This window comes from Pseudomonas sp. SK (assembly GCF_012975065.1).
Classification (GTDB): Bacteria; Pseudomonadota; Gammaproteobacteria; order Pseudomonadales; family Pseudomonadaceae; genus Aquipseudomonas; species Aquipseudomonas anuradhapurensis.
The window spans coordinates 1256207-1313877 of the sequence record NZ_CP051857.1 but is presented as its reverse complement, the minus strand read 5'-3'; the positions used below and the strand labels follow the sequence as shown (position 1 = coordinate 1313877).

The 57671-nt window shown below is 63.8% G+C and carries 41 protein-coding genes (1 of these 41 cut by a window edge); 15 read left to right on the top strand and 26 right to left on the bottom strand.

Going from position 1 to position 57671, the window contains the following annotated elements:
* From HG549_RS05995 to rpsB, 19 genes are all read right to left on the bottom strand, one after another.
* Positions 1–1315, bottom strand: partial view of a CTP synthase gene (locus HG549_RS05995; protein ID WP_170028660.1) — the 5' portion only. 314 nt of this gene lie to the left of the window's left edge; the window shows 1315 of its 1629 coding nt (coding positions 1–1315); its start codon is at positions 1313–1315; the stop codon falls past the left edge of the window.
* Positions 1316–1584: 269 nt separating this feature from the next.
* Positions 1585–2868 carry a tRNA lysidine(34) synthetase TilS gene (tilS, locus tag HG549_RS05990; protein WP_170028659.1) on the bottom strand — a complete coding sequence of 428 codons (1284 nt, stop codon included), beginning with the start codon at positions 2866–2868 and terminating at the stop codon, positions 1585–1587.
* Positions 2869–3016: 148 nt separating this feature from the next.
* Positions 3017–3964: an acetyl-CoA carboxylase carboxyl transferase subunit alpha gene (locus HG549_RS05985; protein WP_170028658.1), complete on the bottom strand. Its 948-nt coding sequence runs from the start codon at positions 3962–3964 to the stop codon at positions 3017–3019.
* Between the two features lie 107 nt (positions 3965–4071).
* The gene (dnaE, locus tag HG549_RS05980; RefSeq protein ID WP_170028657.1) at positions 4072–7596 is read right to left on the bottom strand and encodes a DNA polymerase III subunit alpha; all 3525 of its coding nucleotides are present in this window, start codon (positions 7594–7596) and stop codon (positions 4072–4074) included.
* A gap of 652 nt (positions 7597–8248) precedes the next feature.
* Positions 8249–8872, bottom strand: a complete 624-nt coding sequence (gene rnhB / locus HG549_RS05975; protein WP_170028656.1) for a ribonuclease HII — start codon at positions 8870–8872, stop codon at positions 8249–8251.
* 1 nt (position 8873) lies between these two features.
* On the bottom strand, positions 8874–10001 hold the full coding sequence (gene lpxB, locus HG549_RS05970) for a lipid-A-disaccharide synthase (protein ID WP_170028655.1): 1128 nt from the start codon (positions 9999–10001) through the stop codon (positions 8874–8876).
* Between the two features lies 1 nt (position 10002).
* Positions 10003–10779, bottom strand: coding sequence for an acyl-ACP--UDP-N-acetylglucosamine O-acyltransferase (gene lpxA / locus HG549_RS05965; RefSeq protein ID WP_170028654.1), 777 nt, complete (start codon positions 10777–10779; stop codon positions 10003–10005).
* Entirely contained in the window at positions 10776–11216 is a 441-nt protein-coding gene (gene fabZ, locus HG549_RS05960) for a 3-hydroxyacyl-ACP dehydratase FabZ (RefSeq protein WP_028634990.1), read from the bottom strand. The genes lpxA and fabZ overlap by 4 nt, the downstream gene beginning before the upstream one ends.
* A gap of 114 nt (positions 11217–11330) precedes the next feature.
* Positions 11331–12386, bottom strand: a complete 1056-nt coding sequence (gene lpxD / locus HG549_RS05955; RefSeq protein ID WP_170028653.1) for a UDP-3-O-(3-hydroxymyristoyl)glucosamine N-acyltransferase — start codon at positions 12384–12386, stop codon at positions 11331–11333.
* Position 12387: 1 nt separating this feature from the next.
* Positions 12388–12891, bottom strand: a complete 504-nt coding sequence (locus tag HG549_RS05950; protein WP_015269197.1) for an OmpH family outer membrane protein — start codon at positions 12889–12891, stop codon at positions 12388–12390.
* A gap of 44 nt (positions 12892–12935) precedes the next feature.
* Complete coding sequence (bamA, locus tag HG549_RS05945) at positions 12936–15296, bottom strand: outer membrane protein assembly factor BamA (protein ID WP_170028652.1); 2361 nt, start codon at positions 15294–15296, stop codon at positions 12936–12938.
* Between the two features lie 73 nt (positions 15297–15369).
* Entirely contained in the window at positions 15370–16722 is a 1353-nt protein-coding gene (gene rseP, locus HG549_RS05940) for an RIP metalloprotease RseP (protein ID WP_170028651.1), read from the bottom strand.
* Positions 16723–16793: 71 nt separating this feature from the next.
* Complete coding sequence (gene ispC, locus HG549_RS05935; protein ID WP_170028650.1) at positions 16794–17984, bottom strand: 1-deoxy-D-xylulose-5-phosphate reductoisomerase; 1191 nt, start codon at positions 17982–17984, stop codon at positions 16794–16796.
* Positions 17981–18796 carry a phosphatidate cytidylyltransferase gene (locus HG549_RS05930; protein WP_170028649.1) on the bottom strand — a complete coding sequence of 272 codons (816 nt, stop codon included), beginning with the start codon at positions 18794–18796 and terminating at the stop codon, positions 17981–17983. The genes ispC and HG549_RS05930 overlap by 4 nt, the downstream gene beginning before the upstream one ends.
* Entirely contained in the window at positions 18796–19551 is a 756-nt protein-coding gene (gene uppS / locus HG549_RS05925) for a polyprenyl diphosphate synthase (RefSeq protein ID WP_170028648.1), read from the bottom strand. The genes HG549_RS05930 and uppS overlap by 1 nt, the downstream gene beginning before the upstream one ends.
* Positions 19552–19566: 15 nt before the next feature.
* The gene (gene frr / locus HG549_RS05920; protein ID WP_170028647.1) at positions 19567–20124 is read right to left on the bottom strand and encodes a ribosome recycling factor; all 558 of its coding nucleotides are present in this window, start codon (positions 20122–20124) and stop codon (positions 19567–19569) included.
* A complete protein-coding gene (pyrH, locus tag HG549_RS05915; RefSeq protein ID WP_003252294.1) occupies positions 20121–20864 on the bottom strand; it encodes a UMP kinase in 744 nt (247 codons plus the stop codon). The genes frr and pyrH overlap by 4 nt, the downstream gene beginning before the upstream one ends.
* A 181-nt stretch (positions 20865–21045) precedes the next feature.
* Complete coding sequence (gene tsf, locus HG549_RS05910; RefSeq protein WP_170028646.1) at positions 21046–21909, bottom strand: translation elongation factor Ts; 864 nt, start codon at positions 21907–21909, stop codon at positions 21046–21048.
* A 187-nt stretch (positions 21910–22096) separates the two neighbouring features.
* Positions 22097–22834, bottom strand: a complete 738-nt coding sequence (gene rpsB / locus HG549_RS05905; protein ID WP_046616139.1) for a 30S ribosomal protein S2 — start codon at positions 22832–22834, stop codon at positions 22097–22099.
* A 415-nt stretch (positions 22835–23249) separates the two neighbouring features.
* On the opposite strand from rpsB, the gene map reads away from it, so the two are divergent.
* Genes map through dapC form a run of 3 tightly spaced genes read left to right on the top strand, consistent with a single transcriptional unit; the run spans position 23250 to position 28005 of the window.
* Positions 23250–24032 (top strand): type I methionyl aminopeptidase, encoded by a 783-nt coding sequence (gene map / locus HG549_RS05900; RefSeq protein ID WP_170028645.1) that lies wholly within the window; start codon positions 23250–23252, stop codon positions 24030–24032.
* A 43-nt stretch (positions 24033–24075) separates the two neighbouring features.
* Positions 24076–26778 (top strand): [protein-PII] uridylyltransferase, encoded by a 2703-nt coding sequence (locus HG549_RS05895; protein ID WP_170028644.1) that lies wholly within the window; start codon positions 24076–24078, stop codon positions 26776–26778.
* 30 nt (positions 26779–26808) lie between these two features.
* The gene (dapC, locus tag HG549_RS05890) at positions 26809–28005 is read left to right on the top strand and encodes a succinyldiaminopimelate transaminase (RefSeq protein ID WP_170028643.1); all 1197 of its coding nucleotides are present in this window, start codon (positions 26809–26811) and stop codon (positions 28003–28005) included.
* Between the two features lie 110 nt (positions 28006–28115).
* On the opposite strand, the gene HG549_RS05885 is transcribed toward dapC, so the two are convergent.
* On the bottom strand, positions 28116–29762 hold the full coding sequence (locus HG549_RS05885) for a Na+/H+ antiporter (protein ID WP_170028641.1): 1647 nt from the start codon (positions 29760–29762) through the stop codon (positions 28116–28118).
* A gap of 551 nt (positions 29763–30313) precedes the next feature.
* Between HG549_RS05885 and HG549_RS05880 the strand changes: the two genes are divergently transcribed.
* From HG549_RS05880 to HG549_RS05865, 4 genes are all read left to right on the top strand, one after another.
* A complete protein-coding gene (locus HG549_RS05880; protein ID WP_170028639.1) occupies positions 30314–30661 on the top strand; it encodes an ArsC family reductase in 348 nt (115 codons plus the stop codon).
* A 31-nt stretch (positions 30662–30692) separates the two neighbouring features.
* Positions 30693–31727 (top strand): 2,3,4,5-tetrahydropyridine-2,6-dicarboxylate N-succinyltransferase, encoded by a 1035-nt coding sequence (gene dapD / locus HG549_RS05875; protein WP_170028637.1) that lies wholly within the window; start codon positions 30693–30695, stop codon positions 31725–31727.
* A 92-nt stretch (positions 31728–31819) separates the two neighbouring features.
* A complete protein-coding gene (locus tag HG549_RS05870) occupies positions 31820–33025 on the top strand; it encodes a cysteine desulfurase (RefSeq protein ID WP_170028635.1) in 1206 nt (401 codons plus the stop codon).
* A complete protein-coding gene (locus HG549_RS05865; protein WP_170028633.1) occupies positions 33022–33432 on the top strand; it encodes a SufE family protein in 411 nt (136 codons plus the stop codon). The genes HG549_RS05870 and HG549_RS05865 overlap by 4 nt, the downstream gene beginning before the upstream one ends.
* A 114-nt stretch (positions 33433–33546) precedes the next feature.
* Here HG549_RS05865 and tcdA read toward each other — a convergent pair whose 3' ends face one another.
* On the bottom strand, positions 33547–34353 hold the full coding sequence (gene tcdA / locus HG549_RS05860) for a tRNA cyclic N6-threonylcarbamoyladenosine(37) synthase TcdA (protein ID WP_170028631.1): 807 nt from the start codon (positions 34351–34353) through the stop codon (positions 33547–33549).
* Between the two features lie 119 nt (positions 34354–34472).
* Between tcdA and HG549_RS05855 the strand changes: the two genes are divergently transcribed.
* From HG549_RS05855 to HG549_RS05840, 4 genes are all read left to right on the top strand, one after another.
* The gene (locus tag HG549_RS05855; RefSeq protein ID WP_170028629.1) at positions 34473–37064 is read left to right on the top strand and encodes a glycosyltransferase; all 2592 of its coding nucleotides are present in this window, start codon (positions 34473–34475) and stop codon (positions 37062–37064) included.
* A gap of 202 nt (positions 37065–37266) precedes the next feature.
* Complete coding sequence (gene dapE / locus HG549_RS05850; protein WP_170028627.1) at positions 37267–38418, top strand: succinyl-diaminopimelate desuccinylase; 1152 nt, start codon at positions 37267–37269, stop codon at positions 38416–38418.
* Positions 38418–39230, top strand: a complete 813-nt coding sequence (locus HG549_RS05845; protein ID WP_170028625.1) for a putative RNA methyltransferase — start codon at positions 38418–38420, stop codon at positions 39228–39230. The genes dapE and HG549_RS05845 overlap by 1 nt, the downstream gene beginning before the upstream one ends.
* A gap of 16 nt (positions 39231–39246) precedes the next feature.
* The gene (locus tag HG549_RS05840) at positions 39247–39621 is read left to right on the top strand and encodes a hypothetical protein (RefSeq protein ID WP_170028623.1); all 375 of its coding nucleotides are present in this window, start codon (positions 39247–39249) and stop codon (positions 39619–39621) included.
* A 169-nt stretch (positions 39622–39790) separates the two neighbouring features.
* Here the strand turns inward: HG549_RS05840 and HG549_RS05835 are convergent, their stop codons facing one another.
* Positions 39791–40000, bottom strand: coding sequence for a cold-shock protein (locus HG549_RS05835; RefSeq protein ID WP_003252255.1), 210 nt, complete (start codon positions 39998–40000; stop codon positions 39791–39793).
* A 231-nt stretch (positions 40001–40231) separates the two neighbouring features.
* On the opposite strand from HG549_RS05835, the gene plsB reads away from it, so the two are divergent.
* The 3 genes from plsB to HG549_RS05820 all read left to right on the top strand — a co-directional run bounded on the left by plsB (position 40232) and on the right by HG549_RS05820 (position 43914).
* A complete protein-coding gene (gene plsB / locus HG549_RS05830) occupies positions 40232–42718 on the top strand; it encodes a glycerol-3-phosphate 1-O-acyltransferase PlsB (protein WP_170028621.1) in 2487 nt (828 codons plus the stop codon).
* Between the two features lie 77 nt (positions 42719–42795).
* A complete protein-coding gene (locus tag HG549_RS05825) occupies positions 42796–43194 on the top strand; it encodes a YbaY family lipoprotein (RefSeq protein WP_170028619.1) in 399 nt (132 codons plus the stop codon).
* 33 nt (positions 43195–43227) lie between these two features.
* Positions 43228–43914 carry a DUF4197 domain-containing protein gene (locus tag HG549_RS05820; RefSeq protein ID WP_170028617.1) on the top strand — a complete coding sequence of 229 codons (687 nt, stop codon included), beginning with the start codon at positions 43228–43230 and terminating at the stop codon, positions 43912–43914.
* 118 nt (positions 43915–44032) lie between these two features.
* Here the strand turns inward: HG549_RS05820 and HG549_RS05815 are convergent, their stop codons facing one another.
* Positions 44033–47098: an efflux RND transporter permease subunit gene (locus HG549_RS05815; protein WP_170028615.1), complete on the bottom strand. Its 3066-nt coding sequence runs from the start codon at positions 47096–47098 to the stop codon at positions 44033–44035.
* 6 nt (positions 47099–47104) lie between these two features.
* Positions 47105–48205 (bottom strand): efflux RND transporter periplasmic adaptor subunit, encoded by a 1101-nt coding sequence (locus tag HG549_RS05810; RefSeq protein WP_170028613.1) that lies wholly within the window; start codon positions 48203–48205, stop codon positions 47105–47107.
* Between the two features lie 393 nt (positions 48206–48598).
* Between HG549_RS05810 and HG549_RS05805 the strand changes: the two genes are divergently transcribed.
* Positions 48599–55015, top strand: a complete 6417-nt coding sequence (locus tag HG549_RS05805) for a DUF5801 repeats-in-toxin domain-containing protein (protein ID WP_256666064.1) — start codon at positions 48599–48601, stop codon at positions 55013–55015.
* 159 nt (positions 55016–55174) lie between these two features.
* Here HG549_RS05805 and HG549_RS05800 read toward each other — a convergent pair whose 3' ends face one another.
* Positions 55175–55891, bottom strand: coding sequence for a response regulator transcription factor (locus HG549_RS05800; RefSeq protein ID WP_170028611.1), 717 nt, complete (start codon positions 55889–55891; stop codon positions 55175–55177).
* A 1005-nt stretch (positions 55892–56896) separates the two neighbouring features.
* The gene (locus HG549_RS05795) at positions 56897–57481 is read right to left on the bottom strand and encodes a hypothetical protein (protein WP_170028609.1); all 585 of its coding nucleotides are present in this window, start codon (positions 57479–57481) and stop codon (positions 56897–56899) included.
* Between the last annotated feature and the right edge of the window lie 190 nt (positions 57482–57671).

The following is a 57671-nucleotide window of genomic DNA, read 5'->3' as shown; positions in this document are numbered from 1 at the left end:
GCATGGTGCCGCCCAGGTCGGAGGCTTCGCTGCGGGTCTCGACGGCACCGGTGGCGTCGGCCCACTCGGTGATCAGGCCGACCACCGGGTGGCCGCTGTTGCGGTCGAACTCGGTGGAGTTGGCGTCTTTCCAGCCCATCACGTTGCGGGCGAATTCGATCACGGCGACCTGCATGCCCAGGCAGATACCCAGGTACGGCACCTTGTTCTCACGGGCGTACTGCACCGCGGTGATCTTGCCTTCCACGCCGCGCAGGCCGAAGCCGCCCGGCACAAGGATGGCATCGGCACCCTCGAGCAGGCTGGTGCCCTGGTTCTCGATGTCTTCCGAGTCGATGTAGCGCAGGTTGACCTTGGTGCGGTTGGTGATGCCGGCGTGGCTCATCGCTTCGATCAGCGACTTGTAGGCATCCAGCAGCTCCATGTACTTGCCGACCATGGCGATGGTCACTTCGTGCTCGGGGTTGAGCTTGGCATCGACCACCTTGTCCCACTCGGACAGGTCGGCGCCGTTGCACTGCAGGCCGAAGCGCTCGACGACGAAGTCGTCCAGGCCCTGTGCATGCAGTACGCCCGGGATCTTGTAGATGGTGTCGACGTCTTCCAGCGAAATCACCGCACGCTCTTCAACGTTGGTGAACAGCGCGATCTTGCGACGCGACGAGGCATCGACCGGGTGGTCGGAACGGCAGATCAGCACGTCAGGCTGCAGGCCGATGGAGCGCAGCTCCTTGACCGAGTGCTGGGTCGGCTTGGTCTTGGTCTCGCCAGCGGTGGCGATGTACGGGACCAGGGTCAGGTGCATCAGCATGGCGCGCTTGGAGCCCACTTCGACGCGCAGCTGGCGGATGGCCTCGAGGAACGGTTGCGACTCGATGTCGCCCACGGTACCGCCGATCTCCACCAGGGCCACGTCGGCATCGCCGGCGCCCTTGATGATGCGACGCTTGATTTCGTCGGTGATGTGCGGGATGACCTGGATGGTCGCGCCCAGGTAGTCACCACGACGTTCCTTGCGCAGCACGTGCTCGTAGATGCGGCCGGTGGTGAAGTTGTTGTTCTGGGTCATGGTGGTGCGGATGAACCGCTCGTAGTGGCCCAGGTCGAGGTCGGTTTCGGCGCCATCGTGGGTGACGAACACTTCACCATGCTGGAACGGGCTCATGGTGCCCGGATCGACGTTGATGTACGGATCCAGCTTGAGCATGGTGACCTTCAGGCCCCGCGCTTCCAGGATGGCCGCCAGGGAAGCCGAGGCAATGCCTTTCCCCAATGAAGAAACAACACCGCCCGTGACGAATATGTAGCGCGTCATGAAAAACCCTAGAAGTCTGCGTTAAGGCGGCCAGCGCCGCCGGAGAAAGCGAAGGAAGGCCGAAGCCCCCGATCACCTGCGTCAATCACAGTGCATCTCGAAAAACTGCCGCGTCTGTACAGACCAGGGGTATCCCCGGCATGGAGCTCGCTCGTCATTTTCAGAATCAGCCCAGCAAAAAACTGCTTGGTAATCGGCAACTCCTGTGTTTTCGCGGAACCCACAGAAGCTGTATCAAGAAGGGAGGGTAGTCTACCCGAATGTACCCTTCAGCTCAAACCTTGCGCGTTCGTCGGCAACTGCCAATCCAGCTGGCAATCCGCCTGTACCAGCCCGGGCAGGTTGGCCAGCGCCAACAGGCGCTCGCCGTGGTACAGCAATGGCAGCCGCGGGCGCAGGAAGTGCGGCACCTGCAGCTCGTTGAGCAAGCGCTTGAGCTCGCGTCGGCCGCGGCCGGGGATATCCAGCACTTCGCCGCCCTGGCGGTAGGCAATGCGCAAGCCCGTCGCCGGTGCTGCGCCAAGCAGCCGCACACTGCCGTTACCGGGTAGCCGCAGGGGCTCGCTGGGGGCGGGCCACGTCGCCCCTGCGCCAGGCAGTCGCAGCCAGTCGCCGCTCAACCACCAGATGCGCCCATGGCTGCGCAGCAGTTGTCCATCGGCCAGCCGCCACACCGGTTGGGCATCGGCGGCGGCATCGCGCAGGTCGGCCCAACCGGCCCAGTGTCGGCTGTCGGGCAAACGGGTACGCCGGCTCAGCCAGTACTGCAAGGCATTGCGTTGGCGGGCTGGCGACAGCGCAACCAGGGCGGCCAGGTCGAGGGAGTCGAGCCCGGGCCAGGCCAGCGGTGCGCCCTCCTGCGCAAGCGCCAGGTCGCCCTGAGCCAGCTCGTCCAGCAGGCCCAGCGCTTCGCCCAGGTGCTCGGCGGCGCGGGCGAGGTTCTGGCTGGCCTGCGGCCAGCGTTGCTGCAAGTGCGGGAACACCTGGCCGCGCAGGTAGTTACGGGCAAATCGCGTATCGGCGTTGGAGGGGTCTTCGATCCAGGCCAGCTGATGGGCCTGGGCGTAATCGTGCAACTGTTGCCGGGAGTGCCCGAGCAAAGGCCTGGCCAGGCTGCCCTGCCCTAGTCCGCGCTGCCCCGGCATCGCCGCCAGGCCACGCAGGCCGGCACCGCGCAACAGGCGGAACAGCAAGGTTTCCGCCTGGTCGTCGCGGTGCTGGCCGGTGAACAGGATGTCGCCTGGGCCGAGGGCTTGCCTGAAGGCGGCATAGCGGGCGTCGCGGGCGGCCTGTTCGAGGCTGGCGCCGGGGGGGACCTGGACATGGATGACCTGGAGTTCGATACCCAGGCTGTCGCAGACGGTTTGGCAGTGGGCGGGCCAGGCGTCGGCGGCGGGCTGCAGGCCATGGTGGACGTGGATGGCGCGCAATGGAGGGGATGCGTGATTGCGGGCGTGGTCGGCCAGCAGGTGCAGGAGGACGGTGGAGTCGAGGCCGCCGGAGAAGGCGATGTACCAGGTTGGGGCGTTGAGCCAGGGGGTGAGGTTGATCATTGGGGCCTCACATGGCTTGGGAAAACCGAGAACCCTGTGGGAGCGGGTTTACCCGCGAACACCGGCGCAGCCGGTGCCAAGCACCGCGTCGCCTTCTTCGCGGGTGAACCCGCTCCCACAAGGGCCGCAGAGCGGCCCCGGGGATCTATCAGACGCCGTAGCTCATCAGGCGCTCGTAACGACGGGCCAGCAGCGCGTCGTGGTCGAGCTTGCCGAGCATGTCCAGCTGCTGCACCAGGTCGGCACGGATGCTTTCCGACATCTTGGCCGGGTCACGGTGGGCGCCGCCCAGCGGCTCCTGGATGACCTTGTCGACGATGTTCAGGCTCTTCAGGCGCTCGGCGGTAATGCCCATGGCCTCGGCCGCGTCAGCTGCCTTGTCGGCGGTCTTCCACAGGATCGAGGCACAGCCTTCCGGCGAAATCACCGAGTAGGTGGAGTACTGCAGCATGTTCAGCTGGTCGCACACGCCGATGGCCAGCGCACCGCCGGAACCACCCTCACCGATCACGGTGGCGATGATTGGCGTCTTCAGGCGTGCCATCACGCGCAGGTTCCAGGCGATGGCCTCGCTCTGGTTGCGCTCCTCGGCATCGATGCCCGGGTAGGCGCCCGGGGTGTCGATGAAGGTCAGGATCGGCATCTTGAAGCGCTCGGCCATTTCCATCAGGCGGCAGGCCTTGCGATAGCCTTCAGGGCGTGGCATGCCGAAGTTGCGGCGCACCTTCTCGCGGACTTCACGGCCTTTCTGGTGACCGATGACCATGACCGGCTTGCCGTCCAGGCGGGCGGTACCACCAACGATGGCGGCGTCGTCGGAGAAGTGGCGGTCGCCGTGCAGTTCTTCGAACTCGGTGAAGATGTGCTCCAGGTAGTCCAGGGTGTAAGGACGACGTGGATGACGGGCCAGGCGGGCGATCTGCCAGCTGGTCAGGTTGCCGAAGATGCTTTCGGTCAGGGTGTTGCTCTTGTCTTGCAGACGGGCAATTTCATCGCTGATGTTCAGCGAGTTGTCGTTGCCTACCAGGCGCAGGCCTTCGATCTTGGCTTGCAGGTCGGCAATCGGCTGTTCGAAATCGAGAAAATTCGGGTTCATAGTCATCCGTCTTGGGTCTACGGCCAGGCGGCCGGCCGGTTGATCCGTTTGGCGCCCTACCTTAAGGGATCAGGCGCATTCAGGTCGAGATTAAATTTTTTGTCGGTTCAACGATATTGCAGGAAGACGTTCTCACGTCCGAACTGGTCACGCAGCGCCTGAATCAGCCCATCGGCCGGGTCGATCGCCCACTGCTCGCCGAACTGCAGCATGGCCTTGGCGTCGCTGCCGGTGTATTCCAGGGTGATCGGGCACGCGCCGCGATGACGGGTAATCAGCTCGCCCAGCCATTTCAGCCGGTCGCCCTTGAGCGCTTCGTGCGCCACCTTCAGGCGCAGGCTCTCGGCCAGCTTGGTGCGCGCATCCTCCATGGTCATCACCTGCTTCACCCGCAGGCGCAGGCCACCGGAAAAGTCGTCGTTGCTGACCTCGCCTTCGACCACCACCATGGCGTCGGTCTGCAGCAAGGACTGTGCCGCCATGAAGGCATCGGCAAACAGCGATGCCTCGATGCGGCCGGAGCGGTCATCCAGGGTGACGAAGCCCATCTTGTCGCCTTTCTTGTTCTTCATCACCCGCAGGGCGATGATCATGCCGGCGATGGTCTGGGTGTCGCGCGACGGCTTGAGGTCGATGATGCGCTGGCGGGCGAAGCGGCGGATCTCGGCCTCGTACTCGTCGATCGGGTGGCCGGTGAGGTACAGGCCAAGGGTGTCCTTCTCGCCCTTCAGGCGTTCCTTGAGGGTCAGCTCGCGCACCTTGCGGTGGTTGGCGTAGACGTCGGCGTCAGCGGCGTCGAACATGCCGCCGAACAGGTCGACGTGGCCACTATCCGCCGTATGGGCAGCCTGCTCGGCGGCCTTGATGGCCTCGCCCAGCGCCGAGAGCAAGGTGGCACGGTTGATGTCGATGTGGGCGTGGTAGGCCTTGATCTCGTCATGGAAGTGCGGCCCGAGGCGGTCCAGCGCGCCACTGCGGATCAGCGCATCGAGGGTGCGCTTGTTGACCCGCTTGAGGTCGATACGCTGGCAGAAATCGAACAGGTCCTTGAACGGGCCGCCCTGCGCACGCGCCTCGACGATCGCCTCCACCGGGCCCTCGCCCACGCCCTTGATGGCACCCAGGCCATAGACGATGCGCCCGTCATCGTTGACGGTGAACTTGAAGTCGGAGAAGTTCACGTCCGGGGCGTCGAGGCGCAGCTTCATGCTGCGCACTTCTTCTACCAGCACCACCACCTTGTCGGTGTTGTGCATATCCGCCGACAGCACCGCCGCCATGAACGGCGCCGGGTAGTGGGTCTTCAGCCAGGCGGTCTGGTAGGACACCAGGCCATAGGCGGCGGAGTGGGATTTGTTGAAGCCGTAACCGGCAAATTTCTCTACCAGGTCGAAGATGTTACCGGCAAGGTCCGCATCGATATTGTTGTTGGCACAACCTTCGATGAAGCCGCCGCGCTGCTTGGCCATTTCCTCGGGCTTTTTCTTACCCATGGCCCGGCGCAGCATGTCGGCGCCGCCAAGGGTGTAGCCGGCCATTACCTGGGCGATCTGCATCACCTGTTCCTGGTACAGGATGATGCCGTAGGTTGGCGCCAGTACCGGCTGCAGGCCTTCGTACTGGTAGTCCGGGTGCGGATAGGCCAGCTCGGCGCGGCCGTGCTTGCGGTTGATGAAGTCGTCCACCATGCCCGACTGCAGCGGGCCGGGACGGAACAGTGCCACCAGTGCGATGAGGTCTTCCAGGCAGTCGGGCTTGAGCTTCTTGATCAGCTCCTTCATGCCACGCGATTCAAGCTGGAACACCGCCGTGGTTTCGGCTTTCTGCAACAGCTCGTAGGTCTTGCGGTCGTCCAGCGGGATGAAGTCGATGTTGACCTCGGGCAGGTTCTTCTTGGCCTGCTCGCGGTTGATGATCTCCATGGCCCACTTGATGATGGTCAAGGTACGCAGGCCGAGGAAGTCGAACTTCACCAGGCCCGCGGCCTCGACGTCGTCCTTGTCGAACTGGGTTACCAGGCCGCCGCCCTCTTCGTCACAGGCAATCGGCGAGAAGTCGGTGAGCTTGGTCGGCGCGATCACCACGCCACCGGCGTGCTTGCCGGTGCCCCGCGTCACACCCTCGAGTTTCAGGGCCATGTCCCAGATCTCGCGGGCGTCTTCGTCGCCCTTGAGGAAGTCGCGCAGGATTTCTTCCTGCTCGTAGGCCTTTTCCAGGGTCATGCCGACTTCGAACGGGATCATCTTCGACAGCCGGTCGGCCAGCCCGTACGACTTGCCTTGCACCCGCGCCACGTCGCGCACCACCGCCTTGGCGGCCATGGTGCCGAAGGTGATGATCTGGCTGACCGCGTTGCGTCCATAGGTTTCGGCCACGTAGTCGATCACCCGGTCGCGGCCATCCATGCAGAAGTCGACGTCGAAGTCGGGCATGGAAATACGTTCAGGGTTGAGGAAGCGCTCGAACAGCAGGTCGTAGGCCAGCGGGTCGAGGTCGGTAATCTTCAGCACGTAGGCCACCAGCGAGCCGGCACCCGAACCACGGCCCGGGCCGACCGGCACGCCATTGTTCTTGGCCCACTTGATGAAGTCCATCACGATCAGGAAGTAACCGGGGAAACCCATCTGGATGATGATGTCCAGCTCGAACTTCAGGCGGTCCAGATAGACCTGGCGCTTTTCTTCGTAGTTGGGCGTGGTTTCCTTCGGCCACAGTACCGCCAGGCGCTCTTCCAGGCCTTCGTGGGAGACGTGACGCAGGTAGTCGTCGATACCCATGCCATTGGGCGTGGGGAAGTCGGGCAGGAAGTACTTGCCCAGCTGTACCTGGATATTGCAGCGCTTGGCGATCTCGACGGTGTTGGCGATGGCGTCGGGCAGGTCGCTGAACAGCTCGGCCATTTCCTCGGCCGATTTCAGGTACTGCTGGTCGCTGTACATCCTTGGGCGGCGTGGGTCGTCGAGGGTCCAGCCCTCGCCGATGCATACCCGCGTTTCATGGGCGTCGAAGTCCGACTGCTTGATGAAGCGCACGTCGTTGGTTGCCACCAGCGGGGCCCCGAACTTGTCGGCCAGGGCCACGGCGGCATGCACGTACTCTTCGTCGCGGGCGCGGTTGGTGCGCTGCACTTCAACGTAGAAGCGCTCGGGGAACATGCCCATCCAGCCCTGCAGCAGGGCCTCGGCTTCTTCGTCCCTGCCCGCCAGCAGGGCCATGCCGATGTCGCCTTCCTTGCCTGCGGACAGGGCGATCAGGCCCTCGCTGGCCGGGGCGATCCAGTCACGCTGGAGGACTACCAGACCATTGCGCTGGCCGTCGGTCCAGCCGCGCGAAATGAGTTCGGTGAGGTTGCGATAGCCCTTGGGGTTCATGGCCAGGAAGCAGATACGCGACAGCGGTGCTTCCGGGTCGTCCCCGGCCAGCCACAAGTCGGCGCCGCAGATCGGCTTGATGCCGGCGCCCATGGCGGTCTTGTAGAACTTCACCAGCGAGCACATGTTGCTCTGGTCGGTGATTGCCACCGCCGGCATGTTCATCCCGGCCAGTGCCTTGGCCAGCGGCTTGATCCGCACCAGGCCGTCGACCAGCGAGAATTCGGAGTGGACGCGCAGGTGAACGAAGGGAACCGACATGGAAGATCCTGTAGCAGTGCTGAACGACAAGGGCGGGATTGTAGCGTAAATGAGCCGAGATTTTCGGTTGCTTTGCAGCCTATCGCGACACAAGGCGCTGCAGCGCTGGCGTTGTATCTGTGGGAGCGGATATACCTGCGGAGCAGGCTACGCGGTGGCTGGCACCGGCTGTGCCGGTGATCGCGGCTGAAGCCGCTCCTACAGGTACAGCGCCGACTGTAGGAGCGGATTTATCCGCGAAGCAGGCTACGCGGTGGCTGGCACCGGCTGTGCCGGTGATCGCGGCTGAAGCCGCTCCTACAGGTACAGCGCCGACTGTAGGAGCGGATTTATCCGCGAAGCAGGCTACGCGGTGGCTGGCACCGGCTGTGCCGGTGATCGCGGCTGAAGCCGCTCCTACAGGTACAGCGCCAACTGTGGGAGCGGATTTATCCGCGAAGCAGGCTACGCGGTGGCTGGCACCGGCTGTGCCGGTGATCGCGGCTGAAACCGCTCCTACAGGTACAGCGCCGACTGTAGGAGCGGATTTATCCGCGAAGCAGGCTACACGGTGGCTGGCATCGGCTGTGCCGGTGATCACGGCTGAAGCCGATCCGGCGAGCCAGCGCACTACTTCTGGCAGCAACCTTGGGCCACAAAGCGGGCCCCGGGGTCAGATCAGCGAAGCCGTGACGCCTTCGCGCGCATCCCAGGCCGCCCGCACCGGGGCAAAGGAACGCCGGTGAATCGGCGTAGGCCCCAGCCGCGCCAGGGCCTCGAGGTGCACCGGTGTCGGATAGCCCTTGTGCCCGCCAATGCCATAACCCGGATAGATCAGCTCGAATGCGCTCATTTCGCGGTCGCGGGTGACCTTGGCCAGGATCGAGGCTGCAGCGATGGCGGGCACCTTGGCATCACCCTGTACGACCGGCGCCGAGGGCACCGCCAGTTTCGGGCAGCGATTGCCATCGATAAGCGCTAGTTTCGGCGTCACGTGCAACCCTTCGACCGCGCGCTGCATGGCCAGCATGGTGGCGTGGAGGATGTTGAGCCGGTCGATTTCCTCGACCTCGGCGCGGGCGATGCAGAAGCTCAAGGCCTTTTCGCAGATCTCATCGAACAGCGCCTCGCGCCTGGCTTCGGTGAGTTTCTTCGAATCGTTCAGGCCGAGGATCGGGCGCGCCGGGTCGAGGATCACCGCCGCCGTCACCACCGCGCCGCACAGCGGGCCACGGCCCACCTCGTCGACGCCGGCGACAAGGTCTTCGACCAGGTTGAAGTCCAGTCCAATCTGCATGTCAACGATCCTTGAGCAGAGCCAGTACCGCCTCGGCCGCCTGGTTGGAGGCGTCGCGGCGCAAGGTGCGGTGAATTTCGTCGAAGCGCTCGGTCTGCTGGCTGCCATCGGCTACCAGTGGCGCCAGGGTATTGGCCAGCGCTTCGCTGGTGGCGTCGTCCTGCAACAGCTCGGGCACCAGCGCACGCTGGGCGAGCAGGTTTGGCAGCGACACATAAGGGCTTTTTACCAGACGCTTGAGGATCCAGTAGGTCAACGGCGCCAGGCGGTAGGCCACCACCATCGGGCGCTTGTACAACAACGCTTCGAGTGTAGCGGTACCCGAGGCGATCAGCACGGCGTCGCAGGCGGCCAGGGCCTGGTGCGACTGGCCATCGAGCAGGGTCAACGGTAGCTGGCGCCCCTCAAGCATCTGCTCGATCTGGGCGCGTCGTGCGGCATTGGCACAGGGCAACACGAAGCGCACGCCCGGAACCTGCTGGCACAGCCGTTCGGCCGCATCGAGGAACAATGCCCCCAGGCGCCCGACTTCGCCGCCGCGGCTGCCAGGCATCAGCGCCACTACCGGCCCCTCGCCCAGGCCCAGTTCGGCGCGCGCCGCCGGGCGGTCGGCCGCGAGCGGGATGGTGTCGGCCAAGGGGTGGCCAACGAAGCGCACCGGCACCCCCTTTTCCTCATAGAAGCGCGCCTCGAACGGCAACAGCGTAAGCATCAGGTCGCAGCCTTGGCGAATCTTCAGCACACGCTTTTGCCGCCAGGCCCACACCGAAGGGCTGACGTAATGCACGGTCTTGATACCGGCCTGGCGCAGTTTCAGCTCGATGTTGAGGGTGAAGTCGGGGGCATCGATGCCGATGAACACATCGGGCCTTTCGCCAATCAGGGTCTCGATCAGCAGCTTGCGACGCTTGAGCAGCTCACGCAGGCGCCCCAGCACTTCGACCAGGCCCATGACCGCCAGGCGCTCCATGGGGAAATAGGATTGCAGCCCTTCGGCCTCCATCAGCGGGCCGCCAACGCCGATGAACCGCACGTCAGGGTGGCGTGCCTTGAGGGCACGCATCAAGCCTGAACCAAGGATGTCGCCGCTGGCCTCACCTGCGACCAAGGCTACGCAAAGCTGGGCCATGTCAGCGGGTGATGCCGCGGGCAGAGGTCACGATCGACTGACGGAACAGCTCGACCTCAGGGTGCTGGGCAGCCAGTTCGTGCAGTTCCTTGAGCGCGTCTTCGACGGTCAGGCCCTGGCGATAGACGATCTTGTAGCAACGGCGCAGCACATGGATCACCTCGTCGCTGAAACCGCGCCGGCGCATGCCCTCGAAGTTCATGCTGCGCGCTTCCGCCGGGCTGCCGAACACGGTGACGAAGGCCGGTACATCCTTGCCGATCGCCGTGCCCATGCCGGAAAACGCGTGGGCGCCGATATGGCAGTACTGGTGCACCAGGGTGTAGCCGGACAGAATCGCCCAGTCGCCCACGTGCACATGGCCGGCCAGCGCCGTGTTGTTGACCAGGATGCAATGGTTGCCGATGACGCTGTCGTGGCCGATGTGGGCATAGGCCATGATCAGGTTGTGGTCACCCACGGTGGTTTCCGCGCGGTCCTGGATGGTGCCGCGGTGGATGGTCACCCCTTCGCGGATGACGTTGTGGTCACCGATCACCAGGCGCGTCGGCTCACCCTTGTACTTGAGGTCGGGTGTGTCTTCGCCGATCGAGGAAAACTGAAAGATACGGTTGTGCTTGCCGATGCGGGTCGGCCCTTTGAGCACAACATGCGGGCCGATAACGGTGCCCTCCCCGATTTCCACATCGGGGCCAACGATCGACCAGGGGCCGACCTCGACGCCATCGGCCAGCTTGGCCGAGGGATCGATAATGGCCCGAGGATCAATCGAATTCATAGGGAGCGTTCCGCGCAGGTGATCTCGGCCGAGCAAACCGGCTTGCCGTCGACCAGCGCACGGCACTCGAACTTCCAGATCATGCTCTTGCGGCTGAGGAACTTCGCCTCCAGCACAAGCTGGTCACCCGGCAGTACCGGCTGACGGAAACGCAGTTTGTCGGAACCGACGAAGTAGTACAGGGTACCGTCGGCAGGCTTGGCATCCAGCATCTTGAAGCCGAGGATGCCGGCCGCCTGGGCCATGGCTTCGATGATCAGGACGCCCGGCATGATCGGGTGCGCCGGGAAATGGCCATTGAAGAACGGCTCGTTGATGCTGACATTCTTGTAGGCACGAATGCTCTGGGCCTCGTAGTCCAGATCCGTCACGCGGTCCACCAGCAGGAACGGGTAACGGTGAGGCAGGTATTCGCGAATCTCGTTGATGTCCATCATTTCGGGGGGGAAGCCTGTAATAAGAATAGGGAGCGCAGGTGCTGACCACACGCTCCTTTTGCAATCCAAAGAGGAGCCAGCTAGCGACTGTTCACTCTTGCTCAGGGAATGGTATCAGCCTTCTGATGTCGGCTGGCCACCTGAGGTCACGGTATCGACGCGTTTTTCCAGCTGCTGGAGACGCTTGGCCATGTCGTCCAGGTGGCGGATACGCGCGGCGCTCTTGCGCCATTCAGCCAATGGCTGCATGGCAGTGCCGGAAGAATAGGCACCCGGTTCGGTGATTGAACGGGTCACCATGGTCATTCCAGACACGAAAACGTTATCACAGACATCGATATGCCCCACCATGCCGACACCGCCGGCAATGGTGCAATGCTTGCCGATGCGGGTACTGCCGGAAATGCCGACGCAGGCGGCCATGGCCGTATGCTCACCGATCTGCACGTTGTGGGCGATCTGGATCTGGTTGTCGAGCTTGACCCCGTCAGCGATGCGCGTGTCCGACAACGCACCACGGTCGACCGCAGTGTTGACGCCGATTTCCACGTCGTCACCGATGGTCACGCCGCCAATCTGGGCGATCTTGCGCCACACGCCCTTCTCGTTGGCGAAGCCGAAGCCTTCGCCGCCGATCACCGCACCCGACTGGATGACCACGCGCTTGCCGATGGTCACGTCATGGTACAAGGTGACCCGTGGCGCCAGCCATCCACCTTCGCCGATGACGCAACGGGCACCGACCACGCAGTGTGCACCCACGCTGACATTGGCGCCGATGCGCGCGCCGCTCTCGATGACCGCGAACGGCCCGATGCTGGCGCTGGCATCCACCTGCGCGTCCTCAGCCACCACGGCGCTGGGATGAATACCCGCCACAGCCTTGGGTTTGGGGTCGAACAGGTGGGAAATGCGCGCGTAGGCGAGGTACGGATCGGCGACGATCAGTGCATTGCCGGCAAAGCCTTCGGCATCCGCCGCCTTGAGCAGCACCGCGGCCGCCTGGCTGTCGTCCAGGTATTTGCGGTACTGCGGGTTGGCGAGGAAGCTCAACTGACCGGGGCCAGCCTCCTGCAAGGTGGCCAGCCCGGTAATCTGCAGCGCCTCGGGCCCCTTGAGGGTAGCGCCGAGGGCCTCGGCCAGCTGGCCTAGCGTCATGGTCACGGTCATATCAACGGGCTTGGTTCATGCGCTCGATGACCTGGCGGGTGATGTCGTACTGAGGTTTGACATCGATGACCGCACCACGCTCGAGGACCAGGTCGTAACCACCTTTCTTGATCACTTCCTCGACAGCGCCATCCAGCTTCGGCTTCAGCTGCTTGAGCATGTCGCGGTCGGCAACGGCCTTGGCTTCGTTCAGTTCCTTGGACTGGAACTGGAAGTCACGGGCCTTCTGCTTGAATTCGAGCTCCAGGCGCTCACGCTCCTGCTGCTGCATCTTGTCGCCACCTTTGATCAGGCGGTCCTGGATGCCCTTGGCGCTGCTTTCCAGGCTTTTCAGCTTGGTCAGTTGCGGGCCGAACTTCTTCTCGGCATCCACCGCGTACTTCTTGGCGGCGTCCGATTCCAGCAGGGCCATCTGATAGTTCAGGACGGCAACCTTCATTTCGGCGAAAGCCGGGGTGGCGACCAGCGCCGCGGCCACTACGGCCAGTTGAGTCAACTTACGCACGATGCACTCCTGGATAAACCGTTGTCATTAAGCGAGGGCCGACCTCAGAAGGTCTGGCCCAGAGAGAATTGGAACACCTGCGTGTCGGCATCGTCCGGCTTCTTGACCGGCATCGCCAGGCTGAAGCTCAACGGGCCCAGTGCAGTAATCCAGGTCACGCCCAGGCCGACCGAACTGGCCATGCCCGAGAACCCGACCTTCTCGCAATCAGGCTGGTTGCCGCAATTGGTGTCGAACACGTTACCCACGTCCCAGAACACGGAGGTGCGCAGCGAACGCTGGTCCTTGACGAACGGCAGCGGGAACAGCAGCTCGACACCGCCTTGCACCAGCACGTTACCACCGAACGGCAACGGATCCTGGTCCGGGTCGGCGATGGTACCAGGCTTGCCACCGTTGGCCTCGCCACGGCTTGGTGTACTGCGCGGGCCCAGGCTGCTGTCCTTGAAGCCACGCACGGAGTTGAAGCCACCGGCGAAGTAGTTCTCGTAGAACGGCAGGCCCGAGGTGCTGCCATAACCGTCACCATAGCCCAGCTCGGTGTGCAGGCGCAGGGTGTAGTCGTTGGTGATCGGCTTGAACAGCTGGCCACGGTAGTCAAGCTTGAAGAACGACAGGTCGCTGCCCGGAATGGTGGATTCCAGAGTCAGGCTCTGCGAGTGACCACGGGTTGCCAGCACGCCTTTGTTCAGGGTCGATTCCGACCAGCCGATCGAGGCCTTGAAGTTGAGGAAGTTGTCGCCCTCCTCTTCGAGGAAGTCGAAGATCTCGTCGACGGTGTACTTGCCGGTCTTGATCTTGTCCTGCTGCACGCTCAGGCCATAGGTCAGGCGCGAGGTTTCGCTGATCGGGTAGCCCAGGCTGACGCCGGCACCGTAGCTGTCCACCGCATAGCTGGCCACGTCGACGTCGAGGTCATCGTAGTCGGTGCTGCGGTAGAAGGCGTTGTAGCCCAGGCTCACGCCATCGGCAGTGAAGTAGGGGTCGACGAAGCCGAAGTTGTAGCGGGTCTGGTATTCCGAACGGGTCAGGCCGATCGACACCTTGTTACCGGTACCGAGGAAGTTGCTCTGGCTGATCGAACCACCGAGGATCAGGCCGGCGCTCTGGGCGAAACCGACGCTGGCGGTGATCGAGCCGGAAGCCTGCTCTTCCACGCTGTAGTTGACGTCGACCTGGTCATCGGTGCCCGGCACCGGCGGCGTCTCGACGTTGACTTCCTTGAAGAAGCCCAGGCGCTCCAGGCGGGTCTTGGACTGGTCGATCAGGTAGGTCGAGGCCCAGCCACCTTCCATCTGGCGCATTTCGCGGCGCAGCACTTCGTCTTCGGTCTTGGTGTTGCCGCGATAGTTGATGCGGTTGACGTAGGCACGCTTGCCCGGGTCGACCACGAACATGATGTCGACGGTGTGGTCTTCATCGTTCGGCTTCGGCACGCCGTTGACGTTGGCGAAGGTATAGCCTTCGTTACCCAGGCGACGGGTAATCAGGTCGGAAGTGGTGGTCATCACCTTGCGCGAGAATACCTGGCCTGGCTGCACCAGCAGCAGCGACTTGACCTGGTCTTCCGGCACCTTCAGGTCACCCGACAGCTTCACGTCGCGGACGGTGTACTTCTCGCCCTCGTTGATGTTGACGGTGATGTAGACGTGCTTCTTGTCCGGCGTGATGGACACCTGGGTGGAGGCGATGTCCATGTTGATGTAGCCGCGGTCCAGGTAGTAGGAACGCAGGCGCTCCAGGTCACCGGAGAGTTTTTCGCGGGCATACTTGTCGTCGTTCTTGAAGAACGACAGCCAGTTGGTGGTCTTCAGCTCGAACAGCTGTGCCAGGGTCTCGTCGTCGAACACGTTGTTGCCAACGATGTTGATGTGCTGGATGGCAGCGACGGTACCTTCGTTGATCTTGATCTTCAGCGCCACACGGTTGCGCGGCTGCGGCACCACCTCGGCGTCGACTTCGGCCGAGTAGCGGCCCTGCGCCACGTACTGACGCTGCAGCTCGTTCCGCACGCCTTCGAGGGTGGCGCGCTGGAAGATCTCGCCTTCGGCCAGGCCGGACTGCTTCAGGCCCTTCATCAGGTCGTCGGTGCTGATCGCCTTGTTGCCTTCGATCTCGATGCTCGATACCGATGGGCGCTCAACCACGTTGATGATCAGGACATTGCCATCGCGGTTCAGCTGGATGTCCTGGAAGAAGCCGGTCTTGAACAGGGAACGGGTCGATTCCACCAGGCGGCGGTCATCGGCCTGGTCACCGACGTTCAGCGGCAGCGCACCGAACACACTGCCGGCGGAAACCCGCTGCAGGCCGTTGACCCGGATATCGGAGATGGTGAAGGACTCGGCGTGAACTTCAGCGATCATCAGTGCGGACATGACCGCAGTTAGCAGCAGACGTTTCATGAAGTCCTTTTATTCCAACTGGCAATAAACAACCCGCCGCGACAAAACGGCGGGTTCGCAATTGAGCGAAGCTTTATAGTCGACCCAGATCGTTGATCAGGGCGAGCAACATCACCCCTATGACCAAACTGATACCGATCTGGACCCCCCAACCTTGCACCCGATCCGACAGCGGACGACCGCGCGCCCACTCGACCAGGTAAAACAGCAAATGCCCCCCATCCAGAACCGGGATGGGCAGCAGGTTAAGAACCCCCAGGCTTATGCTCAGGTAGGCCAGGAAATTCAGGAAATCCCCCACGCCGGACTGGGCTGAAGCGCCCGCCACTTTAGCAATGGTTATCGGTCCACTCAAGTTTTTTACCGAGAGCTCCCCGAACAGCATTTTCTTCAGCGATTCAAGGGTCAGGACGCTCATGTTCCAGGTCCGCGACAAGCCCTCACCCACCGCGTCCAGCGGGCCGTAGCTGACTTCGCGGAGCATGTTGGCAGGCCACTCGCCAGCTTTTACCCCGGCACCAAGATAGCCGCCAGCAGCCTTGCCCTCGCCCTTGCGCGCCAGGGTCACCGGCAGCTCCAGGGCAGCGCCGTCACGCTCGACACGCACCACGACCTTGGCTTGCGGGCGGGCGCGCACGGCATCGACCACCTGCTGCCACTCGTTCACGGCCATACCGTCGAGGGCCAGCAGCTTGTCACCGGCTTTCAGGCCGGCAGCGGCAGCCGGCCCCTTCGGATCGATTTCGGCCAGCACCGGCACGATCGCCGGGCGCCAGGGCTGCAGGCCGAGGGACTGGATCGGGTCCGGTTCGTCGGCCCCCTTGAGCCAGCTGTCCAGTTTCACCTGCAGCTGGCGCTCGGCAGTAGCGCCCTCGTCGCGTACGCCCACCTGCAGGGTGCCGCTCTCGCCCAGGCGCCGGACCAGCTGCAGGTTGACCGCCGACCAGCCATTGGTCGGCTTGCCATCGATGGAGACGATTTCCTGACCTGCGGTCAGGCCTGCCGATGCTGCCAGGCTGCCCGCTTCGACGGCGCCGATCACCGGACGGACCTGCTGGGTACCCAGCATCGCCAGCACCCAGAAGAACAGGATGGCCAGCAGGAAGTTGGCCACCGGGCCGGCTGCGACGATGGCGATGCGCTGGCGCACGGACTTGCGGTTGAACGCCTGGTCGAGCAGCGCCGGCGGCACCTCGCCCTCGCGTTCGTCGAGCATCTTGACGTAGCCACCCAGCGGAATCGCCGCGACCACGAACTCGGTGCCATGGCGATCATGCCAGCGCAGCAACGGCGTGCCGAAGCCCACCGAGAAGCGCAGCACCTTGACCCCGCAGCGACGTGCCACCCAGAAGTGGCCGAATTCATGGAAGGTGACCAGCACCCCCAAGGCCACGAGGGTGCCGATAATCATGTAGAGCGCTGTCATATCCATCTCCGAATGATGTTCAGCGGGCCGGCGTCATGCCCGGCCCCCTCATGAACCGTGGTGGGCCTGCATCAGCGAGCGTGGCGCCTCAGCCATTCACGGGAAAGCTCCCGGGCACGCTGGTCGGCGGCGAACACCGCGTCCAGCGACGGCAGCGGCACGACGGGCTCCTGATCGAGCACCTGTTCGATCATACGCGCGATCTCCGGGAAGCGGATACGCCGTTGGAGAAATGCCTCGACCGCGACTTCGTTGGCGGCATTGAGCACGGCTGGCGCGCTGTTGCCGGCCTCGGCAGCCTGCCGCGCCAGGCGCAGGCAAGGGAAGCGCTGTTCGTCGGGCGCCTGGAAATCCAGACGGGCGATGGCGAACAGGTCCAGCGGGGCCACTCCGGAGTCGATCCGCTCGGGCCAGGCCAGGGCGTTGGCAATCGGCGTGCGCATGTCCGGGTTACCCAGCTGCGCCAGTACCGAGCCGTCCACGTAGTCCACTAGGGAGTGGATCACGCTTTGCGGATGCACCACCACCTCGACCTTGGCCGGCGCCGCATCGAACAGCCAGCAGGCCTCGATCAGCTCCAGGCCCTTGTTCATCATGCTGGCGGAATCCACCGAAATCTTGCGCCCCATGGACCAGTTGGGGTGCGCGCAGGCCTGCTCCGGGGTGACATCCAGCAGCGCCTCGACGGGCGTTTCGCGGAATGGGCCACCCGAGGCGGTCAGCAGGATCCGGCGCACGCCGACGGCATTCAGGCCACGCGCGTAGTCACCCGGCATGCACTGGAAGATCGCATTGTGCTCGCTGTCGATCGGCAGCAGCACAGCGCCACTGCGGCGCACTGCGTCCATGAACAGCGCGCCGGACATCACCAGCGCCTCCTTGTTGGCCAGCAGCACCTTCTTGCCCGCCTCGACCGCGGCCAGGGTGGGACGCAAGCCGGCAGCACCGACGATGGCCGCCATCACGGCGTCGACTTCCGCCGCGCAAGCCACCTGGCACAGCCCGGCCTCGCCTTCCAGCACCTCGGTGGCGCAACCCGCCGCAGCCAGGCCTTCGCGCAGACGCACGGCCGCCTCGGCCACCGGCACCACGGCAAACGCCGGGCGATGGCGCAAACACAGGGCCAGCAACTCGTCGATACGCGAATAGCCGCTCAGGGCGAACACCTGATAGCGGTCGGGATGGCGCGCGATGACATCCAGCGTGCTCAGGCCGATGGAGCCAGTGGCGCCGAGCACGGTAATGCGCTGCGGACGGCTCACATCACACCCCATTCCGCAGCCCACAACAGCACGGCGAAAATCGGGATGGCAGCCGTCAGGCTGTCGATGCGGTCCAGCACCCCGCCATGGCCAGGCAGCAGGTTGCTGCTGTCCTTGATGCCGGAACGGCGCTTGAACATGCTTTCGGTCAGGTCACCGACCACCGACGACATGACCACCAGCGCGGCACCCAGCAGGCCCAGCAGGATCTGCCCGACGCTCCAGTCGCGGCTGATGCCGACCACCGCCGTGATCGCCAGGCTGACCGCCAGGCCGCCATACACGCCTTCCCAGCTCTTGCCCGGGCTGACCTGCGGGGCCAGCTTGCGCTTGCCAAAGGCACGACCGGAGAAGTACGCACCAATATCGGCGGCCCATACCAGCACCATGACCGACAGGATTAGCCAGTTACCCAGCGACCAGTGCTTGAGCAGCACCAGGCCCTGCCAGGCCGGCAGCAGCACCAGCAGGCCGATCAGCAGGCGGCAGGCGGCACTGGCCCACAGCTCGCTGCTGCGCGGGTAGGTCAGCACCAGCCAGGTGGCCAGCCCCCACCAGATCACCGCAGCGCCGAGCACCCAGGGCGCCAGCTCGGGGAGGATATACAGCAGCATCAACGCCCCGGCGACCACCACGGCATAGGCGATGCGCAGCGGCTGGGCCATCAGCCCGGCCAGGCGTGCCCACTCCCAGGCGCCGAGGGTTACCACAAAGCCGATGAACAGGGCGAAATCCCCGCCATTGAGCAGGAAGAAGCCACCCAGCGCGATCGGCAGCAGGATCAGCGCGGTAATGATGCGTTGTTTAAGCATTAAGCACGAGCTCCAGCCTCGACCTGCTCGCTGGTCTTACCGAAGCGGCGCTGGCGCGAAGCGAAATCGGCCAGGGCGTTGCGCATGGCCTCGTGTTTGAAGTCCGGCCAGTACAGGTCGGAGAAATACAACTCGGCGTAGGCCAGCTGCCACAGCAGGAAGTTGCTGATGCGGTGCTCACCACCGGTGCGGATGCACAGGTCCGGCAGCGGCAGCTCGCCGGTTGCCAGGCAGGCCTGCAGTAGGCCCGGGGTGATGTCCTCAGGGCGCAGGTGCCCGGCTTGCACTTCCCGCGCCAGCCGCTGGGCGGCCTGGGCAATGTCCCACTGGCCACCATAATTGGCCGCGATCTGCAGGATGAAACGGTTGTTGCCGGCGGTCAGTGCCTCGGCCTCGCGCATGGCAGCCTGCAGCTCCGGGTGGAAACGCGAACGGTCACCGATGATACGCAGGCTGATGTTGTTCTCGTTCAGCCGCCTGGCCTCGCGACGCAGGGCCGAGAAGAACAGCTCCATCAGCGCACCGACCTCTTCGGCGGGGCGCTGCCAGTTCTCGCTGGAGAACGCGAACAGGGTCAGCACCTCGACCCCGGATTCGGCACACACTTCGATGACCGCGCGAACGGCGTCGACACCCGCCTTGTGCCCGGCAACGCCGGGCAGCAGGCGTTTTTTCGCCCAGCGGTTGTTGCCATCCATGATGATCGCGACATGACGCGGCACCGTGGACGGCACCGCTGGCTTGGTCTTTTCCATTAAAAAACCCCGGCCTTAGACGGCCATCAGGTCCTTTTCCTTGGCTTTGAAGGCAGCATCGACTTCGGCAACGAACTTGTCGGTCAGCTTCTGGATCTCGTCAGCGGCGCGACGCTCTTCGTCTTCGCTGATTTCCTTGTCCTTGGTCAGCTTCTTCAGGTCGGCCAGGGCATCGCGGCGCACGTTGCGCACAGCGACCTTGGCATCCTCGGCAACGCCGCTGGCCTGCTTGGTGTAGCCCTTGCGGGTTTCCTCGGTCAGGGCCGGCATCGGCACACGAATGGTGGTACCGGCGCTGGACGGGTTCAGGCCCAGGTCGGAGGTGAGGATGGCCTTCTCGATGGCAGCGCTGAGGTTCTTGTCGTGGGCGACGATCTTCAGGGTGCGGGCATCTTCGACGGTGATCGCGGCCACCTGGTTCAGCGGCATCTCGCTGCCCCAGGCCGGGACCTTGACGCTATCCAGGATGCTTGGGTGAGCGCGACCGGTGCGGATTGCCGCCAGGTTGCGACCCAGGGCCTCGAGGGACTTGGTCATGCGCTCCTGCGCGTCTTTCTTGATGTCGTTGATCATGCTTGGCCTTCCTCGATCAGAGTACCTTCAGCGCCACCCACCACGATGTTCAGCAGGGCGCCAGGCTTGTTCATGTTGAATACCCGCAATGGCATCTTGTGGTCACGGCACAGGCAGATTGCGGTCAGGTCCATTACACCCAGCTTGCGATCCAGCACCTCGTCGTAGGTCAGGTGATCGAATTTCTCGGCGTGCGGGTCCTTGAATGGATCGGCAGTGTACACACCATCGACCTTGGTCGCCTTCAGCACCACGTCGGCATCGATTTCGATGGCGCGCAGGCAGGCCGCGGAGTCGGTGGTGAAGAACGGGTTGCCGGTACCGGCGGAGAAAATTACCACATCCCCGGAGTTGAGGTGGCGAATAGCTTTGCGACGATCGTAATGATCGGTGACACCGACCATGGAAATGGCCGACATGACCAGGGCCGGGATGTTCGAGCGCTCCAGCGCGTCGCGCATGGCCAGGCCGTTCATCACGGTGGCCAGCATGCCCATGTGGTCACCGGTGACACGGTCCATGCCGGCTGCGCTGAGCGCGGCACCGCGGAACAGGTTGCCACCGCCGATCACCAGGCCGACCTGGACACCGATGCCTACCAGCTGGCCAACTTCGAGGGCCATGCGATCCAGCACCTTCGGGTCGATCCCGAAGTCTTCCGAGCCCATCAGGGCCTCGCCGCTAAGTTTGAGCAAAATGCGTTTATAGCGAGGTTGGCGACCACTCACCTGCTGAGCCATTGCGAGTCTCTCCTGCGGCGTACTTTTAGAAAATTCGTGCGGGCTGTTTTCAGCCTGCTAACTGTAGCGTGGCACCGCTTCGGTGCCAGCGAAGAGGGAGTCGGATAAACCCCTCTCCGTTTTGACAAAGAGGCTGCGCGCGTGAGCGGGCAGCCTCTTTGGGGCGACAGACGGGGCTGTCTTACTGCTTGGCAGCAGCAACCTGGGCGGCAACTTCTTCAGCGAAGTTGTCGACTGGCTTCTCGATGCCTTCGCCGACCTTGAAGTAGGTGAAGGAAACGATTTCAGCACCGGCTTTCTTGGCCAGATCGCCAACCTTGACTTCCGGGTTCATGACGAAGGCCTGCTCGACCAGCGAGGCTTCGGCCAGGAACTTCGAGATACGACCTTTGATCATGTTCTCGACGATGTTTTCCGGCTTGCCGGCGATCTTGTCAGCGTTCAGCTGCAGGAATACGCCCTTCTCGCGCTCGATGGCTTCGGCCGAAACTTCCGACGGCAGCAGGAACTCAGGGTTCGAAGCTGCAACGTGCATGGCGATGTTCTTGGCCAGCTCGACGTCGCCGCCTTTCAGGACAACGGCAGCGCCGATCTTGTTGCCGTGCAGGTAGGCACCGACCACGTCACCTTCAACACGCACCAGGCGACGGATGTTGACGTTTTCGCCGCACTTGGCGACCAGCGCTTCACGCGCAGCTTCACGCGAAGCGATCAGCGGAGCGGCGTCGGTCAGCTTCTGGGCGAAGGCTTCTTCGAGGCTGTCGGCTACGAAAGCCTTGAAGTCGTCTTGCAGGGCCAGGAAGTCGGTCTGCGAGTTCACTTCCAGCAGGACGGCGGATTTACCGTCGGTCTTGACGGCGATAGCGCCTTCAGCAGCGACGTTGCCAGCCTTCTTGGCGGCCTTGATGGCGCCCGAGGCACGCATGTCGTCAATGGCTTTCTCGATGTCGCCGCCGGCCTTTTCCAGGGCCTTCTTGCAATCCATCATGCCTTCGCCGGTACGCTCGCGCAGTTCTTTGACCAGCGCTGCAGTAATTGCTGCCATTTCAAAATCCTCTTGGAAAGTTTTTCAACCATTCCACCCGTTGCTCACGGGCGTTCAATTCTGCAAATCCACTGTGTCTATCTCAGCAGGGCCCATGATGCGGGGCCGATGCTGACAGCAGGATTTCAAGGTGGCAAAAAGGGGGCAGAGCCCCCTTTTTGCGTGCCAAGTCGACGCTAGCGTCTAATTACTCGGCAGCAGGTGCAGCCGCTTCTTCAGCGTAAACTTCGGTGCCGCCGGCAACGTTGTTGCGGCCACGGATGACTGCGTCAGCCATCGAAGTCATGTACAGCTCGATAGCGCGGATGGCGTCATCGTTACCTGGGATGATGTAGTCAACACCTTCCGGGCTGCTGTTGGTATCGACAACGCCGATAACCGGGATGCCCAGCTTGTTGGCTTCGGTGATCGCGATGCGCTCGTGATCAACGTCGATAACGAACAGAGCGTCAGGCAGACCGCCCATGTCCTTGATACCGCCCAGGCTGCGATCCAGTTTTTCCAGGTCGCGGGAGCGCATCAGGGCTTCTTTCTTGGTCAGCTTGGCGAAAGTGCCGTCTTCGGCCTGGGTTTCCAGGTCGCGCAGACGCTTGATCGAAGCGCGGATGGTCTTGTAGTTGGTCAGCATGCCGCCCAACCAACGGTGGTCAACGTATGGCGAACCGCAACGAGCAGCTTGCTCGGCGACGATCTTGCCAGCGGAACGCTTGGTGCCGACGAACAGGATCTTGTTCTTGCCCTGGGCCAGGCGCTCTACGAACGCCAGGGCGTCGTTGAACATCGGCAGGGTTTTTTCCAGGTTGACGATGTGGATCTTGTTGCGCGCGCCGAAAATGTACTTGCCCATTTTCGGGTTCCAGTAACGGGTCTGGTGGCCGAAGTGCACACCGGCCTTCAGCATATCGCGCATGTTGACTTGGGACATGATAGTTCCTTGATAAGTCGGGTTGGGCCTCCACGTATCCCAATGACCAACCCGCGAATTCTGCAACTCGGGGCACCCAGGTCATCGTGTCGACACGTGTGTGGGTTAAGTACTGACGGGGTCGTCCCCGAAAGCGGCGCATTTTATACCACAGACAGCGGCCGAACGGAACCCGGATACTGTTGCGTCCGTCAGCGGCTTTTGCAGCCCCTCCCCAAACAGGCCAGAATGGCCCCATGGAGAGATGGCAGCGTCCACCAGGGTAACGCAGTTGCCCTGGGCGCTGGGTTGCCGGCGATGGGCTGCACGGTAGCCCAATTCTCCGATGTTATCCCGACCGATCGGCGCCCTGCTCTGCTAGAATCCGGCCTTTCCCGTTTGTTCGCGCCGCATGCGGCGCTGTAGAGAGCCTGTAATGACCGTCACCATCAAGACCGCAGAAGACATCGAGAAGATGCGCATCGCCGGCCGCCTGGCCGCCGAAGTGCTGGAAATGATCGAAGAACACGTCAAGCCCGGTGTCACCACCGAAGAGCTGGACCGCCTGTGCCACGACTACATCGTCAACGTCCAGCAGGCCATCCCGGCGCCGCTCAACTACAAGGGCTACCCGAAGTCGATCTGCACCTCGATCAACCATGTGGTCTGCCACGGCATCCCCAACGACAAGCCGCTCAAGGACGGTGACACGCTGAACATCGACGTCACCGTGATCAAGGACGGCTACCACGGCGACACCAGCCGCATGTTCCATGTCGGCACCGTGCCGGTATGGGCCGAGCGCCTGTCCAAGGTCACCCAGGAGTGCATGTACAAGGCCATCGAGCTGGTCAAGCCGGGCTGCCGCCTGGGCGACATCGGTGAAGTGATCCAGAAGCACGCGGAAAAGAACGGTTTCTCGGTGGTACGCGAGTTCTGCGGGCACGGTATCGGCAAGGTGTTCCACGAAGAGCCGCAGATCCTGCACTACGGCCGCGCCGGCACCGGCATGGAGCTGAAGGAAGGCATGACCTTCACCATCGAGCCGATGATCAACCAGGGCAAGGCCGACACCAAGGTGCTGGGCGACGGCTGGACCGCCATCACCAAGGACCGCAAGCTCTCGGCCCAGTGGGAACATACCCTGCTGGTGACCGCGACCGGCTACGAGATCTTCACCCTGCGCAAGGACGACACCATCCCGCGCACCTCGGCCTGAGCGTACTCAGCCAACGGCCACCCCTCGACAGGAACCTGACGCGATGCCCCAGGTGGATCCCGAGCTGTTCGACCGCGGCCAGTTCCAGGCGGAACTGGCCCTCAAGGCGAGCCCCATCGCCGCCTTCAAGAAGGCCATCCGCCAGGCCGGCGAGGTGCTCGACAGGCGTTTTCGCAGCGGCGGCGAAATCCGCCCGCTGATCGAGGCCCGCGCCTGGCTCGTCGACAATATCCTGCAACAGGCATGGAACCAGTTCGACTGGGGCGACCACAGCGGCATCGCCCTGGTCGCGGTCGGCGGCTACGGGCGCGGCGAGCTGCACCCGCATTCGGACATCGACCTGCTGATCCTGCTGGGCGCCGCCGAACACGAGCAATACCGCGACGCCATCGAACGCTTTCTCACCCTGCTGTGGGACATCGGCCTGGAAGTGGGCCAGAGCGTGCGCACCGTCGACGAGTGTGCCGAGCAGGCCCGCGCCGACCTGACGGTCATCACCAACCTGATGGAAAGCCGCACCATCGCCGGCCCCGAGGCCTTGCGCCAGCGCATGCTGGAGGTGACCGACACCACGCACATGTGGCCGAGCAAGGACTTCTTCCTGGCCAAGCGCGCCGAGCTCAAGGCCCGCCACCACAAGTACAACGACACCGAGTACAACCTCGAACCCAACGTGAAAGGTTCGCCCGGTGGCCTGCGCGACATCCAGACCGTGCTCTGGGTGGCCCGCCGCCAGTACGGCACCCTCAACCTGCATGCGCTGGCCGGCGAAGGCTTTTTGCTGGAAAGCGAGAACGAGCTGCTGGCCTCTTCCCAGGACTTCCTGTGGAAGGTGCGCTACGCCTTGCACATGCTGGCCGGGCGCGCCGAGGACCGCCTGCTGTTCGACCACCAGCGCAGCATCGCCGCACTGCTGGGCTACAGCGACGACAACCCCAAGCGGGCGATCGAGCAGTTCATGCAGCAGTACTACCGGGTGGTGATGAGCATCAGCCAGTTGTGCGACCTGATCATCCAGCACTTCGAAGAAGTGATCCTCGCCGATGACGACAGCGGCACTACCCAGCCGCTGAATGCACGCTTCCGCCTGCATGATGGCTATATAGAAGCCACCCGGCCGAACGTGTTCAAGCGCACCCCGTTCGCCATGCTGGAAATCTTCGTGCTGATGGCCCAGCACCCCGAGATCAAGGGCGTGCGCGCCGATACCGTGCGCCTGCTGCGCGAACACCGGCACCTGATCGACGACACCTTCCGCACCGATATCCGCAATACCAGCCTGTTCATCGAGCTGTTCAAGTGCGAAATCGGCATCCACCGCAACCTGCGGCGGATGAACCGCTATGGCATCCTCGGCCGCTACCTGCCGGAATTCGGCCTGATCGTCGGGCAGATGCAACACGACCTGTTCCACATCTACACGGTCGATGCGCACACCCTCAACCTCATCAAGCACCTGCGCAAGCTGCAGTACACGCCGGTGTCCGAGAAATTCCCGCTGGCCAGCAAGCTCATGGGGCGCCTGCCCAAGCCCGAGCTGATCTACCTGGCCGGGCTGTACCACGACATCGGCAAGGGCCGCCAGGGCGACCATTCCGAGCTGGGCGCGGTGGATGCGCAGAAGTTCTGCGAACGTCACCAGTTGCCGGCCTGGGACAGCCGCCTGATCGTCTGGCTGGTACAGAACCACCTGGTAATGTCGACCACCGCCCAGCGCAAGGACCTGTCCGACCCACAGGTGATCAACGACTTTGCCCTGCACGTGGGCGATGAAACGCGCCTGGACTACCTGTACGTGCTGACCGTGGCCGACATCAACGCCACCAACCCCAGCCTGTGGAACTCGTGGCGTGCCAGCCTGCTGCGCCAGCTGTACACCGAGACCAAGCGCGCGCTGCGCCGCGGCCTGGAAAACCCGCTGGACCGCGAGGAGCAGATCCGCCAGACCCAGTCCGCGGCGCTGGACATCCTGGTGCGCGAGGGCACCGACCCGGACGACGTCGAGCAATTGTGGGCACAGCTGGGCGATGACTACTTCCTCAAGCACACCGCCGCCGACGTGGCCTGGCACAGCGACGCGATCCTGCAGCAGCCGGCCGACGGCGGGCCACTGGTGCTGATCAAGGAAACCACCCAGCGCGAATTCGAAGGCGGCACGCAGATCTTCATCTACGCCCCCGACCAGCACGATTTCTTTGCCGTGACGGTGGCCGCCATGTCGCAGCTGAACCTGAACATCCACGACGCGCGGATCATCACCTCGAGCAGCCAGTTCACCCTCGACACCTACATCGTGCTGGACAACGATGGCGGCTCGATCGGCGACAACCCGCAGCGGGTCAAGCAGATTCGCGACGGCCTGACCGAAGCACTGCGCAACCCCGAGGACTACCCGACCATCATCCAGCGCCGGGTGCCACGCCAGCTCAAGCACTTCGACTTCCCGCCGCAGGTGACCATCCTCAACGATGCCCAGCGGCCGGTGACCATCCTCGAGATCACCGCGCCCGACCGCCCAGGCCTGCTGGCGCGGCTCGGGCGGATCTTCCTGGAGTTCGACCTGTCGCTGCAGAATGCCAAGATCGCCACCCTTGGCGAGCGGGTGGAGGACGTGTTCTTCATCACCGACGCCGACAACCAGCCGCTGTCCGACCCACAGCTGTGCAGCCGCCTGCAGGAGGCCATCGTCCAGCAGCTGCAGGCCGGCCAGGCCAGCGACACCAGCCCTACCCGCGTGACTTTTTAACGACTAGACGATTGACGAGACCTTGCGCCGATGAACCATGCCCTGACCCAGCTTCAGCCCTACCCGTTCGAGAAACTCCGCGCCCTGCTGGGCAGCGTGAAGCCGGCGGCGGACAAACGCGCCATCGCCCTGTCGATCGGTGAGCCGAAGCACGAATCGCCGGCGTTCGTCGCCCAGGCCATGGCCGACAACCTCGACAAGCTGGCGGTCTACCCCAGCACCATCGGCCTGCCCGCCTTGCGCCAGGCGATCGGCCAGTGGTGCGAGCGCCGCTTCGGCGTGCCGGCCGGCTGGCTGGACGCCGAGCGCCACATCCTGCCGGTCAACGGTACCCGCGAGGCGCTGTTCGCCTTCACCCAGGCCGTGGTCAACCGCGCCGATGACGGCCTGGTGGTCAGCCCCAACCCGTTCTACCAGATCTACGAAGGAGCAGCACTGCTGGCTGGTGCCACCCCGCACTACCTGCCGTGCCTGGAGAGCAACGGCTTCAACCCCGATTTCGACGCTGTGCCGGCCGAGGTGTGGCAGCGTTGCCAGATCCTGTTCCTGTGCTCGCCGGGCAACCCCACCGGCGCGTTGGTGCCGATGGCCACCCTGAAGAAGCTGATTGCCCTGGCCGACCAGCACGACTTCGTGATCGCCGCCGACGAGTGCTACAGCGAGCTGTATTTCGACGAAGACGCCCCGCCACCCGGCCTGCTGACTGCCTGTGCGGAACTCGGCCGCAGCGATTTCAAGCGCTGCGTGGTGTTCCACAGCCTGTCCAAGCGCTCCAACCTGCCGGGCCTGCGTTCGGGCTTCGTCGCCGGGGATGCCGAGATCATCAAGCCATTTTTGCTGTACCGCACCTACCATGGCTGCGCCATGCCGGTACAAACCCAGCTGGCCAGCATTGCCGCCTGGCAGGACGAGGCGCATGTGCGCGAGAACCGCGACCAGTACCGCGCCAAGTACGATGCCGTGCTGGATATCCTGCAGCCGGTGCTGGACGTGCAGCGCCCGGATGGCAGCTTCTACCTGTGGGCCAAGGTACCGGGCGGCGATGCCGAATTCACCCGTGACCTGTTCGAGGCCCAGCATGTAACGGTGGTGCCGGGCTCGTACCTGTCGCGCGAAGTGGATGGGGTGAACCCGGGCGCCGGGCGCGTGCGCATGGCGCTGGTCGCGCCGCTGGCCGAGTGCATCGAGGCAGCGGAGCGGATTCGCGAATTCCTGCAGAACCGCTGACCGGCCTGGGGCGCTTTGCGCCCCTCTGGCGACACCAGGCCGCTGCCACAGGGGGACGCAAGAAACCTCTGGCAGCGGCCTGGTATCGCGAAAGAGGCGCCTCCTGCGGTCTATTTGACCGATCCCAGGTTCGCCTCGCTCAAGTCCAGCTCGCCCAGCACCTGCCGCACCACCTCGTCACCCACCAGGTGCTGGCGATGCAGGTTGTACAGCTCCAGCCGCTGCGCCCGCAGCGCGCGCAGGCGCAGACGTCGCTCCAGCAGGTCCATCTGTTGCGCCAGGGCCTTGGCTTCGGCGCTGTCGTTGTAGCTGTCCAGTTCATCCCGGTATTCCGCCATCAGGCGCGCCTTGAGTTCGGTCGCCAGGGTCGCCTGGGCAGCATCCTGCGGCGCAGTGCTGTCGATCACCTCCTCTGCCTCCAGGGCGTGGATCGCCGCCTCGGCAGTACGCCGCCAGGCCTCCTGCACTTCCTGGTGCAAGCGCTCGTCCGGGCTCCTGGTCACCCCGCGCAGCAGCAGCGGCAGGCTGATACAGGCGGTGATCAGCGACAGCAGGATCACCCCGGCTGCGATGAAGATCAGCAGGTCACGCTCGGGGAACGCCTTGCCCGCTTCGATCAACAGCGGGATCGACATCACACCGGCCAGGGTGACCGCACCGCGTACGCCGCCCAGGGTCAGCAGCCAGCAGGAGCGTGCCGTGGGCATCAGTACCAGCGCCGGCTTGCCGCGCCAGCGCCGGACCACGCCGATCGAGCGCCAGATGCTCTGCACCCAGATGAAGCGCAGCAGGATCAACGCGGCAAAGATTGCCACCACATCCAGGCAACGCCAGGCCAGGGTCGGCCATACGGTGGCTTCGTGGCTGACCACGGCCTTGATGATGTCGGGCAATTGCAGGCCCAGCAGGAGGAAGATCAGGCCATTGAAAGCGAACTCCAGCAACGACCAGACACTGCGGTTGAGCAGGCGCGTACTGGTCTGCCGGGGCAGCAGGTCGAGCCAGCTCTGCATCATGCCGGCCGCCACCGCCGAGAGGATGCCCGACACGCCGAGGCGCTCGGCCAGCACGTAGGCGGCGAACGGCAGCAGCAACATGAACACCACGTGGGTGGCCGGGTCGTCCCAGCCGCGGGCGATCATCCACGCCCGCAGGCGGCCGATCAGCCAGCTCAGGGCGACACCCACGGCAAGGCCGCCGAGGGCGACCAGGACGAAGCTGAAGCTGGCATCGGTCAACGAGAACACCCCGGTGATCGCTGCCGCCAGGGCGAACTTGAAGGTCACCAGGCCGGACGCATCGTTCATCAAGGCCTCGCCTTGCAGCATGTGCATCAGCGGGGTGGGCAGGCGGTCCTGGGCAATGGCCGACACTGCCACGGCGTCGGTCGGCGACAAGACTGCCGCCAGGGCGAAAGCCACCGGCAGCGGAATGCCCGGCAGCAACCAGTGGATGAAGTAACCGGCCCCGACTACGGTGAACAACACCAGCCCCACGGCCAGCGCCACCACCGGCCCGCGGATGCGCCACAGCTCGCGCTTGGGAATGCGCCAACCGTCGGCGAACAGCAAGGGGGGCAGGAACAGGAACAGGAACAGTTCGGGGTCCAGGGCCACATGCAGGCCCAGCGTCGGCCAGGCCAGCAAGGCACCAGCGGCAATCTGCACCAGCGGCAGGGGCAGCGGAATCATGCGACCGACCAGCTTCGACACGCTGACCAGCGTCAGCAGGATGAGGACGGTATAGGCGGACTGCATCCGGGAAGGCTTCCTTTGTGAATCAAGATCGACAGCGGGGCGAGAGAGCGCCATTGAAACAACATGTTAGCGGGGTAACGGGAAACGAGGCCGCTGCACGATAGTCGCAGGTGAGGGATGAATATGTAACATGATAAGACGTGGGGCGCATGCGTTGAGCCTTGCAGTGCCTGTAAGACCGAGCGCCGCCCGCGCGGCGCATCGCGGATGAATCCGCTCCTACATTTGTTGCAACGTGCCGAACCTGATAGGCCATGGTTGCTGGCCTTGGCGCATGCCTCAAGGCAGGTGAGGTGGCACCAATGCCCACCTCGAAGGCCCGTCATGCCAACACGGCTGACAACCATGGCCTGACAGACATGGCCACGTTGCAACCAATGTAGGAGCGGATTCATCCGCGATGCGCCGCGCAGGCGGCGCTCGATCTCCCAGGCGCTACAACCCCCAAGGCATGCTCCCCCCGTGGCGCTCAAAGGATGGTTCCCGCATAATCCCGCGACTGACATTCGAAAATGGAGAGATTGGGGCAGCCTGTGGCCTCAATGTACACAATGACCTACACGCTCTACGGCATCAAAGCCTGCGACACCATGAAAAAAGCGCGTACCTGGCTCGACGAAAAAGCCATCGCCTACGAATTTCACGATTACAAGACCCAAGGCATCGACCGTGACAGCCTGAACCGCTGGTGCAACGAACACGGCTGGGAAATCATCCTCAACCGTGCCGGCACCACGTTCCGCAAGCTGGACGACGCCAGCAAGGCCGACCTCGACCAGGCCAAGGCCGTCGAATTGATGCTGGCCCAGCCGTCAATGATCAAGCGCCCGGTGCTCGACCTTGGCACGCGCACCCTGGTCGGCTTCAAGCCAGACCTTTACGCCACTGCCCTGGCCTGAGCCCCTACCCTATTTCGCACGAGGTAATCACATGTCCAATACCCTGTTCAGCCTGGCCTTCGGTGTCGGCTCCCAGAACCGCCAGGGCGCCTGGCTGGAAGTATTCTACGCACAACCACTGCTCAACCCGAGCGCAGAGCTGGTTGCAGCGGTAGCGCCGATCCTCGGCTACCAAGGCGGCAATCAGGCCATCGCCTTCAGCACTGCCCAGGCTGCACAACTGGCCGAAGCCGTGAAAGGCGTCGACGCCGCCCAGGCAGCCCTGCTGACCCGCCTGGCGGAAAGCCACAAGCCACTGGTCGCCACCCTGCTGGCCGAAGACACCGCACTGAGCTCGACCCCAGAGGCCTACCTCAAGCTGCACCTGCTGTCGCACCGCCTGGTCAAGCCGCACGGTGTGAGCCTGGCCGGCATCTTCCCGCTGCTGCCGAACGTGGCCTGGACCAACCAGGGCGCAGTCGACCTGGCCGAACTGGCCGAGCTGCAACTGGAAGCGCGCCTGAAGGGCGAGCTGCTGGAAGTGTTCTCGGTGGACAAGTTCCCGAAAATGACCGACTACGTGGTCCCGGCCGGCGTACGCATCGCCGACACCGCCCGTGTACGCCTGGGCGCCTACATCGGCGAAGGCACCACCATCATGCACGAAGGCTTCGTCAACTTTAACGCCGGCACCGAAGGCCCAGGCATGATCGAAGGCCGCGTTTCCGCTGGCGTATTCGTCGGCAAGGGCTCGGACCTGGGCGGCGGCTGCTCGACCATGGGCACCCTGTCCGGCGGCGGCAACATCGTCATCAAGGTTGGCGAAGGCTGCCTGATCGGCGCCAACGCCGGTATCGGTATTCCGCTGGGCGACCGCAACACCGTCGAGGCCGGCCTGTACATCACCGCTGGTACCAAGGTGAACCTGCTGGACGAGAACAACCAACTGGTGAAAGTGGTCAAGGCCCGCGACCTGGCCGGCCAGACCGACCTGCTGTTCCGCCGCAACTCGCTGAACGGTGCAGTGGAGTGCAAGACCCACAAGTCGGCCATCGAGCTGAACGAGGCGCTGCACGCGCACAACTGAGAACCCTGCAGCAGCGGATTCTCAGCGCTTGAAATGTTAAGATCGGGTCTGGCACCTCGCCAGACCCGATTTTCCTTCCAGGCCCCGCGACCATGTTCCAGCCCTCCCCCTGGCGTGCCGATTTCCCCGCGATCGCCGCCCTGCAACGGCAGCACCAGACCTACCTGGACAGCGCCGCCACCACCCAGAAGCCGCAAGCCCTGCTCGATGCCCTGAGCCATTACTACGGCCATGGCGCAGCCAACGTGCACCGGGCCCAGCATTTGCCCGGCGCACTCGCGACCCAGGCTTTCGAAACCAGTCGCGACAAGGTCGCCGCCTGGCTCAATGCGGCAGATTCGCGGCAGATCGTGTTCACCCACGGCGCCACGTCGGCGCTGAACCTGCTGGCCTATGGCCTGGAACAGCGCTTCGAGGCCGGTGATGAAATTGCCGTCAGCGCCCTGGAGCACCACGCCAACCTGCTGCCCTGGCAACAACTGGCGCAGCGGCGCAACCTGCGCCTGGTAGTGCTGCCGCTGGATGGCCAGGGCCGCATCGACCTCGACCAGGCACTGCAACTGATCGGGCCACGTACCCGGGTACTGGCGGTGAGCCAGCTGTCCAACGTGCTGGGTACCTGGCAGCCGCTACCGGCACTGCTGGCCCATGCCCGCGCGCAAGGCGCGCTGACCGTGGTCGACGGTGCCCAGGGCGTGGTGCATGGCCGCCACGATGTGCAGCAACTGGGTTGCGACTTCTATGTGTTCTCCAGCCACAAGCTGTACGGCCCGGAAGGCGTCGGCGTGCTGTACGGCCGCAGCCAGGCACTGGAGCGGTTGCGCCACTGGCAGTTCGGCGGCGAGATGGTGCAACTGGCCGAGTACCATAGCGCCAGCTTCCGCCCGGCGCCGCTGGGCTTCGAGGCCGGTACCCCGCCGATTGCCGGCGTGATCGGCCTGGGCGCGACCCTGGACTACCTGGCCAGCCTCGATGCCCAGGCGGTCGAACGCCATGAAACCAGTCTGCACCAGCACTTGCTGCGTGGCCTGGCAGACCGCGATGGTGTGCGCATCCTTGGCGCACCACAGGCAGCCCTGGCCAGTTTCGTCATCGAAGGCGTGCACAACGCTGATATCGCCCACCTGCTGACCGAGCAAGGTATTGCCGTGCGTGCCGGACATCACTGCGCCATGCCGTTGCTCAAGGGGTTGGGGCTGGAGGGGGCCATTCGCGTGTCGCTGGGGCTGTACAACGACAGCGATGACTTGCAGCGTTTCTTCGACGCGCTGGACCAGGGCCTGGAGCTGTTGCGATGAACCTGCCAGCACAGGCCTGCCAGGCGCTGGAAGCGTTTGAGCAAAGCAAGGGCTGGGAACAGCGTGCGCGCTTGCTGATGCAGTGGGGCGACCGCCTGGAACCCTTGGCTGAGGCTGAAAAGACCGAGGCCAACCGGGTGCATGGCTGTGAAAGCCTGGTGTGGCTGGTGGCCGAGCAGAGCGACGGGGTGTGGCGGTTCAAGGCCAGCAGCGATGCACGTTTGCTGCGCGGGCTGCTGGCGTTGCTGCTGGTGCGGGTGCAGGGGTTGTCCAGTGGAGAGCTGGCCGCGCTTGATCTGCGTGAGTGGTTTACCCAACTGGGCCTGGAGCGCCAGCTTTCGCCGTCGCGCAGCAATGGGTTGCATGCGGTATTGCAGCGGATGGCGGAGCTGGCGTCCAACCGTTGAATCGGTGCTGGCTTCTTCGCGGGCTTGCCCGCTCCCACAGGGTCCTCATCGTTCTTGAGAGAGATGCAGTACCTGTGGGAGCGGGCAAGCTCGCGAAGAAGCCCACGCGGTCTATTAAGGCTTGACCCGCTCCGAAGGCCGTCGCGCCCCCGCCACCAGCTTTTCCACCGCCTTGCTCGCTGCCACCATGCCGAAGGTCGCGGTCACCATCATCACCGCGCCGAAGCCACCCGAGCAGTCCAGGCGCACACCTTCACCGACAAAACTCTTCTGCAGGCAGACACTGCCATCCCCCTTGGGATAGCGCAGCTGCTCGCTGGAAAACACGCACGGCACGCCATAATTGCGGCTGACGTTGCGCGAGAAGTTGTAGTCGCGGCGCAGGGTGGAACGCACCCGCGAAGCCAGCGGGTCGTTGAAGGTCTTGTTCAGGTCGGCGATCTGGATCTGCGTCGGGTCGATCTGCCCACCGGCGCCACCGGTGGTGACAATGGCGATCTTGCGCCGGCGGCACCAGGCGATCAGCGCGGCCTTGGCCATGACGCTGTCGATGCAGTCGATCACACAGTCGAGGTTTTCGCTGATGTACTCGGCCATGCTGTCACGGGTGACGAAGTCGGCTACCGCATGCACCCTGCAGGCCGGGTTGATCGCCCGCAGGCGCTCGGCCATGACCTCGACCTTGGGCCGCCCCACCTGCCCTTCCAGGGCATGGGCCTGGCGGTTGGTGTTGCTGACGCAGACGTCGTCGAGGTCGAACAGGGTGATCTCGCCCACGCCACTGCGGGCCAGTGCTTCGGCCGCCCACGAGCCTACCCCGCCAATACCGACCACGGCCACATGGGCCTGGCCCAGGCGCTGCAACCCCTGGTCGCCATACAACCGGGCAACGCCGGCGAAGCGTGGATCTTCTGTGCTCATGCTCATACCCCAAAAAACCGGCGCGCATTATATGCCAGCGGCCCCATTGCCTGCATCGTTAGGAAAGAGCCTACCAACCCTGCTTTAATGTCGTATCACTTCGACACAAATGGACGACAATGTCTTCACGTAAATTCGGCCTGAACCTGGTTGTGGTGCTGGCCATCGCCGCGTTGTTCACCGGGTTCTGGGCGCTGATCAATCGCCCGGTTTCCGCCCCTGCCTGGCCCGAGCAGATCTCCGGCTTCTCGTATTCGCCATTCCGCCTGGGGGAAAGCCCGCAAAAAGGCCAGTACCCGACGGATGACGAGATGCGCCAGGACCTGGAGCAGTTGAGCAAACTGACCGACAGCATCCGTACCTACACCGTGGAAGGCACCCAGGCCGATATCCCGCGGCTGGCCGAGGAGTTCGGTCTGCGCGTCACGCTGGGTATCTGGATCAGCCCGGACCTGGAGCGCAACGAACGTGAGATCGCCACCGCCATCCAGTTGGCCAACACCTCGCGCAGCGTCGTCCGGGTAGTGGTCGGCAACGAGGCGCTGTTCCGCGAGGAGGTCACCCCGGAGAACCTGATCAAGTACCTGGACCGGGTACGGGCAGCGGTCAAGGTACCGGTGACCACCAGTGAGCAGTGGCACATCTGGAAAGAAAACCCGCAGCTGGCCAAGCACGTCGACCTGATCGCCGCGCACATCCTGCCGTACTGGGAATTCGTGCCGATGAAGGATTCGGTCGCATTCGTCCTCGACCGCGCCCGCGAACTGAAACACCAGTTCCCGCGCAAGCCGCTGCTGCTGTCGGAAGTCGGCTGGCCGAGCAACGGCCGCATGCGCGGGGGTGCCGATGCCACCCAGGCCGACCAGGCCATCTACCTGCGTACCCTGGTCAACGCGCTCAACCGCCGTGGGTACAACTACTTCGTCATCGAAGCCTATGACCAGCCCTGGAAAGCCAGTGACGAAGGCTCGGTGGGCGCCTACTGGGGCGTGTACAACGCCGAGCGCCAGCAGAAATTCAACTTCGACGGCCCGGTGGTGGCGATCCCGCAATGGCGTGCCCTGGCAGTGGCCTCGGTGGTCCTGGCCCTGATTGCGCTGACCGTGCTGTTCATCGACGGCTCTGCCCTGCGCCAGCGCGGCCGCACCTTCCTGACCTTCATCACGTTCCTGTGCGGCTCGGTCCTGGTGTGGATCGCCTACGACTACAGCCAGCAATACAGCACCTGGTTCAGCCTGACCGTGGGCGTGCTGCTGGCCCTTGGCGCGCTGGGGGTGTTCATCGTCCTGCTCACCGAGGCCCACGAACTGGCCGAGGCGGTATGGATCCACAAGCGCCGCCGCGAATTCCTGCCGGTGCAGGCCGACAGCGCCTATCGGCCCAAGGTGTCGGTGCATGTGCCGTGCTACAACGAGCCGCCAGAGATGGTGAAGCAGACCCTCGACGCCCTGGCCGCACTGGACTACCCCGACTACGAAGTGCTGGTGATCGACAACAACACCAAGGACCCGGCCGTGTGGGAGCCGCTCAAGGCCCACTGCGAGAAGCTCGGCGAGCGCTTCAGGTTCTTCCACGTCGCGCCATTGGCCGGCTTCAAGGGCGGCGCACTGAACTACCTGATCCCGCACACCGCCAAGGATGCTGAGGTGATTGCGGTGATCGACTCGGACTACTGCGTCGACCGCAACTGGCTCAAGCACATGGTGCCGCACTTCGCCGACCCGAAAATCGCCGTGGTGCAGTCGCCGCAGGATTATCGCGACCAGCACGAAAGCGCCTTCAAGAAGCTCTGCTACAGCGAGTACAAGGGCTTCTTCCACATCGGCATGGTCACCCGCAACGACCGTGACGCGATCATCCAGCACGGCACCATGACCATGACCCGGCGCAGCGTGCTGGAAGAGTTGGGCTGGGCCGAGTGGTGCATCTGCGAGGACGCCGAGCTGGGCCTGCGCGTGTTCGAAAAGGGCCTGTCGGCGGCCTACGCCCACAACAGCTACGGCAAGGGCCTGATGCCCGACACCTTCATCGACTTCAAGAAGCAGCGTTTCCGCTGGGCCTATGGCGCCATCCAGATCATCAAGCACCACGCCAGCGCGCTGTTGCGCGGCAAGGGCAGCGAGCTGACCCGTGGCCAGCGCTACCACTTCCTGGCCGGCTGGCTGCCCTGGATCGCCGATGGCATGAACATCTTCTTCACCGTCGGCGCGCTGCTGTGGTCGGCGGCGATGATCATCGTGCCACACCGGGTCGACCCGCCGCTGATGATCTTCGCCATCCCGCCGCTGGCGCTGTTCTTCTTCAAGGTCGGCAAGATCATTTTCCTCTACCGGCGCGCAGTGGGGGTGAACCTTAAGGACGCCTTTGCCGCGGCACTGGCCGGGCTGGCGTTGTCGCATACCATCGCCAAGGCCGTGCTGTACGGTTTCTTCACCAGCAGCATGCCATTCTTCCGCACGCCGAAGAACGCCGACAGCCATGGCTTGCTGGTGGCGATTTCCGAGGCCCGGGAAGAGTTGTTCATCATGTTGCTGCTGTGGGGTGCGGCACTGGGCATCTATCTGGTGCAGGGGCTGCCGAGTTCGGACATGCGCTTCTGGGTGGCGATGTTGCTGGTGCAATCGTTGCCTTATGTGGCAGCGCTGGTGATGGCGTTTCTGTCGTCGTTGCCCAAACCTGGGGAAAAGGCTGCCGAGGCGCAACAGGCTTGAGTTCTTTGGGGGCGCTTTGCGCCCCTTTCGCGACACAAGGCCGCTCCTACAGGGGATCGCATCCCGTCAGATGTGGCGCGATAGCTTTTAAGAGCGGCCTTGTGTCGCGAAAGGGCCGCAAAGCGGCCCCATTGGCCTGACGGTTTGATATAAGATAACGCCCCTCAGATTTCTCCCGCCTTGCCTTGCCCCGGAGTCCCCCATGACGGCCCCAGCCGAGCTTTCGCCCACCCTCCAACTGGCCTGCGACCTGATCCGTCGCCCCTCGGTCACCCCCGTCGACGCCGACTGCCAGGCGCAGATGATGAACCGCCTGGGCGCCGTGGGCTTCCAGCTGGAACCGATGCGCATCGAGGACGTCGACAACTTCTGGGCCACCCACGGTACCCAGGACGGCCCGGTGCTGTGCTTCGCCGGCCACACCGACGTGGTGCCCACCGGCCCGGTGCAACAATGGCAGCATGAACCCTTCGAGGCGCTGATCGACGCCGACGGCATGCTCTGCGGCCGTGGCGCCGCCGACATGAAAGGCAGCCTGGCGTCCATGGTGGTGGCCAGCGAGCGCTTCGTGCGGGACTACCCGGACCACCGTGGCAAGGTCGCCTTCCTGATCACCAGCGACGAGGAAGGCCCGGCCCATCACGGCACCAAGGCCGTGGTCGAGCGCCTGAAAGCGCGCAACGAGCGCCTGGACTGGTGCATCGTCGGCGAGCCGTCCAGCACCACCCTGCTGGGTGACGTGGTCAAGAATGGCCGCCGTGGCTCGTTGGGCGCCAAGCTGACCGTGCGCGGCAAGCAGGGCCACGTGGCCTACCCACACCTGGCGCGCAACCCGATCCACCTGGCCGCCCCGGCCCTGGCCGAACTGGCCGCCGAGCACTGGGACGAAGGCAATGCGTTCTTCCCGCCGACCAGCTTCCAGATCTCCAACCTCAATGCTGGCACCGGCGCTACCAATGTGGTCCCGGGCGAGCTGAGCGCGCTGTTCAACTTCCGCTTCTCCACCGAGTCCACCGTCGAAGGCCTGCAGGCGCGGGTGTCGGCCATTCTCGACAAGCATGAACTGGACTGGTCGATCGACTGGGCACTGTCGGGCCTGCCGTTCCTCACCGAGCCGGGCGAGCTGCTGGACGCGGTATCGGCCAGCATCAAGGGCGTCACCGGTCGCGACACCCAGCCGTCCACCAGCGGTGGTACCTCCGATGGCCGCTTCATCGCCACCATGGGTACCCAGGTGGTCGAGCTTGGCCCGGTCAACGCCACCATCCACCAGGTTGACGAGCGGATCCTGGCCAGCGACCTCGACCTGCTGACCGAAATCTACTACCAGACCCTGGTCCGGTTGCTCGCCTGATGCTCGCCTGCCCCCTTTGCCAAGCGCCGCTGAGCCGGCTCGACAACGGTGTGGTGTGCCCGGCCGGCCACCGCTTCGACCGCGCCCGCCAGGGTTACCTGAACCTGTTGCCGGTGCAGCACAAGAACAGCCGCGACCCGGGTGACAACCAGGCCATGGTCGAGGCCCGCCGCGATTTCCTCGAGGCCGGCCACTACGCCCCGGTGGCGCGCCGCCTGGCCGAACTGGCCGCCGAGCGCCAGCCCTCCGCCTGGCTGGACATCGGTTGCGGCGAGGGCTACTACACCGCGCAGCTCGCCCAGGCGCTGCCAGCCGCCGAGGGCTATGCCCTGGACATCTCCCGCGAGGCGGTCAAGCGCGCCTGCCGCCGCGCGCCCGAGGTCACCTGGATGGTCGCCAGCATGGCCCGGGTGCCGCTGGCCGACGCCAGCTGCCAGTTCATCGCCAGCGTGTTCAGCCCGCTCGACTGGGCCGAGGCCAAGCGCCTGCTCAGCCCTGGCGGCGGCCTGATGCGGGTCGGCCCCACCAGCGGCCACCTGATGGAACTGCGCGAAGTGCTCTACGATGAAGTACGCCCTTACGCCGACGACAAGCACCTCGCACTGGTCCCCGAAGGCATGGCCCATGCCCACAGCGAAACCCTCGAGTTCCGCCTGAGCCTGGTCGCGCCCAAGGCCCGCGCCGACCTGCTGGCCATGACCCCGCACGGTTGGCGCGCCAGTGCCGCAAGGCGTGCCCGGGTGATCGACCAGGCCGAGCCGTTCGAAGTCACGGTTTCCATGCGTTATGACTATTTCCTGCGCCAAGACTGAGCACACCGGAGCCCTTATGCGCCAACCTGATATCGAGATCTACCTGAAGGACGCCGACGTCGACCACAAGCAGATTGCCGAGTGGCTTGCCCAGGCGATTGGCCCGTGCAGCGAATGGCAGCAGAAAGGCCAGACCTTCAAATGCCAGGCCGGTAACATTCCGGTCACCTGGCTACCCAAAGCTGTAGGGAAATGGAACAGTCTTTACCTGGAAAGCGACCAGACGCCCTGGGCCGATGACGTTGCCTGCGCCCGCGCCGCTTTCGCCGCACTGGGTGTGGAAGTGCGCTGCGCGCCGGGTGGCTGGGTGGAAGAAGACGGGGAAGAGGATGCCGACCGCTGGGTCCGCATCAGTGCCGACGGTGAAGAGGAGATCACCTGGCGTACCTGAGACAGCCCTGCGCTTCTACTGCAGGAGCGGCCTTGGGTCGCGAAAAGGCCACATAGCGCCCCCCGGTTGTCAGCGTTGCTCGCCACACCGCAGGGGCTGCTTTGCAGCCCTTTCGCGACACGAGGCCGCTCCTACACTGGCCGCGTCAATCGGCCTCTACAGCAGGGGTTCAGAGCCCTACTACGTCTTCGGCTTGCAGGCCTTTCTGGCCCTGCACGCAGGCGTATTCCACCCGCTGCCCTTCGACCAGGGTACGATGCCCCTCACCGCGAATCGCCCGATAGTGGACGAACACATCCGCACCACCTTCGCGCTGAATGAAGCCATAACCCTTGGCATCGTTGAACCACTTTACATTCCCAGTCTCACGAGACGACATCTGAACTACTCCGGATTTTTATTGTGAAGATCGCCTTGTAGACACGAAGCCTCCGCCACGTGTCGACGCCGCTTGCGCAAATATCCTGCAAGTGGCAGGCCGAGTATATGACACAGAACAAAAAAATTTGATGACCGTCGCGCCGTTCGGCGATTTTTGCTGAACTTGCGCGGATACGGCAGACTAATTGGCCAGATACCCACTGAATTTCACACCCAGGGCACACACCCCATGACCCGTTCCCCCCTGCGCCGCCTGATCTTCGGCGCCCTGCGTCGCCTGTTGTACCTGTGGGTGCGCTCCGAGACCATCAACCAGTCCTCCCTCACCCTCAAGCTCGACCGCAGCCGCCCGGTGTTCTATGCCCTGCCCTCGCCGGCGCTCAGCGACCTGGTCGTGCTTGACCATGAATGCACCAAGGCGGGGCTGCCGCGCCCGGTGCTGCCGGTGGCGGTGGGCCCGCTGCAGGAGCCGGCCGCGTTCTTCTACCTGACCCCGGACCCGGACTGGCTCGGCCGCCACGACAAGCGTGGCGCGCCACCAACCCTGGAGCGCCTGGTCGCGACCGTGGGCCAGCATGCCGAAGAGGACGCCCAGATCATCCCGGTCAGCGTGTTCTGGGGCCAGACCCCGGCCAGTGAGTCCAGCCCGTGGAAACTGCTGTTCGCCGACAGCTGGGCGGTTACCGGGCGCCTGCGCCGGCTGCTGACCGTGCTGGTGCTGGGGCGCAAGACCCGCGTGCAGTTCTCGGCGCCGATCCACCTGCGCGAACTGGTGCAGCACAACAAAGGCCAGGAACGCACCGTGCGCATGGCCCAGCGCCTGATGCGTGTGCACTTTCGCAACCTCAAGACCGCCGTCATCGGCCCGGACATCTCGCACCGGCGCACCCTGGTCAAGGGCCTGATCCATGCGCCGCAGGTGCGTCAGGCTATCCTCGACGAGGCACAACGCGAAAACCTGCCGCTGGCCAAGGCCGAAGCCCAGGCGCTGCGTTATGGCAACGAGATCGCCTCGGACTACACCTACACCGCCATCCGCTTCCTCGAAGTGGTGCTCAGCTGGTTCTGGAACAAGATCTACGACGGCATCAAGGTCAACCACATCGAGCAGGTGCAAGGCATCGCCCCCGGCAACGAAGTGATCTACGTGCCCTGCCACCGCAGCCACATCGATTACCTGCTGCTGTCGTACCTGCTGTTCCGCAACGGCCTCACCCCGCCGCACGTGGCCGCAGGCATCAACCTCAACATGCCGCTGGTGGGTAACCTGCTGCGCCGTGGCGGTGCCTTCTTCATGCGCCGCACGTTCAAGGGCAACCCGCTGTACACCGCAGTGTTCAACGAATACCTGCACACCCTGTACACCAAAGGTTTCCCGGTGGAGTACTTCGTCGAAGGCGGCCGCTCGCGCACCGGGCGCATGCTGCAGCCACGCACCGGGATGCTGGCCATCACCCTGCGCAGCTTCCTGCGCTCGTCGCGCACGCCGATCGTCTTCGTGCCGGTGTACATCGGCTACGAGCGCGTGCTCGAAGGCCGTACCTACCTGGGCGAGCTGCGCGGGGCCAGCAAGAAGAAGGAGTCGATCCTCGACATCTTCAAGGTATTCGGCGCGCTCAAGCAGCGCTTTGGCCAGGTGTACGTCAACTTCGGCGAACCGATCCGCCTGGCCGGCTTCCTCGACCAGCAACAGCCTGGCTGGCGCGACCAGGACCACGGCCCGCAGTATCGCCCGGCCTGGCTCAACGCCACCACCACCCGCCTGGGCGAAACCGTGGCACGCCACCTCAACGAGGCGGCGGCGATCAACCCCGTCAACCTGGTGGCCCTGGCGCTGCTCTCCACCAGCCGCCTGGCCCTGGACGAACGTGCCCTGACCCGCGTGCTCGAGCTGTACCTGGCCTTGCTGCGTCAGGTGCCCTACTCGCCGCATACCACCCTGCCCGAGGGCGACGGCCAGGCGTTGATCGAACATGTGCGCAGCATGAACCTGGTGGCCGAGCAGAAGGACGCCCTGGGCCGCATCCTGTACCTGGATGAAGCCAACGCGGTGCTGATGACCTATTACCGCAACAACGTGCTGCACATCTTCGCCCTGCCAGCCCTGCTGGCCAGCTTCTTCCTCAGCAGCTCACGCCTGAGCCGGGAGTTGCTGGGCCGCTACGTGCACGCGCTGTACCCGTATCTGCAGGCCGAACTGTTCCTGCGCTGGACACCGCAGCAGCTGGACGAGGTGATCGACCAGTGGCTGGCCGCGCTGGTCGAACAGGGCCTGCTGCGCCAGGACAACGACGTGTACATCCGCCCCGCGCCGAGTTCACGGCAGTTCGTCTTGCTGACCCTGCTCGCCCGCACCATCACCCAGACCCTGCAGCGCTTCTACATGGCCACCTCGCTGCTGCTCAACAGCGGGCAACACAGCCTCAGCGCCGAAGCGCTGGAAGACCTGTGCGTGATGATGGCCCAGCGCCTGTCGATCCTGCATGGCCTGAACGCCCCGGAATTCTTCGACAAGACGCTGTTCCGCCACTTCATCCAGACCTTGCTCGAGCAGGGCGTGCTGCAGGCCGACAGCCAAGGCAAGCTGGGCTATCACGACAAGCTTGGCGAGCTGGCCGAAGGCGTGGCCAAGCGCGTACTGTCGGCCGAGCTGCGCCTGTCGATCCGCCAGGTCGCGTTGCACCGCGACGACGGGCTGGAAAGTTCGACCCTGTAAAGGGTTCGGCAGCCGGGAAAATCCGCTAAAGTCCCTGGGGTTGGCCACAAGCCAGCTCCAAGGAAAACGGAGACGCCATGAAAAAGCTCTTTATGCTGTGTTGCGCATCCCTGCTCGCAGCCTGTTCCAGCCACACCCCGTCCAGCCAGGCCAGCCTGGATGGCGAGGTGTTCTACCTGCAGCGCAGCGCCCTGCCACCGACCGCCACGCTCAGCGTCGAGCTGCAGGACGTGTCGCTGATGGATGCCCCGGCCGTGGTCCTGGCGCGCCAGGCCGGCCCGGTCCAAGGCAACGTACCGCTGCCCTTCCATCTCGCCTACGACCCGGCCCAGGTCAAGCCCGGCCACCGCTATGCGCTCAGCGCGCGCATCGAACTGGATGGCAAGTTGCTGTTCATCAACACCGAACAGCATGCTGTCCGGCTGGATGGCCATGACCCGCAACCGCTGCGGATCAAGGTCGATCCGGTCCGCTGAAACCCGTATTCATCTGTTTACAAGGAAAGCTTCATGATCCGCACCTCCCTGCGTTTCACCACCCTGTGCGCCGGCCTGCTGCTGTCGGCCAGTGCACTGGCCCTGTCGCTGGGCGACCTGAGCCAGAAAGACGCCACCGGCGGCCTGAAAGATGCCCTGACCCAGGGCGCGCAACTGGCCGTCAAGCAGCTGAGCGCCCCGGGCGGCTTCAGCAACAACCCGGACGTGCGTATCGAGCTGCCGGGCAACCTGGGCAAGGCCGCCAAGGCGATGAAGATGTTTGGCAAGGGTGACCAGGTCGAAGCCCTGGAAACCAGCATGAACAAGGCCGCCGAGGCTGCCGTGCCGCAGGCCCAGGCGATTCTGGTGGATGCCGTGAAGAACATGAGCGTGACCGATGCCAAGGGCATCCTCAGTGGTGGCGACGATTCGGCGACCCAGTACCTGAACAAGAGCAGCCGCGAGCAGATCCGTGCCAAGTTCCTGCCGATCGTCAAGCAGGCCACCGACAAGGTTGGCGTGGCCCAGCAGTACAATGCCTTCGCCGCCCAGGCCAAAGGCCTGGGGCTGGTCAAGGACGACGCCAATATCGAGAACTACGTGACCGAGAAGGCGCTGGATGGCCTGTTCGAGATGATCGCCAAGCAAGAGCAGAGCATTCGCCAGAACCCGGCTCAAGCGGCTACCAGCCTGGCCAAGAAGGTCTTTGGCGCGCTGTGATGGCGGTGGGGCTGCCTGGCAGCCCATCGCGACACCAGGCCGCTCCTACACAGCTTGCAAGGGCCTGTAGGGGCGACCATGTATCGCGAAAGGAGGGCGAAGCCCTGCGCTGCGAACTTCAGCCCTTCTTCACCCTGAACCACGCCGCATACAACGCCGGCAGGAACAGCAGGGTCAGCACCGTGGCCACGATCAATCCGCCCATGATCGCCACGGCCATCGGCCCGTAGAACACGCTGCGCGACAACGGGATCATCGCCAGCACCGCCGCCAGCGCGGTCAGCACGATCGGCCGGAAGCGCCGCACCGTGGCTTCGATGATCGCCTGCCAACGTTCCTGGCCGGCGGCGATGTCCTGCTCGATCTGGTCCACCAGGATCACCGAGTTGCGCATGATCATCCCCGCCAGGGCAATGGTGCCGAGCATGGCGACGAAGCCGAACGGTTGGCGGAACACCAGCAGGAACAAGGTCACGCCGATCAGCCCCAGCGGTGCGGTGAGGAACACCATCACCGTGCGCGAGAAGCTGCGCAGCTGGATCATCAGCAAGCTCAGCACCACCACCACGAACAGCGGCATGCCGGCGTTCACCGACTTCTGCCCGCGCTCGGAGTCCTCCACCGTGCCACCTACCTCCAGCAGGTAGCCATCGGGCAGCCTGGCGCGAATCTCCTTCAGGGTCGGCTCGATCTGCTTGACCAGCGTCACCGGCTGCTGCTGGTCGTAGATGTCGGCGCGCACCGTCACCGTCGGCAAGCGGTTGCGGTGCCAGATGATGCCCTCCTCGAAGCCGTAGGCCAAGATTGCCACCTGCGACAAGGCCACGCTCTGGCCATTGTCGGTCGGCAACGCCAGGCTGCCAAGGTTGCCCAGCTCGTGGCGTTCCTGGTGGGTACCGCGCAGCAGGATCTCGATCAGCTCGTTGTCCTCGCGGTACTGGCTGACCGTGGTCCCGGTCAGCGAGCTTTGCAGGAAGCTCGACAGGTGCGCGGTACTGACGCCCAGGGCACGTGCCCGGTCCTGGTCGATTTCGAGGAATACCGCCTTGCTCGGCTCTTCCCAGTCCAGGTGCACGTTCACCACATGCGGGTTCTCGCGGATCTTGTCGGCCACTTCGCGGGCCAGTGCTCGGACTTTCTCGATGTGCTCGCCGGTGACGCGGAACTGCACCGGATAACCCACGGGCGGGCCGTTCTCCAGGCGGGTGACGCGGGCGCGCAGGTCGGGGAACTGCTGGTCCATGGTGCTGATCAGCCAGCTGCGCAGGCGCTCGCGGTCCTCCATCGACTTGGCCAGCACCACGAACTGGGCGAAGCTGGCCGCCGGCAGTTGCTGGTCCAGCGGCAGGTAGAAACGCGGCGAGCCGGTACCCACGTAGGCCACATAGTTGTCGATGCCGTCCTGCTGCCTGAGTAGCGCCTCCAACTGCTTGACCCGCTCGGCAGTGTTGGCCAGCGAGCTGCCTTCGGCCAGCTTCAGGTCGACCAGCAGCTCCGGGCGCCCGGAGGCCGGGAAGAACTGCTGGGGCACGAAGCGGAACAGCAGGATGCTGCCGACAAAGGCGGCAATGGTCAGCAGGATGACGGTCTTGCGCCGCCGCACGCACCACTCCACCAGCCGCCGCACGCGCTGGTAGAACGGGGTGGCGTACGGGTCTGGCGCGTGGCCATCCTTGCCATGGCGCGCGGCATGCAGGCTGGCCAGGTCGGGCAGCAGGCGCTCGCCCAGGTAAGGCACGAAGACCACGGCGGCCACCCAGGAGGTGAGCAAGGCGATGGTCACTACCTGGAAGATCGAACGGGTGTATTCGCCGGTGCCGGAGGCCGCCGTGGCAATTGGCAGGAAGCCGGCCGCGGTGATCAGGGTGCCGGTGAGCATCGGGAAGGCGGTGCTGCTCCAGGCATGGCTGGCCGCCTTGAGCCGGTCGTAGCCCTGCTCCATCTTGATCGCCATCATTTCCACCGCAATGATCGCGTCATCCACCAGCAGGCCCAGCGCCAGCACCAGTGCGCCCAGGGAGATCTTGTGCAGGCCGATGCCAAAGTAGTGCATGGCGGCGAAGGTCATGGCCAGTACCAGCGGAATCGCCAGCGCCACCACCAGGCCGGTGCGCAAGCCCAGCGAGAAGAAGCTCACCAGCAGCACGATGACCAGCGCCTCGACCAGCACTTGGATGAATTCGCCCACGCCAGCCTTGACCGCCGCCGGCTGGTCGGACACCTTGCGCAGCTCCATGCCGGCCGGCAGGCTGCGTGCCAGGCGCTCGAACTCGCCTTCCAGGGCCTTGCCCAGCACCAGGATGTCGCCGCCGTCCTTCATCGACACGGCCAGGCCGATGGCATCCTCGCCCATGAAGCGCATGCGCGGTGCCGGTGGGTCGTTGAAGCCCCGGTGTACCTCGGCGACATCGCCGATCCGGAAGGTACGGTCGCCCACGCGAATGGGGAACTGGCGAATCTGCTCGACGCTGCCGAAACGCCCGCTTACCCGCAACTGCAGGCGCTCACTGGGGGTTTCGAAGAAGCCGGCGGTGCTGACCGCGTTCTGCTCCTGCAGGGCCTGCTGCACGGCCGCCAAGGGCACGCCGAGGGTGGCCAGCTTGAGGTTGGACAGCTCGATCCAGATTTTTTCGTCCTGCAGGCCGACCAGCTCGACCTTGCCGACGTCCTTGACCCGTTGCAGCTGGATCTGGATACGGTCGGCATAGTCCTTGAGCACGGCATAGTCGAAGCCCTTGCCGGTCAGCGCATAGATATTGCCGAAGGTGGTGCCGAACTCGTCGTTGAAGAACGGGCCCTGGATTTCCGGCGGCAGGGTGTGGCGGATGTCCGCGACCTTCTTGCGGATCTGGTACCACAGCTCGGGGATATCCCGGGAATGCAGCGAATCACGGGCCATGAAGGTAACCTGCGACTCACCGGGGCGGGAAAACGAGACAATCCGCTCGTATTCGCCGGTTTCCATCAGTTTCTTCTCGATGCGCTCGGTGACCTGGCGCGACATTTCCTCGGCGCTGGCACCCGGCCACAGGGTGCGGATGACCATGGCCTTGAAGGTGAACGGCGGGTCTTCGCTCTGGCCGAGCTTGGTGTAGGACATCGCGCCAATGACCGCCAGCAGGAGCATCAGAAACAGGACGATCTGGCGGTTGCGCAGCGCCCAGGCAGAAAGGTTGAAACCCATCGGGACTTACTCCTTGGCCGTCAGGTTCACTACACGGTTGGTGCGGTCTACCGGGCGTATCTCCTGGCCCTCGCGCAACACGTGGCCACCGGCGGCAACTATCCAGTCGCCCACGGCAAGGCCCTCCAGCACCGGCACACTGTCGGCACCATAGGCCCCCAGGCGCACCAGCGCCCGCTCCAGGCGGCTGTCCTTGTTGACCCGCCAGACGTAGGCCTGGCCGTTCTCTGCGGTAACCGCCGACAACGGCACGGCCAACGGGATCAAGCCTTCGTGGGCGATGTAGACCCGGGCGCTCTGGCCCAGCTCCGCCGGCGTGGCAGCGGAGGTGAAGGCAATGCGTGCGGCAAAGGTACGCGAGCGCGGGTCGGCGGCCGGCGACAGCTCGCGGATGCGCCCCTGGAAGCGCTCCTGCGGGTGCGACCACAGTTCCACGCTCACCGCCTGGCCTACGGCGAAGCGGGCGAAGTGCTGCTCCGGCAGGCCGATGAGCACTTCCCGCTCGCCATCGGCAGCGAGGGTGAACACGGTCTGCCCGGCCGCGACCACCTGGCCCACTTCTACCTGGCGCTTGGCGATCACCCCGGCCTGCGGTGCACGCAGCACGGCATATTCGGCCTGGTTGCCGGCGACGTCGAACTCGGCCTTGGCCTGCTTGAGGCGGGCCAGCCCGGCGCGGTAGAGGTTTTCGGCGTTGTCGTACTGCGAACGGCTGACCATCTGCCGGTCCAGCAGCTTCTGGTAGCGATCGCGCTCGGCACGCACCAACGACAGGTTGGCCTCGGCCGCCGCCAGCTGGGCACGATTGGCTTCCAGCTGCAGGCGCACATCCTGCGGGTCGAGTTCGGCCAACGGCTGGTCGGCCTTGACCCGCTGCCCTTCCTCGACCAGGCGCTTGCTGACCTTGCCGGCAATGCGGAAGGCCAGCTCCGGCTCGAAGCGCGCCCGCACTTCGCCGGGGTAACTGTCGGCAGCGGCTTCGGCCGGCTGCGGTTGCACCACCAGCGCCGGGCGTGGCGCGGCGGGTGGGACGGCTTCCTGGCCGCACGCTGCCAGCAACAGCACGGCGGCGGTGGACAGGGCGATGGACAAGGCATGGCGCAACATGATGAATCCTTTCGCGAGGTGCACGTCTGAATATTTATACTGGCAAGTATATTAAATCAGCGAACCGGAGCCGGGAAGCCAGCGCCGGCAGAAAAAATCACGCCACGTTTTCACCATCTTCAGGTTTTTTTCACCGGGATGTGCAGCGCTGCCCCCACCTCCGGCATCACCTTCAGCGCAACGACCTGGGCGCTGGGCCGCACACCAGAGCGTGTCCGACAGCATAGGCGCGTACGCCTTCGCTCACCTACCGGCAGCGCCAGGTAGTCCAATACTCCCAGGCCGCCTGGGAGTATCCGCCGATGCGCCGCCCGTGGCGCTTATCCATAGTTGAGGCCTGTAGCGGAGGTCTGCAGCCAGGCCTCGACAACTGGCAGCGCTTGCGAGAGAGCCATGACCATGAACAAGAAGAACGCATCGCCAACGGACAAACACAATAGCCCCGCCGATGACCTACCCCCCATCTCCCCACCTACCGTCACCACCGACCTCAGCGACTATAGCCCTGGCAGCACCGCCACCGTCACGGCCAGCGGCTTTGCGGCTGGCAGCATGGTCGCTTTCGAGGTGGACCATGCCACCGGCGCTGGTGCGGATAACCTGTGGGGCACCCCCGACGATGTGCTCGCCACCGACGCCGGCGAAGGCCACGACCCGTGGTACGTGACCGACGGCGGCGCTGGCGACCTGGACGGCAAGGTCAACGGCAGCATCACCACCTCGTGGTACGTCAACCCCGACGACTCGGCGGGCGCCACTTTCCTGCTCAGCGCGACCGGCGCGGGTGCCGACCAGGTGTTCGGCACGGCTGACGACGTGGTGGCGACGACGTCGTTCACCGACAGTGCAGTGATCACCGCGACCGGTGTGAACGTGACGCTGGACGAAACGGCCGGGTTGCAAAATGGCACAGCCACACCAAGCCCGGCCTCGGATGCCGACGACAACGACATCCTGGTGGCCTCCCTGCCCTCCGCGTTCTCGACCCGCCTCACCGCACTGGGCGCCGGTACCCCGGCAGGTGCTGCCTTGAGTGGCTATACCGGGGCCGTGGGCAACACCGGCAGCAATGCATTCACCATCACCCCGGCACCGGGCGGCACCATCACCGACGTCAGCTTCACCAACAGCGCTGGCGCGCCGCTCAATGGCCTGGACAGTGGGCTGGATACGCTCGATGGCGTCAGCATCCTGCTCTACACCGATACCAGCAACAACAACATCGTGCTGGGCCGTGCGGGCGGGCCAGCAGGCGCGATCGTGTTTGCCGGTTACATCGAAGAAACCGGATCGCCCGTCAGCGGCGGCAAGATCTGGACGGTGGAATACCAACCGCTGCTGCACCCGAACACCAGCAACCCGGACGACGCCGTCAACCTGCTGAACAAGGTATTCATCGGCACCAACCAGGACCTGCAATTCAGCCTGGCCAATGCGCCTTCCGGGCAGAACCTGTTCCTCATGTTCACCACCGCGAACCCGACCGTGGTCAATGACGGCGGCATCCTGCGCATCAGCGACCCGACCATCATCGCCACCGGGAAAGACCCGGCCGACCAGTCGAGCGGTGCCAGCATCAACACGGGCGATACGATCAACACCAGCCAGGCGGGTGGCCCGACCACCTTCGGCACCAACAACCAGATGATCGTGGAGCAGGAAGGTATCCGTTTCTCCTTCGTCACCGGCGCCCGGCAGAATGTGACCATTCCCAACCTGGACCAGAACGAAGCGGATATTGAAGCCAACATCGACTACACCGCGGTGTTCAATGTGAAGTCGGCCAGTTTCGATGTGGTGCAACTGCAAAGCGGCAAGAGCGCCGTGGTCACGGTCAGCGCCTACAGCACGGCCGCTGAGCCTGGGGTGAACTTCATCAATGGGTACAGCAACGATGCCGCAGTGGCGATCACCAACGTTCGCGTCATCGATATCGCCACAGGGCAGGTAGTCGAGAACTCGAACGGGTCGGTGAATGACCCGAACATCGTCATCACCTTTGCCTCGGGGGTCGCTACCCTCACTGGCATTACCGCCGGCCAGCGAATCGAGTACACCACCACACAGGATCACAACCGTGTGCTCATCCAGAATGGCGCTGCCGTGGACGCCAAGGGCGATACCCATGCCGATTTCGATATCGGCGGCCTGAAGCTACTTCAGGTCACTACCGCTACCGCTGAAATCGGCTCCAAGATGGTCTTCGAAGACGACGGCCCGAGCATCAGCACCACCGGCACCGAGCCGACCCTGACCGTCGATGAAACCAACTTGGCGATCAACGCCAGCCAGAGCTTCGCCGCCAACTTCACCTCGGCCTTCGGCGCCGATGGCGCTGGCACGCTCACCTACGCCCTGGGCGTGGTGGCAGGCGCTTCGGGCCTGACGGACACGGCCACCGGCGAGGCGGTCAACCTGTCGCTCAATGGCACCGTGGTAGAAGGCCGCACGGCCACCACCAACCTGCTGGTGTTCACCGTCAGCGTTGCCAGTAACGGCACCGTCACCCTCGACCAGCTCCGCGCCATCGTTCACCCAGACACCACTAACCCCGATGACTCGAAGACCCTGTCCGGCGACAACCTGGTGACCTTGACCGCGACCAAGACCGACAAGGACGGCGACAGCGCCCAGGCCACGCTCAACATCGGACAGAACCTGGTATTCAAGGATGACGGCCCGAGCATCAGCACCACCGGCACGGAACCGACCCTGACCGTCGATGAAACCAACCTGGCGATCAACGCCAGCCAGAGCTTCGCCGCCAACTTCACCTCGGCCTTCGGTGCCGATGGCGCTGGCACGCTCACCTACGCCCTCGGCGTGGTGGCAGGCGCCTCAGGCCTGACGGACACGGCCACTGGGGAAGCGGTCAACCTGTCGCTCAATGGCGCCGTGGTAGAAGGCCGCACGGCCACCACCAACCTGCTGGTATTCACGGTCAGCGTTGCCAGTAACGGCACCGTTACCCTCGACCAGCTCCGCGCCATCGTCCACCCCGACACCACTAACCCGGATGACTCGAAAACACTGAGCGCCGACAACCTGGTGACCCTGACCGCGACCAAGACCGACAAGGACGGCGACAGCGCCCAGGCTACGCTCAACATCGGGCAGAACTTGGTATTCAAGGATGACGGCCCAAGCATCAGCACCACCGGTACGGAACCGACCCTGACCGTCGATGAAACCAACCTGGCGATCAACGCCAGCCAGAGCTTCGCCGCCAACTTCACCTCGGCCTTCGGTGCCGATGGCGCCGGCACGCTCACCTACGCCCTCGGCGTGGTGGCAGGCGCCTCCGGCCTGACTGACACGGCCACCGGCGAGGCAGTCAACCTGTCGCTCAATGGCGCCGTGGTGGAAGGCCGCACGGCCACCACCAACCTGCTGGTGTTCACCGTCAGCGTTGCCAGTAACGGCACCGTTACCCTCGACCAGCTCCGCGCCATCGTCCACCCCGACACCACTAACCCGGATGACTCGAAAACACTGAGCGCCGACAACCTGGTGACCCTGACCGCGACCAAGACCGACAAGGACGGCGACAGCGCCCAGGCTACGCTCAACATCGGGCAGAACTTGGTATTCAAGGATGACGGCCCAAGCATCAGCACCACCGGTACGGAACCGACCCTGACCGTCGATGAAACCAACCTGGCGATCAACGCCAGCCAGAGCTTCGCCGCCAACTTCACCTCGGCCTTCGGTGCCGATGGCGCCGGCACGCTCACCTACGCCCTCGGCGTGGTGGCAGGCGCCTCCGGCCTGACTGACACGGCCACCGGCGAGGCAGTCAACCTGTCGCTCAATGGCGCCGTGGTGGAAGGCCGCACGGCCACCACCAACCTGCTGGTGTTCACCGTCAGCGTTGCCAGTAACGGCACCGTTACCCTCGACCAGCTCCGCGCCATCGTCCACCCCGACACCACTAACCCGGATGACTCGAAAACACTGAGCGCCGACAACCTGGTGACCCTGACCGCGACCAAGACCGACAAGGACGGCGACAGCGCCCAGGCCACGCTGAATATTGGGCAGAACCTGGTATTCAAGGATGACGGCCCGAGCATCAGCACCACCGGCACGGAACCGACCCTGACCGTCGATGAAACCAACCTGGCGATCAACGCCAGCCAGAGCTTCGCTGCCAACTTCACCTCGGCCTTCGGCGCCGATGGTGCCGGCACGCTCACCTACGCCCTCGGCGTGGTGGCAGGCGCTTCGGGCCTGACGGACACGGCCACCGGTGAGGCGGTCAACCTGTCGCTCAATGGCACTGTAGTGGAAGGCCGCACGGCCACCACCAACCTGCTGGTGTTCACCGTCAGCGTTGCCAGCAACGGCACCGTCACCCTCGACCAGCTCCGCGCCATCGTCCACCCCGACACCACTAACCCGGATGACTCGAAGACCCTGAGCGCCGACAACCTGGTGACCTTGACCGCGACCAAGACCGACAAGGACGGCGACAGCGCCCAGGCTACGCTGAATATCGGGCAAAACCTGGTATTCAAGGATGACGGCCCAAGCATCAGCACTACCGGCACCGAGCCGACCCTGACCGTCGATGAAACCAACCTGGCGATTAACGCCAGCCAGAGCTTCGCCGCCAACTTCACCTCGGCCTTCGGTGCCGATGGCGCCGGCACGCTCACCTACGCCCTCGGCGTGGTGCCAGGCGCGTCGGGCCTGACGGACACGGCCACCGGCGAGGCGGTCAACCTGTCGCTCAATGGCGCCGTGGTGGAAGGCCGCACGGCCACCACCAACCTGCTGGTGTTCACCGTCAGCGTTGCCAGTAACGGCACCGTTACCCTCGACCAGCTCCGCGCCATCGTCCACCCCGACACCACTAACCCGGACGACTCGAAGACCTTGAGCGCCGACAACCTGGTGACCTTGACCGCGACCAAGACCGACAAGGACGGCGACAGCGCACAAGCCACGCTGAACATCGGGCAGAACCTGGTATTCAAGGATGACGGCCCGAGCATCAGCACCACTGGCACGGAGCCGACCCTGACCGTCGATGAAACCAACCTGGCAATCAACGCCAGCCAGAGCTTCGCCGCCAACTTCACCTCGGCCTTCGGCGCCGATGGCGCTGGCACGCTCACCTACGCCCTCGGCGTGGTGGCAGGCGCTTCGGGCCTGACGGACACGGCCACCGGCGAGGCGGTCAACCTGTCGCTCAATGGCACCGTGGTGGAGGGCCGCACAGCCACTACCAACGCGCTGGTGTTCACGGTCAGCGTCGCCAGTAATGGCACCGTCACCCTCGACCAGCTCCGCGCCATCGTCCACCCCGACCCCACCAACCCCGATGACGTGAAGACCCTGACCGCCGACAACCTGGTGACCTTGACCGCGATCAAGACCGACAAGGACGGCGACAGCGCCCAGGCCACCCTCAACATCGGGCAGAACCTGGTGTTCCACGATGATGGCCCATCCCTGGCCTTCGGCAACCTGATCGGAACCGGCAGCATCCTGCCGCAATACGGTTTCTGGAACAATACGATTGGTGCCGACGGCCTGGGTGCGACCGGCCTGGACATTTCGCTGGTGGGTGGCCAGTTCACCCTGGTCCGGCCCGACAACACCACCACGACCGGTACTGGCACCCTCACCGAGACGTCGCCTTCGCCCGATGCCAATGGCGCGTTCCACTTCACTGGCGCCTTGACCGGGGACTTCGACAACAACGCCGCAACGGCCAACACCACGATCGACTACACGCTGACGGCCTATGCCAATGGCAGCTACACCCTGGACCTGGTGCAAGGCTTCCATTCGGTCACCACGCTCAGCAGTGCCAACGGCTCGCTGGATGCCGGCGGCCCGGACCCAGTGCGTACCTTGCTGATCCCTAAAACCAGTGACCCAAGCATTCCATCGGCATCCGAGGAGATCGTGTTCTTCTCCGCCAAGGCGCTCGCCTCGACGGCAGACATCTTCACCGGCATAGGCATCGGGGCTACCGACCCGACCGAAGCCCAGCTGCAGACCAATCCCCTGCCGTCGTACATCGACCCCGCGTCGATGAACGTCAGCACGTCCGGTATCGGCGTCGCCAACAACCTGTTCCAGGGTGACAACCTGGCGGCGATCAGCGCCGCCGATGAAAGCTTCGTGGTCAACCCGGAAACCTTGCTGACGGGCATGAAGGTCTACATCGACAACTCCGTAGGGGGCTACGACACCGCCACCGAGGACCTGTACTACCGCATCTACTACGCCGATGGAACGACGTCGAACCTGACCGAGGTGAACACCCTCACTCCAGAGGCTGGCGGCCAGGTGTCGTTCCTGATCCAGAAGGCAGGTTCATCGCTGATCGACGCCGTGCAACTGACGATGGCGCGCGGCGAAATCAAGATCCCGGTGATCGAGTTCATCAAGGAAACCGAGAACCTGGCCAGCGACATCAAACTGCAGTTCAGTGCAACGCTGACGGACAAGGACGGCGACTCCGCGAGCAGTACGTTCGCCGCCAACCTGTTCGCCAACGAAGCGGACAACGCAGCGTTCGACTTCTCGCTGGTTGGCACCACCGGCCAGCGCGATGCGTTCAACGTCGACCTGTCGGCTGATGAGCAGCTGTACCAGGTCAGCGGGTTCGATGCCGGTGCGGGGCAACGCGACAAGCTGGTGCTCAATGGCGATCCGAATGCCGTCGTGCAGTCGATCGACAACAGCGGTGCAGACAGCATCGTGACCATTGCCGAATCCGGCGGGCAGACGACGACCATCACCTTGGTCGGGGTCGACATCCTCAACACCGACATCTTCAATGGGAGCGTCTGAACCATGAGTTGAAACCTGCGAGGGTGGCCTGAAAAACCACCCTCGCAGCGCTTCTGCAGGCCACCAACGAACTTCGCCCTTCAACGCCAACAGACCACCACACAACGACAGGCCGGGCGCCCGCCAGGCGCCATCAGCCTGCTGCGTTGTGCCTGGGCCTCAGTCGTACTCCCCGCCTGTGGATGCGGGCGGCTCTTCGCCACTGGTGAGCCCGTGCTTGACCGCATACATCAGCAAGTCGATGCGGTTGGTGAGGTTGAGCTTCTGATAGATGCTGCTGAGGTGATTGTGCACGGTGTGTTCGCTGATGCCCAAGCGCCCGGCAATGCACATGTACTTGGCGGACGGGTCGCCAACGATGGCACGGACCAGTTCCTGCTCGCGCAACGTCAGCCGGGCATGTTTCGCGTGTGCCAGGTTGCATTGCAGCGGCACATGCCTGGTCGAGGCATAACCGGAAAGGCCACTGACCCAGGCCCGGTCCAGCCCGGTGTCGCAATGATGGACTTTGACGATGGCGCGGATGATCGACTCGGTCGAGTCTTCCGCCAGCACAATGCCACGTGCGCCCGCCTCGATGGCATGTGCAACGGGGACCGTCTCGTACAACCCCTTGAGCACCAGCACTTTCATGTCGCCCGTGCGCGCAAGGCCGGCAACCACCTCGACCGGGTCCAGTGCATCAGGAAAAAAACTGAAGAAAATGACATCGGGCCGCGACTGATCGGCAAGGTCCAGCGCATGGGCATAGGTAGTGGCCTGGCCACTCACTTCCATGCGGGGCTTTCTGGCATTGATCAGATCGTGAAGGCCCAGGAGCACCAGCGGGCGACAATCGATCAGCATCACGCGTATCGTTTTTTTATGGTCTGGCATTGTCTTCGTGCCTCCCATGAAAAACGGTCCCTGTCCTCCACTTGTTAGCTTTCTTAGCCATCCTTATCGGCCACTGACTGAACTGGCCGAGGATCAATGAACAATGGCACCCGACAACGCGTCAGACGGTGCCGCACGAGGTTGCATGGCGCTGGGCCACGGGCGGTGGCGCAAGCGGCGGGGGTTGCGGACGGGTTCCGCATTGGGGCGGAATCGTTGAAATGAAAACAACGGTTGGTTGCTGGCGCATGCTGCAGTGCTCCTACAGGCCCTTCAGCGGAGTCTAGGCCAGCGCGGCGTACTGCCTGGGGCTTGCGCCGCGTTGTGGTACATACGCAGCGCTGTCCCAATCATGACTGGTTGTCTTTTAAGATCAAGGGATTAGACGGTTTCGGCGGCAGCGTTAGCGCGTGCTTGGACCTGACGAAATGTCAAATAATCGACGAGCGGTGCATATCTGCATGCGTCAAAAAAGTTTCGTCAATTTATTGCCACAGTCAACGAGGTCCTCGCTCTTTAGTGCTGTTTTAAGCGCATTAAGCGTCTTGCTGGTACGGTATTAACCAGAGTGGAAGTTAATACGCCCACCTGACCGCCACAGTTCGTTTTGAAAGAATATCCATTATCGAGATCATATCGTGTATTCGCCGTTCTGGCGCCATTGATACACCAACTTCATACTTATCGCCAACATTGGGAAAACCATGCGCAACTGGAACCGGTAGAAACTCTTGTGTGGCATAACGGCCATTGGGCTTCTCTGAGTACATGGGTATTGGTATTCTGTCCAAAAAACTTGTGGCTCGAAAGGTGCTCACTGAACTTTCCTCCGCACCACCATCCAGTCCACCGCCACGTATTGCCCCAACCAACCCCCAGCGCGTTGAGAATAGTCCCCGCCTCCGCCTGCACGCGCTTGTCTGTTGTCGGCTAATACCAGTCGATAGGAATCGGGGCCTTATAAACCCATCGGGACAAACCAGCAGTATTATCCGTTTGAATACGTCAGCTGCCCCCCGTAATAACTGTCAAAGACGTTATTATTTGATCTGGATCATCGCTCAAATCGCTACCATACCCACAAACTTCTAGTCCACCGTATTTTTCGTCTGTATAAAACCACTCTTCTGAACTATCAAATTCGAGCTCCGTATAGGGTGATAAGTCACGAACCAGATCACCCAAGCCAATCCCTTCTGGCAGCTTACCTTGATACGAGCTTACCGGCTTATAGCCTTGCGCAACACTTTCATAAAGCCAAGTTTTAATAGCATAAATTTTCCATTCGCGAACGAGGACATGAAGCGCCCTTGTCTCGACGCCAGGATGATCTGGACGATCGTAATATAGCTGCCAGTTAGTCAAATCTAAGTCATGCACAAAAAAACCATACCCACCACACCCGTCAGAGTCAAAGCTTTTCATCATGAGCAACACGGGAGAATCAGTAAATTTATATAAACCCGCTTTATCATCTACAATAAATTGTTTGATCGCCCTCTCAAAATCTTCCACATGCATGCCCAGAGGTATGCCAGCAAGTGATATAGAGGGGAGAATAGGGGCACTCCACGAAATCGAAATAGTCATTTGGGCTCCCACAAATTATTCGAAGGATTGAACAAAACTTCTTGGCCTTGCGGATTATAATAGGTCGTACCCTTATCATAAACCGGCCGCCCATCTTTAAATGTCGAATTATCCCCGGCATCAAGCCACGCGGCTACTGGCTGCAACGAACCCGGTTCGAGGTCAACGAACGGATACGCATCAGGGTGAT

Excerpts from the sequence above, each read along its gene's own strand:
- tilS (WP_170028659.1), bottom strand. The coding sequence starts at position 2,868 with ATGATCAACCTCACCCCCTGGCTCAACGCCCCAACCTGGTACATCGCC.
- HG549_RS05985 (WP_170028658.1), bottom strand. The coding sequence starts at position 3,964 with ATGAACCCGAATTTTCTCGATTTCGAACAGCCGATTGCCGACCTGCAA.
- dnaE (WP_170028657.1), bottom strand. The coding sequence starts at position 7,596 with ATGTCGGTTCCCTTCGTTCACCTGCGCGTCCACTCCGAATTCTCGCTG.
- rnhB (WP_170028656.1), bottom strand. The coding sequence starts at position 8,872 with ATGCAGATTGGACTGGACTTCAACCTGGTCGAAGACCTTGTCGCCGGC.
- lpxB (WP_170028655.1), bottom strand. The coding sequence starts at position 10,001 with ATGGCCCAGCTTTGCGTAGCCTTGGTCGCAGGTGAGGCCAGCGGCGAC.
- lpxA (WP_170028654.1), bottom strand. The coding sequence starts at position 10,779 with ATGAATTCGATTGATCCTCGGGCCATTATCGATCCCTCGGCCAAGCTG.
- fabZ (WP_028634990.1), bottom strand. The coding sequence starts at position 11,216 with ATGATGGACATCAACGAGATTCGCGAATACCTGCCTCACCGTTACCCG.
- lpxD (WP_170028653.1), bottom strand. The coding sequence starts at position 12,386 with ATGACCGTGACCATGACGCTAGGCCAGCTGGCCGAGGCCCTCGGCGCT.
- bamA (WP_170028652.1), bottom strand. The coding sequence starts at position 15,296 with ATGAAACGTCTGCTGCTAACTGCGGTCATGTCCGCACTGATGATCGCT.
- rseP (WP_170028651.1), bottom strand. The coding sequence starts at position 16,722 with ATGACAGCGCTCTACATGATTATCGGCACCCTCGTGGCCTTGGGGGTG.
- HG549_RS05930 (WP_170028649.1), bottom strand. The coding sequence starts at position 18,796 with ATGCTTAAACAACGCATCATTACCGCGCTGATCCTGCTGCCGATCGCG.
- uppS (WP_170028648.1), bottom strand. The coding sequence starts at position 19,551 with ATGGAAAAGACCAAGCCAGCGGTGCCGTCCACGGTGCCGCGTCATGTC.
- frr (WP_170028647.1), bottom strand. The coding sequence starts at position 20,124 with ATGATCAACGACATCAAGAAAGACGCGCAGGAGCGCATGACCAAGTCC.
- pyrH (WP_003252294.1), bottom strand. The coding sequence starts at position 20,864 with ATGGCTCAGCAGGTGAGTGGTCGCCAACCTCGCTATAAACGCATTTTG.
- tsf (WP_170028646.1), bottom strand. The coding sequence starts at position 21,909 with ATGGCAGCAATTACTGCAGCGCTGGTCAAAGAACTGCGCGAGCGTACC.
- rpsB (WP_046616139.1), bottom strand. The coding sequence starts at position 22,834 with ATGTCCCAAGTCAACATGCGCGATATGCTGAAGGCCGGTGTGCACTTC.
- map (WP_170028645.1), top strand. The coding sequence starts at position 23,250 with ATGACCGTCACCATCAAGACCGCAGAAGACATCGAGAAGATGCGCATC.
- HG549_RS05895 (WP_170028644.1), top strand. The coding sequence starts at position 24,076 with ATGCCCCAGGTGGATCCCGAGCTGTTCGACCGCGGCCAGTTCCAGGCG.
- dapC (WP_170028643.1), top strand. The coding sequence starts at position 26,809 with ATGAACCATGCCCTGACCCAGCTTCAGCCCTACCCGTTCGAGAAACTC.
- HG549_RS05885 (WP_170028641.1), bottom strand. The coding sequence starts at position 29,762 with ATGCAGTCCGCCTATACCGTCCTCATCCTGCTGACGCTGGTCAGCGTG.
- HG549_RS05880 (WP_170028639.1), top strand. The coding sequence starts at position 30,314 with ATGACCTACACGCTCTACGGCATCAAAGCCTGCGACACCATGAAAAAA.
- dapD (WP_170028637.1), top strand. The coding sequence starts at position 30,693 with ATGTCCAATACCCTGTTCAGCCTGGCCTTCGGTGTCGGCTCCCAGAAC.
- HG549_RS05870 (WP_170028635.1), top strand. The coding sequence starts at position 31,820 with ATGTTCCAGCCCTCCCCCTGGCGTGCCGATTTCCCCGCGATCGCCGCC.
- HG549_RS05865 (WP_170028633.1), top strand. The coding sequence starts at position 33,022 with ATGAACCTGCCAGCACAGGCCTGCCAGGCGCTGGAAGCGTTTGAGCAA.
- tcdA (WP_170028631.1), bottom strand. The coding sequence starts at position 34,353 with ATGAGCACAGAAGATCCACGCTTCGCCGGCGTTGCCCGGTTGTATGGC.
- HG549_RS05855 (WP_170028629.1), top strand. The coding sequence starts at position 34,473 with ATGTCTTCACGTAAATTCGGCCTGAACCTGGTTGTGGTGCTGGCCATC.
- dapE (WP_170028627.1), top strand. The coding sequence starts at position 37,267 with ATGACGGCCCCAGCCGAGCTTTCGCCCACCCTCCAACTGGCCTGCGAC.
- HG549_RS05845 (WP_170028625.1), top strand. The coding sequence starts at position 38,418 with ATGCTCGCCTGCCCCCTTTGCCAAGCGCCGCTGAGCCGGCTCGACAAC.
- HG549_RS05840 (WP_170028623.1), top strand. The coding sequence starts at position 39,247 with ATGCGCCAACCTGATATCGAGATCTACCTGAAGGACGCCGACGTCGAC.
- HG549_RS05835 (WP_003252255.1), bottom strand. The coding sequence starts at position 40,000 with ATGTCGTCTCGTGAGACTGGGAATGTAAAGTGGTTCAACGATGCCAAG.
- plsB (WP_170028621.1), top strand. The coding sequence starts at position 40,232 with ATGACCCGTTCCCCCCTGCGCCGCCTGATCTTCGGCGCCCTGCGTCGC.
- HG549_RS05825 (WP_170028619.1), top strand. The coding sequence starts at position 42,796 with ATGAAAAAGCTCTTTATGCTGTGTTGCGCATCCCTGCTCGCAGCCTGT.
- HG549_RS05820 (WP_170028617.1), top strand. The coding sequence starts at position 43,228 with ATGATCCGCACCTCCCTGCGTTTCACCACCCTGTGCGCCGGCCTGCTG.
- HG549_RS05815 (WP_170028615.1), bottom strand. The coding sequence starts at position 47,098 with ATGGGTTTCAACCTTTCTGCCTGGGCGCTGCGCAACCGCCAGATCGTC.
- HG549_RS05810 (WP_170028613.1), bottom strand. The coding sequence starts at position 48,205 with ATGTTGCGCCATGCCTTGTCCATCGCCCTGTCCACCGCCGCCGTGCTG.
- HG549_RS05805 (WP_256666064.1), top strand. The coding sequence starts at position 48,599 with ATGACCATGAACAAGAAGAACGCATCGCCAACGGACAAACACAATAGC.
- HG549_RS05800 (WP_170028611.1), bottom strand. The coding sequence starts at position 55,891 with ATGCCAGACCATAAAAAAACGATACGCGTGATGCTGATCGATTGTCGC.
- HG549_RS05795 (WP_170028609.1), bottom strand. The coding sequence starts at position 57,481 with ATGACTATTTCGATTTCGTGGAGTGCCCCTATTCTCCCCTCTATATCA.